The sequence below is a fragment of the Stappia sp. genome, assembly GCF_048268045.1.
Classification (GTDB): Bacteria; Pseudomonadota; Alphaproteobacteria; order Rhizobiales; family Stappiaceae; genus Stappia.
Genome location: NZ_JBLWWG010000002.1, coordinates 1 through 55752, shown reverse-complemented (window position 1 = coordinate 55752; position 55752 = coordinate 1). Strand labels below are relative to the sequence as shown.

The window sequence follows — 55752 nt, the reverse complement described above, 5'->3', positions numbered from 1 at the left end:
GCTTCGTCTTCCTCGTCTCCTTCGCCGCCGTGATCGCCATCATCGTCGGCGTCTGGCGCGGCCTGCCGGAAACGCTGAAGGCGCGCGAGACCGCGCCCTTCTCGCTCGCCGCCCTGCTGCGCGACTTCTCCCGGCTGCTGCGTCATCCGGTGTTTCTGGCCTATATGCTCGTCGTCACCTGCACCTATTGCGGCCTGTTCGCCTTCATTTCCGGCTCGTCCTTCGTGCTGCAGGACATCTACGGCCTGACGCCGACCGTTTACGGCATCGCCTTCGGTGTCTGCGCCGGTGCCTATGTTGTGGGAACGCTGATCGGCCAGCGGGTGGCGCCCCGGTTCGGCGCGGAGACGACGATCACGCTCGGCACCGGGCTGCTGGCGGCCGGCGGCATCGTCATGATGGGAGCGCTCGAACTCGCGCCCTCGGCGCTGTCCGTGATCCTGCCGATGATGATCTACATGATCGGCGTCGGCCTCACCCTGCCGCAGGCGCAGGCCGCCGCGATGATGCCCTTTCCGGAGCGCGCCGGCACGGCCTCCTCGCTCATGGGCATCGCCCAGATGGGAACGGCGGCGGCCGTCGGCATCGGCGTCAGCGCCACGCTCGGCGGCACCGGTTTCGCGCTTGCCGCCATCATCGCAGCCCTCGGGCTGGCCGCGACGCTGGTCTTCCGCGCCAGCCGCGAGGCGCGCCGCGACATGTGAGGCGTCCTAGCCGCCGAAGATCCGGTTGATGAGGTCCAGCGGACCGCCGCCGCCGGTCGTGTCGCGCATCGGCGGCAGCCGTCCCGCCGGGTCGCCCTCGGCGGGGATCTCGCGCATCGGCATGTCCTCGGGCGCGTCCGGCTCGGCCACCTGAACCGGACGGTCGGAGACGCCGGGAAGGCTTGCCACCGGCAGGCCCTGGTGGTCGGCCTCCATCACGTCCTTCCAGATCTTGGCCGGCAGCGACCCGCCGGTCGCCCGCTTGGTCGGCGAATTGTCGTCATTGCCGAGCCACACGGCGGTCGTCAGCGTGCCGGTGTAGCCGATGAACCAGCCGTCGCGGAAATCCTGGCTGGTGCCGGTCTTGCCGCCGGCCGGCCGGCCCTTCAGGTTCGCGGCCTTGCCGGTGCCCGTCGACAGGGTCTCGGCCATCATCATGTTCATGTCGGCAAGCGTCGCGAAGTCGATGACCTTGCCTGCTCCGTCGCCCTTGCGGGCGTAGAGCACGGTGCCGTCGGCGGTGCGGATCTGGCGGATCACATGCGGCACCACCGCATAGCCGCCGTTGGAGAAGGGCACGAAGGCGGCCGTGATCTCCAGCGGCGTGACCTCGGAGGTGCCGAGCGCGATGGACAGGTTGGGCTGGATCGGCGAGGTGATGCCGAGCTTGCGCGCCGTGCGGATGATCGCCTTCGGCCCGACCTCGTTGGCGAGCTTGGCGGCAATCGTGTTGAGCGACAGCGACAGCGCCTGGGTCATCGTCACCGCACCGCGGTACGACTTGGAATAGTTCTTCGGCGACCACTTGCCGAATTTCACCGGCTCGTCGACCAGCACGAGATTGGGCGTCAGCCCCTTTTCCAGCGCGGCGAGATAGACGAAGGGCTTGAACGCGGAGCCCGGCTGGCGGTGGGCGTTGACCGCCCGGTTGAACTGGCTCTTGCCGTAGTCGCGCCCGCCGACCAGCGCCTTGACGGCGCCCGCGGTGTCGAGCGTCACCACCGCGCCCTGCGAGACGCCGCGCTTGCCGCCTTCGGTGTCGAGCGCGCGGCGCAGCGCATCCTCGGCGACGATCTGCATGCCGAGGTCGACGGTGGTGTCGACGATGATGTCCTGATCGATCGCCCCGACATAGCTCGGCAGCAGCTCCATCACCCAGTCGGCGACGTAGTTCTCACTGGCGGACGTGTGATGGGTGACCACCTTGAGCGGCTCGGCAAAGGCTGCAAGTGCCTGCCCCTGCGTGATGAAGCCTTCCTCGACCATGGCCCCGAGCACGAGCTTGGCGCGCTCCGTTGCAAGCTCGGGATTGCTGGTCGGCGCATAGCGCGAGGGCGCCTTCAAGAGCCCGGCGATGGTCGCCGCCTCGGCCAGCGTCAGCATGCGCGCCGGCTTGCCGAAGTAGCGGCGCGAGGCCGCGTCGATGCCATAGGCGCCGGCACCCAGATAGACACGGTTGAGATAGATCTCGAGGATCTCGTCCTTGGTGTATTCGGCCTCCAGCCACAGCGCGAGCACGGCTTCCTGCACCTTCCGGCGCAGGGTGCGGTCGGGCTCGAGAAAGAGGTTCTTGGCGAGCTGCTGGGTCAGCGTCGAGCCGCCCTGGACAAGGCGGCCTCGGGTCAGGTTGGTGATGACGGCGCGGCCGAGGCCGAGCGGATCGAGGCCGAAGTGGCTCTTGAAGCGCCGGTCCTCGATGGCGATCACCGCTTCGGGAAGATAGGGCGGAAGCTGTTCGAGGCGGACCGCCTCGCCGCCGGTGTCGCCGCGGTTGGCCATCAGCGTTCCGTCGGCGGCGACGATGCGCACGTTGGGCGGGCGCTTGGGCACCTTCCATTCGGAGGTCGGCGGCAGATAGGCGGCGTAGTAGACGAGCACGCCGGCAAGACCGATGCCGCCCCACAGGCAAAGGACGAAGCCCCAGTAGACCAGCCGGCGAAGCCCGCGCGCCAGTCCGCCGCGGGCCCGCGTCTTGCGGGCCGTCTTGCGCTTGCCGCCACGCGGCCGACGGTCGTTGCCGCCAGATCCGGAGCCGGATCCCTTGCCATTGCCATTGCCGGATTTCGCCGGTCGCTTGCGCTTGGGCGCGGGCTTGCCGCGCCCCGGATCGCTCGGCCTGTCGTCGGGGGTCAGCCGCATGTCGAGCATGCCGCCGTTGCCTGGTCCCATGCGCGGTTCGCGCCGGCCGTCGCTGGACGATCCTCGAGCCATAGATCCGTTCTTCAGAAGTTGGTGCGGGGGGACCCGTGTCCCCCTTTCGTTCCCCGCCTTGGAGCCTAAATGAGGCGATTTAAGGGGTGGTTAAGCATCCCCCGGCGAAGTCCCCGGCGCTTTACACATCCGTCTCCGGCGCGCTAACCCTTGGTGGAAAAGAGGCTGTCGCCGCGGTGGCGAACAGCGACAGGGGAAGCGCAGATGGCGAAGGGATACTGGATCGGGCGCGTCGACGTGACCGACCTCGAGGCATACAAGGACTATGTTGCGGCCAACGCCGAGCCCTTCCGGGCCTATGGCGCGCGCTTCCTGGTGCGTGGCGGTGAATTCGAGTGCATGGAAGGCGCGGCGCGTGCCCGCAATGTGGTGATCGAGTTTGACAGCTACGATCAGGCGCTGGCCTGCTATCGGAGCGAAGGCTACGCGTACGCCAAGTCCCTGCGCGAAAAGGCCTCGGTCTCCGATCTTGTCGTCATCCAGGGCTACGACGGACCGCAGCCCGGCGACGCCTGAGGCAGGCTCGGCCCGCGCACGAACGAAAACGCCCGGCCGCGCGATCCGCGGGCCGGGCGTTCTTGTTATCGGGAGCGCGCAACGGGCCTACTGGTTGGAGTAGCGTCCCGCGTCGGCACCGTAATGGTTCACGTAGCGGCTGTTGAGCGCTTCGACCGGCATGACGATGAGAACGTCGGTCGTGCCGAACTGATGGTCGACGACCGCGCCGTCGCCGATATAGGCGCCGAGCCGCAGGTAGCCCTTGATCAGCGGCGGCAGCTCGCGCAGGACCTGACGCTCGTTCACCTCGGCGCGCGGCATCCGGTTCATGTCGATATAGCGTTCGCGGATCGCCGGAACGCGCCAGTTCTCCGGCGCCCGGGCGTTGTGATGCAGGAAGGAAAGCTGCGAGGCGATGCGGTCGGGATCGGTTCCCTCGATCGAGGCGCAGCCGACCATGACGTCGATGCGGTGCATCAGAACATAGGCCCAGATGCCGTGCCACAGCAGCTCGACGCTGCGCTTGGTGCGGTAGGGCTTGAGCACGCAGGAGCGGCCGAGCTCAAGGAACTGCAGGCGCGGATGCGCGTCGACGAGCGACTGGATCTCGAATTCGCTGCCCGTGTAGAAGCCGCCGTTGCGCTCCGCCACATCCTGGCGCAGCAGGCGATAGGTGCCGACGATGCGCGGCTTGCGGCGACCGAGCGCGTTGCGCTGCGGGGTCTCGTGGTCGAGCACCAGAAGATGGTCGCAGATCGCGTCATAGGCATCGATGTCGCGCTTCGTCGCCATCGTCTGCGCATCGGCGATGGCCGACATTTCCTCGTAGAAGACGTGGTAGCGCAGTTCCTGCGCCTTGCGCACTTCCTTGGGCGTACGGGCGAGGCGCACCTCCAGCGGCCCGATGCGGCCGAGGCTCGGCGTGTGGCGGCCGGCCGGCAGCGCGCCGGGGAGGGGCAGCCAGGCAGGGCGCAGCGCGGCAGCGCTCGCAGGCACAAACTTGCGGACGAGGTTGCGCGGTGAAAGAAGCCCTCCACGTGCGCGTCCCGTGCTTTCGTCAAGTCTCGACATGATCCCGACGCCCTTCTTCGTTTCCCCGTCGGGTGCCGACGCACCCAGGCTCGTTATATCGCCCCGACGCTGGCCTTGATACACCCGATAACGGCATCGGCCTGCGGTCGTTTGTCCGGGACTTCGACGCTCCCGTCCCGCGCGCGGCGCGGAACCAGAGGCCGGCCGGGTGCTTAGCCGTCACCTAAAACATAAGTTTCCAACACTTCCATGACAATTGGAAGCGATGACAAGGGAGGGGAAATAGTTGTCGGCGGCCGATCGGCTCAGGCAACGGCGGCGAATTTCTGCCGCATCAGGTCGGGGTCTATCGGCTTGGTGAGCACCGTGTCGGCACCCGCTTCCAGGGCCGCGTCCTCGGCCTCCGCCGTCACGTCGGCGGTTACCGCGATGACCGGAACCCGCGTCCAGCCGTGCTCCCGTTCCATCTCGCGGAAGCGGCGAATGGCGGTCACTCCGTCGATGCCGGGCATGTGCAGGTCCATCAGCAACATGTCGAAACTGCCGTCGGCGACAGCTTCGAGCGCCTCCGCGCCGTCGGCTGCGACCACCGCCTCATGCCCGAACTTGCGCACCAGCGCCTCGCTCAGCAGCCGGTTGATATCGTTGTCGTCGGCAACGAGTACCTTGAGCGGGCGGCTCGGTGTCTGGGGTTCGGGTCGCTCCGCATCGGTGATGCGGGTGTCGATGGCGCTTTCCCAACCCACCGCCGCCTCGCCGTGCTCCAGAACCGAGGTCGTGACCTGGCGCAGTGAGGCGGAGCGGATCGGGCGAATGAGGTAGGCGCCGAAGCCGGCGGCTTTGAGCCGGGGCAGGCAGGCGCGGTCGGTTGGCGTCAGGATGGCGATGGCCGGCGCGGTGACGCCGGTGGCGCGCGCCCCGGCGAGCCATGCTCCCGCATCGCGCACCGCCGCCAGATCGAGAAAGATGAGATCCGCCTCGTGCATGGCGGCGTCGAGCCTCTCCTCGTCCTCCTGACGGCAGGGCGAGACCAGCGTTGCTTGCGCCCCGGCGCATGTGACAGCGCGGGCGGCGAGCGGCGCCTCGATGCGGCTCTCGCTGATGATGCAAACCTGTTTGCCGGCAAGAAAGCTGTCGGGCCGCGAGGCTTTCTCGGTGTTCTCGCCTCCACTTTCGGCTGCGACGAGCGGCAGCACGACGCGGAAGCAGGCCCCCGCGTCCTGTGCCGCGGTGGCGGTGATCTCGCCGCCCATCAGCCGTGCCAGCCGGCGCGAGATGGCAAGGCCGAGGCCAGCGCCGTCGAAGCGGCGAGCCGGTCCGTGGTCGACCTGCTCGAACTCCTCGAAAAGCCGCTCGGCGTCGCCTGGATCGAAGCCGATGCCGGTGTCACGCACGGTGATCGCCAGCCGCGCGCCCGCATCCGGCGTCGGACCCGGATCCCGCAGCCGCTCGATGCGGATCTCGACACCGCCGGTTTCGGTGAACTTCAGGCCGTTGCCGGCGAGGTTGTAGAGGATCTGGCGCAGCCGTGTCTCGTCGACGACGATGCGGCGTGGAAGCTGCGGATCGACGTAGCAGCCGATCTCAAGGCCCTTGGCGAGCGCGCGCGGGCTCAGCAGCTCGGCGACGCCTTCCGCGAGGCCGGCGATGTCGGCGGGGCCGGGCATCAGTTCCAGCCGGCCCGCTTCGATGCGCGACATGTCGAGCACCTCGGAGATCAGCAGCAGCAGGATTTCGCCCGAGCTTTTCACCGCATCCGCATAGGTGCGCTGTTCCGGCGTCAGCCGGGTGTCGGCGAGCAGGCCGGCCATGCCGAGAATGCCGTTCAGCGGCGTGCGGATCTCGTGGCTGACGGTGGCGAGAAACCGGCTCTTGGACGCGTTCGCCGTCTCGGCCTGGTTGCGCGCGGCGACCAGCGCGTCCTCGATGCGGCGTCGGTCGGTGACATCGCGCAGGATGGTCTGGATCAGTGGCTCGCCCGTGGTCACGTCGCGTACGGCGACGTCGCGCCGGGCAAACCAGCGTGGCCCCTGCGCCGTGGCGACCCGGATGTCCTCGCGCGCGCCCTCGGGATCGTCTGCCGGCTCACCCTGACGGCGGCCGTGCAGCCCGTCGATGCGTCCGTCGGGAAACAGCGCCCGCGCCGTATCGTTGGCATAGACGGTCTCGCCGCCCTCGCGCCAGCGGGTCACCACGTCGCCGAGCTTGTCGAGCACGTCGCGGTGGCGCTCGTCGCTTTCGCGCAGGCGCCAGGCCTCGTCCTGCAGGGCTTCACGCTCGGCGTACAGCGATGCGATCTCCGCCTCACGCTCCGCCATCTGCCCGCGCACCCGGGCACGCGCCGAGGTTTCCGCGCGCGCGGCGTTGGACAGAGCCAGCGAGACGCCGGCGATTATCAGCACGCAGCCGGCGACCGCAAGGCGGGCCGGCGGTGGAACAAGGGCGACGAGGCCGGCCGCGCCGCCGATGAAGGCGGCAAAGGAGACGGCGAAAAGGGCAAGGCTGCCGAGGATGCTGGCAAACGTGCGAGGCGTGGCAGGCACCGGATCACGACCGGTGCGGTCCGGCGTCTCGACGGCCGGCCGTTCGGCTTCGCTGTAGCCGGCCTGGAAGCGCTCTGGCTCGGCCTTTCCGGCCTCGCGATGCGTCGTGCGGTCATGGCGTTCGGGGGCGGCCACCTGCTCTCCTCGTCCCTCGGCAAGTTCGCGCAAGAGGCGCGCGGACCAGGGCAGTCTCTGCGGGAGAGATTGAGAAACCGTTGCGGCAAAAGGCCTTGGGCGGGAGTTTTGGCCGTGCCGTGGCGCATCGGGTCGTTGACGCCGGCCCGGTTGGCGTCAGCAGCCCCGGGGAGCCGCTGACGCCTGGATCGGAGTGCGAGGAGTTATGCTTCGCGAGCCAGCGGCCGGGTGCCGTCGACCAGATCGCCCAGCACTTCGGCGGCGAGTTGGAAGGACCTGACCCGGGCGCTGTGATCGTGGATCATTCCGGTGACGATCAGTTCGTCGGGTTGGTAGCGCTCGACGATGGCCCCGAGTTCGCGCCGGACGGTCTCTGGCGAGCCTGTCGCCGAAACCGACAGGGCATGGTTCACCTGGGCAAGCACCGGCGGCGGGATCTCGTCCGCCACGTTGTCGACCGGATACGGCAGCTTGCCGGGGCGGCCGGTGCGCAGCCTGGCGAAGGAGAGCACCTGCGAGGACCGCAGATACCGGGCTTCCGCGTCCGTATCGGCGACGAAGACGCCGGCGGCGACCATCGCGTAGGGAGCCGCGAGTTCGGCCGACGGGCGGAAGGTCCGGCGATAGACGTCGAGCGCCTCCTCCAGCATCGTGGGGGCGAAATGGGAGGCGAAGGCGTAGGGCAGGCCAAGGGCGGCGGCAAGCTGGGCGCCATAGAGGCTCGAGCCCAGGATCCACACCGGCACATGGGTGCCCTCTCCTGGAATGGCGCGCACCGGCCCGCCTTCGGACGGGTCATCCAGATAGGCGATCAGGTCGACGACGTCCTGCGGGAAATTGTCCTCGCCGGAAAGATGTCGGCGCAGGGCCCGGGCCGTTGCCATGTCGGTTCCGGGCGCACGGCCGAGGCCGAGGTCGATCCGCCCGGGAAACAGCGTTGCAAGGGTGCCGAACTGTTCGGCGATGACGAGTGGCGAGTGGTTGGGCAGCATGATGCCGCCCGCGCCGACGCGCATGCTGCGTGTCGCCGCCGCCACCTGGCCGATGACGACGGACGTCGCCGCGCTGGCGATGCCCGGCATGTTGTGATGCTCGGCAAGCCAGTAGCGGTGGTAGCCCGCCACTTCCGCCTTGCGCGCCAGGTCTATGGTGTTGGCGAGAGCATCGCCCGCCGTCTTGCCTTCCGGCACGGGGGACAGATCGAGAAGGGAATAATGTTGCATGAGGATCTCCGTTGGGTCCTCATTTAGGAAACAAAGGCCTGGTAGCCAAGGGCGGACCCGACGGGTTCAGGCGGCGCGACGCTCGAGCGCGGCCCCGCGATAGCTCAGTGCCTCGGCAAGATGGATGCGCCGGACGTCGGCCGATGCGTCGAGATCGGCAAGGGTTCGGGCGACCTTGAGCACACGGTGATAGCCGCGTGCCGACAGATGCAGGCTCTCCGCCGCTTCCTGCAACAGCATCAGGCCGCTTGCGTCGGGACGGGCGACCTCCTCGATGAGGCGGGCTCCGGTCTGGGCGTTGGTGCGTGCCGGCGCGCCGAGCGCGGCGTAGCGCTGCGACTGGATGCGCCGCGCGGCGGCGACCCGGAGCGCCACGTCGGCCGAGCTCTCCGCCGCGCCGCCGCCCATCAGGTCGACGGCGGAGACGGCCGGCACCTCGATGCGCAGGTCGATGCGGTCGAGCAGCGGTCCGGAAAGCCTCGCCTGATATTCCGAGGCGCAGCGCTCGCCCCGCCGGCACGTGTGCCCCGGCTCGCCCGCATGGCCGCAGCGGCAGGGGTTCATGGCGGCGATGAGCTGCACCCGCGAGGGGTAGCTGGTGCGGTGGTTGGCGCGCACGATCACCGTCTGGCCCGCTTCCAGCGGCTGGCGCAGACTGTCGAGCACCTGCGGGTTGAACTCGGGCAGCTCGTCGAGGAACAGGATTCCGTTGTGGGCGAGCGACACCTCGCCCGGCCGCGCCTTGACGCCGCCGCCGACAAGAGCCGCCATGGAGGCGGAATGATGCGGCGCGCGGAACGGGCGGCGCTCGCTCAGCCGCCCGTCGGCGAGCTCGCCTGCGATCGAGGCGATCATCGACACCTCGAGCAGCTCGCGCGGCTCCAGCGGCGGCAGGATCGAGGGGAGGCGGCTTGCCAGCATCGACTTGCCGGCACCCGGCGGGCCGATCATCAGCAGGTTGTGGCCGCCGGCGGCGGTGATCTCCAGCGCCCGCTTGGCGCTTTCCTGGCCGCGCACTTCCGACAGGTCTGGCAGGCCGCCGGCCGCAGCGCCGAGCTTCGGGGCCGGGCGGGCGAGCATCTGCGTGCCCTTGAAGTGGTTGGCGAGCTGTATCAGGGAGTGTGGCGCGAGAAGCGCCATGTCGCGGTCGGCCCAGGCGGCCTCGGCGCCGCAGGCGGCCGGGCAGATCAGCCCCTTGCCGAGGCCGTTGGCCCCGATTGCCGCCGGCAGCACGCCGGCGACGGGTGAGATCGTGCCGTCGAGAGCCAGTTCGCCGAGGACGACGTAGCCTTCGAGATCGGCCGCGGGCAGCGCGCCCATCGCCGCCATCAGCGCCAGCGCGATGGGGAGGTCGAAATGGGAGCCTTCCTTGGGCAGGTCGGCGGGGGCGAGATTGACAGTGACGCGCTTTGCCGGCAGCGACAGGCCGGAGGCGAGAAGCGCGGCGCGCACCCGCTCGCGGCTTTCGCCGACCGCCTTGTCCGGCAGGCCGACGATGGTGAAGGCAACCTGACCGGGGCCTATCTGCACCTGCACGTCGACAGGCTTGGCCTCAATGCCCTGGAAGGCGACCGTCGTCACCCGTGACACCATCCCCCACCCTCCGGCCGCCCGTTTCGCGAAATGACTGCGGTTGCAAGGATTGCAACCTAGCGCAAGCATTGCGTGCGAGCAACCGAAGGTGGTGGACGGGTTGTATTGCGCTTCCGCCGCGCTCAGCGCGCGGCGCGCTTGGCCTCGACCGTGTCCCAGACCCTGGCCGCGATGTCCGGCCCGCCGAGCCGTGCGACGGCTCGAATGCCCGTCGGGGCGGTGACGTTGATCTCGGTGAGGAAGCCGTCGATCACGTCGATACCGACGAGGATGAGGCCTTTCTCGCGCAGCGCCGGGCCGAGACGGGCGCAGATCTCGCGCTCGCGTTCGGACAGGTCGGCCTCGCGTGCCGCGCCTCCGCGCACCATGTTGGAGCGCAGGTCGCCCGCCTGGGGCACCCGGTTGACCGCGCCGGCGAATTCGCCGTCGACGAGCAGGATACGCTTGTCGCCCTTGGACACATTGGGCAGGAAGCGCTGGATCACCCAGGGCTCGCGGAAGGTCGCGGCGAAGAAGTCGTAGAGCGAGCCGTAGTTGAGGTCGTCGGCCGTGATGCGGAACACAGCCGCGCCGCCATGGCCAAAGAGCGGCTTCATGACGATGTCGCCATGCTTGGCGCGGAACGCGTCGATGGCTTCGCGGTCGCGGGTGATCAGCGTCTCCGGCATCAGGTCCGGGAATTCGGTGACGAAGAGCTTCTCGGGGGCGTTGCGCACCGAGGCTGGATCGTTCACCACCAGCGTTGCGGGGTGAATCTTCTCCAGCATGTGGGTGGCCGCGACATAGGCCATGTCGAAGGGCGGGTCCTGGCGCATCAGCACCACGTCGACCTCGGACATGTCCGTCAGCACCTTCTCGCCGAGCGTGAAGTGATTGCCAACCTCGTCGCGCACCGCGACCGGCTCGAGGCCTGCGGTGACCGTGTTGCCGGTCATGGCCAGCCGATCCGGGGTGTAGTGGTACAGCGCGTGGCCGCGCGCCTGGGCCTCGAGCATCAGCGCGAAGGCGCTGTCGCCGGCAATGTTGATGGAGGAAATATGGTCCATCTGCACCGCGACCTTGAGCGGGCGGGCGGACATCTTGTCTGAAGCGGACATGGCGTTCTCCGGAACGGAGGCGGAAAGAGAGGCGGTCGCATGGCCGCCGGGTTGGTTGAGGATATGCGGGCGCGGGCGGCAATTGTCCAGATGCGTGGCGCGCGGGGCTGCCCCTCAGCCTGTTCCCTCGAAGGCATTCTCGACATGTTCGGGCAGGCGGAAGGGCACGATCAGGACCGCGTCGAAGCGCAGCGTGGCGTCGGCAAGATCCTCCCGGCCGGCCTGCCAGCTTCGCGCCGCGGCCGCGATGCGGCGCCGGCCCTGCGGCGTGATCGCCAGGAGCGCGGCCTCGCGGCTCGCCCGCGCCTTCACCTCGACGAAGGCGACGGTCTTGCCGCGTCGCGCGACGATGTCGATCTCGCCTGACCCTGCCCGATAGCGCCTTGCGAGTATCCGCCAGCCCTTGAGGCGGAGAAAGAAGGCGGCGAGGGTTTCGCCGTGCAGGCCGAGCCGGTAGGCGGCGGGCCGGCTGCGCCGCCTTTCCCCTCCCCTCGTCCCCGCCTTGCGGTCCTTCGCCATCGGTGCGCCTCAGCCCGCCGGCTGGAACAGGGCCGCGAGCACGATGGCCATGAAGGTGACGAGAAAACCGCCGACGGCAAGCTTCCATGCGTCGCGCCTGTGCTTCAGGCCTGGCCAGCCGAGCGGCTTGATCACCTGGATCGCGGCGATCAGCACGAACATCAGCATCAGGATCTTGCTCATGACGCGTCCCCCTCGCCGGACTTCAGCGTGAGTGCGCGGGCGTAGAGGTCCTTGCGCTCGACGCCGGTGAGCTGGGAGACCTGCTTGGCGGCAGCCGCGGGCTTCATCGTCGCGAGCGCCTCGGCGAGCAGCCGGTCGGCATCGGCCGGGTCGGCCTCGGGCCTCGGTTCGGGCGGCGCGACGACGACGACGATCTCGCCGCGCACCGTCTCGCCGTCGAAGCGTCGGGCAAGCTCCGACAGCGTGCCGCGCTCGAAGGTCTCGAAGGTCTTGGTGAGCTCGCGGGCGACGACGGCTTCCCGGGTCTTGCCGAAGACGCCGGCCATGTCGGCAAGCGATGCCGCGACCCGGCGCGGGCTCTCGAAGAAGACCAGCGTCGCCGGCACCCGCGACAGCTCGGCGAGCCGTGATGTCCTTTGCCCCGACTTCACCGGAAGAAAGCCGGCAAAGCAGACCGTGTCGGAAGGAAGACCCGCGCCGACGAGGGCGGCAAGCGGCGCGCTGGCGCCGGGGATCGGAATTACCTTGTGCCCCTCGGCGAGCACGGCCTTCACCAGCCGGTATCCGGGATCGGAGACGAGCGGCGTACCAGCGTCGGAGACGAGCGCCACCTTGCCCCCGGCGGCGAGAACGCCAAGCAGCTTGGGGCGGGCGCGTTCGGCATTGTGCTCGTGGTAGGCGGTGAGCGGCGTCTTCAGGCCGAAGCGGCGCATCAGCGTCGCCGTCACCCGCGTGTCCTCGCAGGCGACCAGGTCGGCGCCGGCCAGTGTCTCGAGCCCCCGCACGGTGATATCGCCGAGATTGCCGATCGGGGTCGAGACGATATAGAGGCCCGGCTCCTGGCGCGGCGCCTCGAAGCGCTGGGCGCCGATGAAGAAATCGTCCCGCCCCTTCGGTTCGGCCGTCCGCTTTCCGTCTTCGGGAGCGTGTTGCGGATGATCGTCCGCGGGCAGGCTCGTCTGCGGATCGGGAACGTCGGGTCTGGACATCGGCGGCGGTGGTCCTGGTTCGTGGCGGGTCTCGGGCACGGCGGCGGCGCGGCCGCCGCGACGCGCCTGTTGTGACAGGAAACACGCCCAAGGCCAAGCGCGGGACCCCGCCCGCCACTGCAAGGATTTGCAGCGGGCGGGGCGGACTGGTAATCATCCCCGAGGGCCGGAGTTCTTCGGTCGGGGGCAATTCGCAATCAGGAGAACTGGCGCGGTGCTAGGTATCATTGGCAGGGCCCTTTCGGGCGTGACCCGTTCGGGCACGGGTGCGGCGCGCTTCGCGGGCTCCGCGCGCGCGGGTCTGGTGCTCGGCGCCGGCCTGGCGCTGGCAAGCTGCACGGGCTCCACGCTCGGCGAATATCCGGGCTATCCCTCGACGCCGGGCCAGCCGGTGGCAAGCGGCCAGACGATCGGCGCGGGCTCCGTGCGCGTCGCCATGCTGCTGCCGATGACTGGCGGCGGCAGCGCCTCCTCCATCGCCACCGTCTTCCGCAACACCGCGGAACTGGCGCTGTCCGATTTTCAGGGCGCGGACGTGCAGATCCTGGTCAAGGACACCGGCGGCACCGCCGAGGGCGCGCGCGCCGCGGCCCAGGCGGCGATCAACGAGGGCGCTGAAATGCTGCTCGGCCCGGTCTTCGCACCGGCTGTCGGCGGCGCCGCCAGCGTTGCCCGCGCCGCGGGTGTTCCGGTCATCGCCTTTTCCTCCGATGAATCGGTCGCCTCGCGCGGCGTCTACCTGCTGAGCTTCCTGCCGCGTGGCGACGTGTCGCGCGTCATTTCCCACGCCGCGCGCGAGGGTCGGCGCTCCTTCGCCGCCATCCTGCCGGACGACACCTATGGCGCCGTGGTCGAGGCCGCTTTTCGCCAGGAAGTGGGACGCGCCGGCGCGCGCATCGTCGCCATCGAGCGCTACAAGCTGAACGGATCGGACACCACCGACCTTGCCGAGAAGGTCGGCAAGGTGGCCGCCAACGCGTCGCAGATCGACGCGATCTTCGTGCCGGCGGGCAATGTCGCGCCCTTCGTCGCGCAAAGCCTGTCGACCGGCGGCGTCAACCTCGGCACGACCAAGCTGCTCGGTAGCGGCCAGTGGGACAACCAGCAGGTGCTCAATGCCGCGCCGCTGGCCGGCGCATGGTATCCAGGGCCCGATGCGGCCGGCTTCGATGCCTTCGCTCAGCGCTATGCGGCCCGCTACGGCAGCCGCCCGCCGCGCAATTCCTCGCTCGCCTATGACGGCACGATCCTTGCCGCGGGCCTCGTGCGCTCCGCCGGGCAGGCGCGCTTCTCGGAGCGGGTGTTGACCAACCGCGACGGCTTCCTCGGCATCGACGGCGTCTTCCGCTTCGAGCGCGACGGAACCAACCAGCGGGGCCTCGCGATCTACGAAGTGACGGGCAAGGGCTCGCGCATCGTCTCGCCGGCGCCGCGCAGCTTCGGCAACTAGGCCGCCCACCTTCTGTCCGTGTCGCCCGTGCTCGGGCGGCAGCCTGCGTGCCTGAAAGCAATGGAGAACGCACGGTGAGCCTTGCCGATACCCGTATCCTGCTCGTGATCGGTGGCGGCATTGCCGCCTACAAGAGCCTCGATCTGATCCGCCGGCTGCGCGAGCGCGGCGCGAGGGTGCGCTGCATCATGACCGAGGGCGCCTGCCGGTTTGTCACGCCGCTATCGGTGGGCGCGCTGACCGGTGACAAGGTCTTCACCGAGCTCTTCGACCGGGACGCCGAACATGATGTCGGCCACATCCGCCTTGCCCGCGAGGCGGATGCGATCGTGGTCGCGCCGGCGACCGCCGACATGATGGCGAAGATGGCGAGCGGCCTTGCCGGCGATCTCGCCGGTGCCGTGCTGCTTGCCTCCAAGCTGCCGTTGCTGCTGGCGCCCGCCATGAACCCCGCCATGTGGTCCCACCCGGCGACCCGGCGCAACGTGATGCAACTCACCGCCGACGGCGCGCGCCTTGTCGGCCCCAATGCGGGCGAGATGGCGGAAACGGGCGAGGCGGGAACCGGCCGCATGGCCGAGCCGCTGGAAATCACGGCCGCGCTCGAGGCGCTGCTCGCCCCGCCGGTCGAGGGGCTGGCCGGCCGCCATGTGCTGATCACCTCCGGCCCGACCCATGAACCGATCGATCCGGTGCGCTACCTCGCCAATCGCTCCTCCGGCAAGCAGGGGCATGCCATCGCCGGCTGGATGGCGCGTGCGGGGGCGCGCGTCACGCTGGTTTCCGGCCCAGTTGCCCTGCCAGATCCGCCGGGCGTGACGGTGGTGCGGGTCGAGACCGCCCGCCAGATGCTGGCGGCGGTCGATGCGGCGCTTCCCGCCGACGTCGCCGTGATGGCCGCCGCCGTTGCCGATTGGCGGGTGGAGAGCGAGAGCGGCCGCAAGATCAAGAAGGATGGAAGCGGCGCGGTTCCGACGCTGCCGCTTGCCGAGAATCCGGACATTCTCGCCACCATCGGCCACCACGCCACCCTGCGCCCGCGCCTGGTCGTCGGCTTTGCCGCCGAGACGGACACGGTGATCGAGAACGCCATGGCCAAGCTCGACCGCAAGCGTGCCGACATGATCGTCGCCAACGATGTTTCGCCGGAAACCGGGGTCATGGGCGGTGACGCCAACACTGTCCGTCTCGTTTCCCGCGACGGGGTGGTCGACTGGCCGACGTTGCCCAAGGACGAGGTCGCCCGCCGTCTCGTCGAGGAAATCGCAGCAAGGCTTCGGACGCTCTGAGCCTCCAGCCGTCGCCCTCTCCACATCTTTCGCCGCGCCGCGTGCCGGCGCCTTCAACGAGGATTTTCCGCCGATGACCGTGCCTGTCCAAGTGCGTCGCCTGCCCCATGGTGCCGACCTGCCGCTGCCCTCCTACCAGAGCGACGAGGCGGCGGGGATGGACCTGCTCGCCGCCGTCGACGCACCGGTGAAGATCGTGCCCGGCGCGCGCGCGCTGGTGCCGACGGGCATTGCCATCGCCCTGCCGCCGCGCACGGAGGCGCAGGTGCGCCCGCGTTCGGGGCTTGCCAGCCGCAACGGCGTCACCGTGCTCAACACGCCCGGGACGATCGACCCGGACTACCGCGGCGAGATCAAGGTGATCCTGATCAATCTGGGCCATGAGACCTTCGTCGTCGAACGCGGCGACCGCATTGCCCAGATGATCGTCGCTCCGGTTTCGCGGGCCGAACTGACCGAGGTCGAGGCGCTGGACGATACAGCGCGCGGCACCGGCGGGTTCGGCTCCACCGGTCACCGCTGAGGTTTCCGCCACGGCCCGGCGGCGCAACGCCTGCGCCGTCGGGCCGTCGAGTTTCCGGGATTTCAGCAAACCTGTTCTGGTTTTTCCGTGATTTGTGGAACGTGATTGCGTCGCGTTGCGCAAGCGGACTGTTGTCAGGTCTCGTCAGGCCGGCGCGCGCGCCCTACATTGTGCGCACATGAAACGCGCGGAGCGCGCGTGCGAGCGTGCAGCGCCTGCGCGCCGGAAGGGAGCCTGACATGAGCGATCGTACCCCCGGCCGTGGCCGGATCTATGCCTCGATCACCGACACCATCGGCGATACGCCGCTCGTGCGGCTCGACAGGCTGGCGAAGGACGCAGGCGTCGAGGCCGAGATCCTGGCCAAGCTCGAGTTCTTCAATCCGATCTCCAGCGTCAAGGACCGTATCGGCGTGTCGATGATCGACGCGCTGGAAGCCGAGGGCAAGATCGTGCCCGGCAAGACCACGCTCGTCGAGCCGACCTCGGGCAACACCGGCATCGCGCTTGCTTTTGTTGCAGCCGCGCGCGGTTACCGGCTGATTCTGGTGATGCCGGAGACCATGTCGATCGAGCGCCGCAAGATGCTGAAGCTGCTCGGCGCCGAGCTTGAACTGACCGAGGGGCCGAAGGGCATGAAGGGCGCCATCGCGCGCGCCGCGGAGATGGTTGCGGAGATCGAGGGCGCGGTGATGCCGCAGCAGTTCGAGAACCCGGCCAATCCGGCGATCCACCGCCGCACCACCGCGCTCGAGATCTGGAACGACACTGGCGGCAATGTCGACGTCTTCGTGTCCGGCATTGGCACCGGCGGCACCATCACCGGCGTCAGCGAGGTGCTGAAGGAGAAGAACCCGGACCTGCATGTGGTCGCGGTCGAGCCCGAGGACAGCCCTGTCCTGTCCGGCGGCAACCCCGGCCCGCATAAGATCCAGGGCATCGGCGCCGGCTTCGTGCCGGGCGTTCTCAACACCAAGGTCTATGACGAGGTGGTCAAGATCGGGAATGACGAGTCCTTCGAGATGGCCCGCAAGGTGGCGCGGGTCGAGGGCCTGCCGGTCGGCATTTCCTCCGGCGCGGCGCTCGCGGCCGCGCTCAAGGTCGGCGCCCGTCCCGACATGAAGGGCAAGCGCATCGTCGTGATCATCCCGTCCTTCGCCGAGCGTTATCTCTCGACGGCGCTGTTCGACGGACTGGAGTAAGCCGGTCGGACGGCATTGCCGGACATGTGGCGGCGGGGTCGGAAACGGCCCCGCCGCTGTCGTTTCCGCAGGCGGGACTAGCGAACGACGACGGCGGTTCCCGTGGCGCTGACCATCAGCATGGAGCCGCTCTGGCCGACCGTCTCATAATCGAGATCGACCCCGATCACCGCATTGGCGCCAAGATGCGCCGCCCGCTGCTGCAGTTCATGCAGCGCGATCTCGCGGGCCTTGCCCAGTTCTTCCTCATAGGCGGCGGAGCGGCCGCCGACAATGTCGCGGATGCCGGCGAAGAGATCCTTGAAGATGTTGGCGCCGAGGATGGCCTCGCCCGTGACGATGCCCTTGTAGTCGGCGATCTCACGGCCCTGAAGCGTATTGGTTGTGGTGACCAGCATGTCGTCTCCTCTTGCGGTGCGCCGGATTGCATCGTGTATCCGGCCCGGCTGAGATGGCGTTGCCGGTCGGCCCGGTCAAGACGGCGCGCGATGCGTCGTCAGCTCCCCGGGCCCATCAGTCGGTCGATGGGCACGTAATCGTCGGTGAGGACCGGTGGGTCGAGGCGCGCGACCAGACGGTCGATCCTCTCCTCAGGCATCCGTCCGATGATCCGTGGCGAGGTCCCCGCTGCGGTTGGCGGGAGCGCCATGCGGCCGGTTTCGGTCGCCGAGCGGCCGGCGACCAGTACGAAGGTGGTGCGCCCGCCGGCGGTGAAATCCTCTGCCTCCACCCAGACCTCTACGACGGGAAAGACGGCACGCAGCGTGCGCACGGTGGCCGCCAGCGCCTGCAGCCTGTCCATGTGGTCGATGAGGTTCATGGCGTAGAAGCCGTCCGCTCCGAGATGGCCGGCGATCTCGGCATAGAACTCCCGCGTCACCAGATGGGCGGGCACCGCGATGTCGGTGAAGGCGTCGCCGACGATGATCTGGAAGCCGCCCTCCGCGCGCAGCAGGCGGCGGGCGTCGCCGTGGCGCACGGTGAAGCGGGCGGGGTCGACGTCGAAGCCTGCCGCTGCCACGCGGGTCACCTCCGGGTCGATCTCGGCGACGACGAGCCCCTTGCGCGCACCCTCGGTGGTCCAGGCACGCGGCAGCGTCAGTGCTCCACCGCCGACGAAATAGGCTGACGTGGGCGTGTCGCCGAGGCGCCGGCGCGCAACGGCGTCGATGATCGCCGCATAGGGCATCTCGAGACGGCGCGGCTCGCCGATGACGTTGATGCCATGGCCGAGATGGTCGATCACCATCACCTTTGTCGGCGCGTTGAACTGGTCGGAGATGTCGAGGGCGCGGATGCAGTAATAGCGGCTTTCCACGTCACAGGCGCGGGTCGCGGTCGCCGGAGCGACGGCGGCGATGGCAAGGGCGATGAGTGACAGCGCCACCGCGGGGGTCGCCGAGGGGCCGGGGCCTGCGCGCCGCGCCACCGCGAGCGTGAGAATGGCCAGAAGCGCATAGATGACGGCGACCGCGATCAGTGTTCGCGCGGTGCCGAGCCACGAGATGAAGAGATAGCCGGCGGCGAGCGTTCCGGCGATGGCGCCGATGGCGGAGACCGCGTGCAAGGCCCCGAGGGCGCGACCGCTGCGCGCCCTGTCCTCGATGGCGAGGCGGGCGAGGATCGGCGAGGGAATGCCGGCGGCAAACGAGGGCAGGAAGAAGAGCGCCGCGCTCAGCGCGACGATGCCGCCGACCGGATCGTCGATCCGCGAGAGCAGCGGGCCCGAGACCAGAACGAGAAGCGGCAGCGCCGCGGCCGTGGCGATCGCGCCGAAGGCGGCGGAAGCCGAGAGCCACAGCAGGCCGGAGCGCGCCGGCCTGTCGGCGACGAGCCCGCCCGCCCAGTGGCCGGCGGAAAAGCCGGCGAGCACCACCGCGATCACCGCGGTCCAGGTGTAGAGCGACATGCCGACATAAGGGGCAAGCATGCGCCCGGCGACGATCTCGACGACGAGCCCTGCCGCCGCGACGACGAATTGCGCCAGAAGCAGGAAGGCGAACGAAATTCGCGGGCCGGTCGTCGGGGTCACGACGGGAGGGGCGGAGGCGCGCGGCCCGGCCGCCTCGATGTCTGGATTACGCGTCATGGCGGCAAGCCTATCCCGGCCCGAGCGGGCCGGGAAGCAGCTTTGCGCGTGATCAGGCCGGAGCGCCGATCCGGTCCGGATGGGCGGCGGCGAAAGCCTCCAGCTCGGCGCAGGCGGCGTCGATCGCCACGATTGCCGGCATGGCCGTCAGATCGACGCCCCAGCGGCGCGCGTTGTAGACCTGAGGCACCAGGCAAAGGTCGGCCAGGGTCGGCGTGTCGCCGTGGCAGAACCGTCCCGAACCACCGTCCTGGAGCATCGTCTCGAGGGCAGTGAGCCCGCTGCCGATGTGTTCCTTCATCCAGTCGACGCGCACCTCGTCGGCGCCTCCGGCCAGCTCCTTGACGCGGGAGGCAACGGACAGGTTGCAGACCGGATGGATCTCCATGGCAATGACATGGGACAGCGCCCGCACCCGTTGGCGGCCGAGGGCGTCGGCGGGAAGCAGGCTGCTGCCGTCGCGGGTCTCGTGCAGATATTCGATGATCGCCAGCGACTGGGTCATCGTCCGTCCGTCGATGTCGAGGGCGGGCACAAGGCCCTGCGGATTGCGCGCCAGATGCGGGGCGGCGCGATGAGCGCCGGTCAGCAGGTTCACGGGCGCGGCGTCATAGGCGATACCAAGCAGGTTGAGCGCAATCCGCACCCGGTAGCTCGCCGAGGAACGCCAGTAGTCGTGGAGGACGGGAGTGCTCATGTCTTTCCTTCCGCTCGCGGGATCTTGCGCGTCGTGCGACGCGCGCTCCCGGTGGGAACTACACGGGCCGGCGGGCCGGGCCAAGTGTGCTCTTGCTCCTGCCGCTGCGTGAAGGGGGCGACAAAAAATTTGACTATTTGGTCAAAACTCGGCCCAATGCCGAAAGGCGGACGATTTCCCGATCAATGAGGAAGCGCCGTCTGCAATCGCCAGAGCAGGCATCCGCCCGTGTCGCGGATGCCGCAGAAGTCGGCGCGGCGGAGCATCCTTCCCTCGTCCCCGCGCCCCAGAGGAGAACCATGTGCCGCCCGCCCGCGCGCGACGCGCGGTCAGCCGGCCATCGTGGAGGTGCAGCCATGGCTGACGTACTCACGGCCCCTGACGTCCGCTCCGGGCGCCTGACGGCCGACGATTATCTCGACAATTTCGACGACCTGCACCCGCCGCTGGGCGTCCACGAGGCGCGTGTCGAGGCGGATCGCTGCTATTTCTGCTACGATGCGCCCTGCACCATCGCCTGTCCGACCTCGATCGACATCCCCAAGTTCATTCGCCAGATCTCGACCGGAAATCCGGTGGGATCGGCGAAGACGATCTTCGCGGAGAATATCCTGGGTGGCATGTGCGCCCGCGTCTGTCCGACGGAGACACTGTGCGAGGAGGCCTGTGTCCGCAATCTTGCGGAGGACCGGCCGGTGCAGATCGGCCTGCTTCAGCGCCATGCGACCGACATCTATCTCTCCGACCCGGACCGCCACCCGTTCGAGCGCGCCGCCGCGACCGGCAGGCGTGTCGCCGTCGTCGGCGCGGGACCGGCGGGGCTCTCCTGTGCCCATGCGCTGGCGCGCCACGGCCATGAGGTGACGGTGTTCGAGGCACGCGAGAAGCCGGGCGGGCTCAGCGAGTACGGCATCGCCGCCTACAAGACGACCGATGATTTCGCGCAGAGGGAGGTTGCCTTCGTCGCCGCCATCGGCGGCATCGGCATCGACTGTGGCAAGGCGCTCGGCCGCGATCTGACGCTTGCCGGGCTGAGGCAGGATTTCGATGCCGTGTTCCTCGGCATGGGTCTTGCCGGCGTCAATGCGCTCAAGGTCGAGGGCGAGACGCTTTCGGGTGTTCTCGACGCGGTCGACTACATCGCCGGCCTGCGTCAGACGGCGGATCTCGCCAGCCTTCCCATCGGTCGCAAGGTGGTGGTGATCGGCGGCGGCATGACCGCCATCGACATCGCCGTGCAGGCGAAGCGGCTCGGCGCGGAGGAGGTCACCATCGCCTATCGCCGCGACCGCGAGGCCATGAAGGCCAGCCCCTACGAGCAGGAAGTGGCGCTGACCAACGGCGTCATCATCCGCGAATGGCTGCGTCCGGCCCGGCTGATCGGAGCCGGCGGCCATGTCCGCGCCATCGCGCTCGAGCGTACCGCCGTCGATGCCTCAGGCCGGCTCGCCGGCACGGGCGAGACCGTCACGCTGGAAGCGGACCAGGTGTTCAAGGCGATCGGCCAGAGTTTTGTCGCCGATCCGCTCGCCGCCGACGCACCGGCGCTCGAGGACGGGCGCATCATGGTCGACGAAGACCGCCGCACCTCGCTTGCGAACGTGTGGGCGGGTGGCGACTGCATCGCAGGCGGCGACGACCTGACGGTCGCGGCCGTCGAGGACGGCAAGATCGCCGCGCAGGCCATCCATGCGAGCCTCTCCGCCTGAGGGAGCCGCGCGACCGCTTTCGCGGCGGGCCCGTCCCTTGGCACGAGCGCCTGCCGCCATCCCTTTTCACCCCCGAACAAGACGTGGGGAGACAAGACAATGGCTGATCTTCGGAGCAATTTCCTCGGCATCAAGTCGCCGAACCCCTTCTGGCTGGCCTCGGCGCCGCCGACGGACAAGGAATACAACGTCGTGCGGGCCTTCAAGGCCGGCTGGGGCGGCGTCGTCTGGAAGACGCTGGGCGAGGATCCGCCCGTGGTCAACGTCAACGGCCCGCGCTACGGCGCAATCCACGGGCGCGACCGCAACCTCGTCGGGTTCAACAATATCGAGCTCATCACCGACCGTCCGCTCGAGGTGAACCTGCGCGAGATCAAGCGCGTCAAGCGCGACTGGCCCGATCGGGCGATGGTGGTGTCGCTGATGGTGCCGTGCGAGGAGCAGAACTGGATCGACATCCTCAGACGCGTCGAGGAAACCGAGGCCGATGGCGTCGAGCTCAACTTCGGCTGCCCGCACGGCATGTCGGAGCGCGGCATGGGATCGGCCGTCGGGCAGGTGCCCGAATACATCGAGATGGTGGCGCGCTGGTGCAAGCAGCACACCCGGATGCCGGTGATCGTCAAGCTGACGCCCAACATCACCGACATCCGCGGACCGGCGCGGGCCGCGCATGCCGGCGGGGCGGACGCCGTGTCGCTGATCAACACCATCAACTCCATCGTCGCGGTCGACCTCGACCGGATGTCGCCTTCGCCGGTGATCGACGGACGCGGTGCCCACGGGGGCTACTGCGGCCCGGCGGTGAAACCCATCGCGCTCAACATGGTGGCCGAGATCGCCCGCGATCCCGCGACCCGTGGCATGCCGATCTCCGGCATCGGCGGCGTCACCAACTGGCGCGATGCTGCCGAATTCATGGCGCTTGGCGCGGGCACGGTGCAGGTCTGCACCGCCGCCATGACCTATGGCTTCCGCATCGTCGAGGACATGATCGACGGTCTTTCCGACTGGATGGAAGAGAAGGGCTATGGCTGCATCGACGATTTCGTCGGCAAGGCGGTGCCCAATGTCTCGGACTGGCAGCAGCTCAACCTCAACTATGTGGTCAAGGCGCGCATCGACCAGGACGCCTGCATCCAGTGCGGCCGCTGTCACATCGCCTGCGAGGACACATCCCATCAGGCGATCACCGCGACGAAGGACGGCCTGCGGCACTTCGAGGTGATCGATGAGGAATGCGTCGGCTGCAATCTTTGCGTCTCGGTGTGCCCGGTCGAGGATTGCATCACCATGGAGCAGCTGGTCGATGGAACGGATCCGCGCACCGGCAAGGCCATCGACCCGGACTATGCCAACTGGACGACCCACCCGAACAACCCCAACCGGGTGATGGAAGCGGCCGAGTGAGACGGGGGGCCTTCCCCCGGCAAGCCGGTGGCGGCGCTCCTGGCGCCGCCACTCCGGGGACTGTCTCCGGCGCGGACGGCGAGGCCGGCCTTGCCCATCTCGCCATGCTGGGCTTCGCCTTTCTCGTCTCGACCTCGTTTCCGATCGGTCACGCAATCACGGCAAGTCTCGATCCGGCGGTGCTGACGGGTCTTCGCTTCTCTCTCGCTGCCGTCGTCTTCGCCGTTCTTGTTACGTTGCGCGGCGAATGGCGGCCGCTGCAGATCCGGCGCATCCCGGTCTATCTGGTCATCGCCCTGTCGCTCGATATCTTCTTCGTGACCATGTTCGAGGCGTTGCGCACCACCAGCGCGCTCAATGCCGGCGCGGTGTTCACGCTGCTGCCCGCCTTCACCACGCTCGCCGGCTTCGTCATGCTGCGCCAGAAGGTTTCGCGCCGCCAGCTCTTCTGCCTGGCGCTGGGCGCGGTCGGCGCGCTCCTCGTGCTCTTCGGCGAGGATCTCTCGCGGCTGGGACGCCTGGAACTGGGCAAGGGGGAGGCGATCTTCGTGGTCGGCGTCGCCGCCTACGCCTTCTACGCCCCCTTGATGCGGCTGCTGAACCAAGGCGAGCCGCTGACGCTCTTCAATTTCCGCATCATCGTCACCGGCGCGGTGCTGCTCTTTGCCTACGGAGGGCGCTCGCTTGGCGAAACCGAGTGGAGCATGGTGCCTGCCGGGGTCTATCTCGGCATCGTCTACCTCGCGGTGTTCCCGACCGCGGCAAGCTTCTTTCTCGCGACCTACGCCAGCTTGCGGCTGCCGGCCGGGCCGGTGATGGCCTACACCTATCTCCTGCCGAGCTTCGTGTTGCTGGAATCCGCGCTGGTCTTCGGGGCGGACTGGCCCGGGGGCTGGACGCTCGTCGGCGTCCTGGTCACCGGGCTGGCGACGCTCGTTCTCCAGCGCGCCTCCGCGCTGCGCCGCTACTGACGCAACTGACTGGCGAAATAGGCGATGGTCTTGCGGTAGACCTCCGCCCGGTTCCAGTCCTTCAGTACCCCGTAGTTGTGGGTGCCAGGCGACCAGTCGCCGCCCTTCTGCCAGCCGTGCTGGCGCAGGAAGTTCGCCGTCGAGGCGAAGACATCGGCGGGGCTGCGGATCAGGTTCGGCCGTCCGTCGCCGTCGAAGTCGACCGCAAAACGCAGGTAGCTTGAGGCAAGGAACTGGGTCTGGCCTATTTCACCGGCCCAGGCCCCCTTCATCTCCGGGATGCGCATGTAGCCGCGATCGGCGATCTGCAGGGCGCTCATCAGCTCGTTGGTGAAGAACTTCGACCGGCGGCAGTCGTAGGCGAGCGACGACAGCGACGAGAACACCGGAATGTTGCCCATGAAGCCGCCGAAGCCGGATTCCAGCCCCCAGATGGAGACGATCACCTCCTTCTGCACGCCGTATTTGCGCTCCACGCGGTCGAGCGTGTTCCAGTGCTGCTTCAGCCGGCGCTTGCCGATGGCGATGGTCGAGGGCGGGGCGCGTCGGGCCAGGAACTTCTCGAAGGAGAGCTTGAAGGATTTCTGGTTGCGGTCGAGCCGGATGACCTTGCTGTTGTAGGCCATGCCATCGAGCGCGGAGCTGACGGTCCGCTTCGAGATGCCGGCGGCGACCGCCTCGCGCTTGAAGTCCTCGAGCCAGCGGGGAAAGCCGGCGGCATTGTTGCCGCAGCGTGCGGCCATGGCTACGCCGCTGGAAAGACTGAGAAGACTGCAGACCAGGCCGGCGGCAATCAGGACCTTGCGCATGGGCGCTCCCGTTTCGGAGCCGGCGGGAGATCCGTCCGGCTTTGGCGATGAGGCAGAGGATACCGGCCAGCGGTGCAAGATCAAGCGGCGCGACGCGGCGTCACGCGCGCGGGGCGAGACCTTCGAAGATCAGGCCGGTCAGCGTGTCGAGCGCCGAGCGGCGGAAGGCGGCATCATCGATCCCGGTTCCGGTGACGGCGGCGATCTGGGTGGCGAAATCGGCATAATGCTGGGTCGTCGCCCAGATCAGGAAGATGAGATGCGGAGGGTCGACGTCGCGGATCAGCCCCTTTTCGGCCCAGTGGCGCAAAACCTCGGATTTCTCGTCGACCAGCGCCTTCAGTGGCCCCTCCAGCACGTCGCGGATCATCGGCGCGCCCTGCATCACCTCATTGGCGAAGAGGCGCGAGGCCTCCGGATATTCGGCGGAAAAGCGGAGCTTCGCCTCGATGTAGGAGGTCAGCTCGCGGCGCGGATCGCCGTCCGGGTCGAGGGTGCGCAAGGGCGCCAGCCAGCGGTCGAGCAGATCGGCCAGCACCGCCTTGTAGATCGCCGACTTGGAGCCGAAATAATAGAGCAGGTTCGACTTCGACATGCCGGCATCCTCGGCGATCTGGTCGACTCGGGCGCCGCGATAGCCGAAGCGCGAAAACGTGCCGAGGGCGGCGTCGAGGATCTTCGCCCGGTTGCGCTCCTGGATGCGGGTGCGCGGCGCCTCGTCTTGCGCGGTCTGCGCGTCTTCGGGGATGAGGGGGCCGTCCATTCTCAGCTTTCCTTGACTGCCTGACATCGTGCCGGGACCGCCGTCGTTGCGCCGATGCCGGTCAGGATGATGCCGGTTACCGTGCGCTTCGCCGCCTCGAACTGCGCATCGGAGAGCGGTTGGCCGCCGTTCAGCGTGTCGATCTGGTGATTGAAGTCCGCATAATGCTGCGTTGTCGACCAGATCATGTAGAGAAGATAGCGCGGATCGACCGGCGCGAGGCGCCCTTGCGCGATCCAGCGCTCGATCACCGCGACGCGCGAGGCGGTCCAGTCGCGCAGGGTCGTCTCCAGATAGTCCTGAATCACCGGTGCCTTGTGCAGGATCTCGTTGGCCCAGACCTTGGAGCCCATCGGGTGGGCGCGCGAGATGTCCATCTTCTTGGCGATGTAGGAGGTCAGCGCCTCGACCGGGTCGTCGTTTTCGTCGAAGGAGTTCGCCGCCTCGAGCCAGATGTTGAATATGCGCTCCACCACCCGGCGGTAGAGCGTCTCCTTCGTCGGGAAATAATAGTGCAGGTTGGCCTTGGGAATGCCGGCGCGGTCGGCGATCATGCCCGTCGTTGCGCCCCGGAACCCGCTTTCGGCGAAGACCTCCTCCGCCGCCTTCAGGATGGCGCGCTCGTTTTCTTCCCTGATCGCGCTCTTGTGTGTCCGCTGCGTGTCCTGCATCGCGCCTCGCGCCGTCGCCTTGCGCCTGCCCGGCCGGTCCGGAGGACGCGGTGACCGCCAAATTTGCAGGCAGGCTGAAAAATTGATCTTGACCGGATGGTCAGGCCTTTCTACGCTCGATTTGACCATTTGGTCAGGTTTTTCACCCTGGCGCAATGGTCAAGACGCTGCGGACCACCGGCGGCCAGAGTAGACTGGCACAAAAGATCGGGGCCGCATCTTCCAGATCACCGTCTTCGCAAAGCATCTTGCGAGGGCTGGGCCGCGCCTGCAGGCGGAATTGCTTGTCGCGCGCGGCGATGAAGGGGAACGGAGCGGCCTTTCGGCATTGTCCGTACGGTCGTGTCAGGCTTCGCTGCGAAGGTCGACTTCGCGCGGGATTGCTGACGCATGGCTGGCCCGGGGGCAACCTGCCCCGGCGTGGCGCTATCCTGTCGATCCGTCGCCCCGTGACAACGGGACGCCTGCCGCGTGGCAGGCCCGTCCGAGGGAGGGTTCATGTCGCAGCCGGCATCCGCCAGCAGCAAGTCCGACGCCTTCGGGCCGCCGTTCGCGGCACGCACTCCATTCAAGAAGACATCGCGGTTCGCCGCCGGCGCACGCGGCGGGGCCCGCGGGACCGCCGGTGACCGGTGCGGGCCGGCAAGCCTGGACCTGAATTCATGACAACCATCGAAAACGCCATCGGCGGCCGGCGCGTCGTCTCCCGCTCGACCCGTACGCAAGGGGTGTTCAACCCGGCGACCGGTGAGCGCACGGCGACGCTGCCGCTTTCCACCGCCGATGAGGTCGCGGAGGCGATCGCCGCCGCCAGCGCGGCCTTTCCGGCCTGGCGCGACACGCCGCCGCTGAAGCGCGCGCGCTGCATGTTCCGCTTCAAGGAATTGCTCACCGCCCATGCCGACGACATCGCCAGGGCAATCTCGGCGGAGCACGGCAAGACCCATGACGACGCGCTTGGCGAGATCGCGCGCGGCATCGAGGTGGTGGAATTCGCCTGCGGCATTCCGCATCTGCTGAAGGGCGAGTTTGCCCGCAATGTCGGGCCGGCCATCGACAGCTATTCCGACCGCCAGCCGCTTGGTGTCGTCGCCGGCATCACGCCGTTCAACTTCCCGGCGATGGTGCCCTTGTGGATGTATCCGATCTCGGTCGCCTGCGGGAACACGTTCGTCCTGAAGCCGTCGGAGCGCGATCCCTCCGCTGTCATGGCAGTCTATGACCTGTTCCGAGAGGCCGGCTTCCCCGAAGGTGTTCTCAATGTCGTTCACGGCGACAAGGAAGCCGTCGATGTGCTGCTGACCCACCGCGACGTCAAGGCCGTCTCCTTCGTCGGCTCCACGCCGATCGCCGAATATGTCTATACGACCGGCACGGCGAACGGAAAGCGGGTGCAGGCGCTGGGTGGTGCCAAGAACCACATGATCGTGATGCCGGACGCCGACATGGACCAGGCGGCGGACGCGCTGATGGGCGCGGGCTACGGCTCGGCCGGAGAGCGCTGCATGGCGATCTCGGTTGCCGTTCCCATCGGCGAGAAGACCGCTGACGCGCTGGTCGAGAAGCTGGTTCCCCGCGTGCAGGCGCTGAAGATCGGTCCCGCGACCGACAAGGACGCCGAGATGGGTCCCGTCGTCACCGAGGCGCACATGCGCAAGGTGCTGTCCTATATCGACCAGGGCGAGAAGGAGGGCGCCGAGCTTCTCGTCGACGGGCGCGGCTTCTCCCTGCAGGGCTACGAGAACGGCTATTTCGTCGGTGGAACCTTGTTCGACCGCGTGGCGAAGGGCATGACGATCTACAAGGAAGAGATCTTCGGCCCTGTGCTCTCGGTGGTGCGCGCCAAGGACTATGAGGAAGCGCTCGATCTTATCAACGAGCACGAATACGGCAACGGCACCGCGATCTTCACCCGCGACGGCGATGCCGCGCGCGCCTTCGCCGACCGCATCGAGGTGGGCATGGTCGGCATCAACGTGCCGATCCCGGTGCCTGTCGCCTATTTCTCGTTCGGCGGCTGGAAGCGCTCGCTGTTCGGCGATCATTCGATCTACGGCGAGGAGGGCGTGCGCTTCAACACGCGCCTGAAGACCGTGACGACGCGCTGGCCGGCGGGCATAAAGGACGGTGCCGTCTACACTTTCCCGAACATGGAGTGAGGTCATGAGTCGACCGCAGGTGCAGGCCACGACGCTGATCGACGATGCGAAAGTCCGCGTCACCCGCTTTGACTTCGCACCGGGCGCGGAGACCGGATGGCACCGTCATGCCATGGACTATGTCATCACGACACTGAGCGAATGCAACATGCTGCTCGAGGAGCCCGGAGGCGCGAGCCGGTCGGTCACCATGCCCGCCGGCACGGTCTACCGCCGCGACGAGGGTGTCGAGCACAATGTCGTCAACGAGGGCACGGCGACGATGTCCTTTATCGAAACCGAACTGAAATAGGAGCGCGCGTCATGGCAGCAGCACCGGGCAAGAACATCCGCATCGATGCCGAGCGGCTTTGGAACAGCCTCATGGAAATGGCGAAGATCGGACCCGGCGTTGCCGGCGGCAACAACCGCCAGACGCTGACCGACGCCGACAAGGAAGGGCGCGCGCTTTTCCGCAAGTGGTGCGCGGATGCCGATCTTTCCATGGGCGTCGACACCATGGGCAACATGTTCATGACCCGCGAGGGGGCCGACCCCGACGCCAAGCCGGTCTATGTCGGCTCGCATCTCGATACCCAGCCGACGGGCGGCAAATATGACGGCGTGCTCGGCGTTCTCGGCGGGCTGGAGCTGGTGCGCACGCTGAACGACCTCGGCATCAGGACCAGGCGGCCCATCGTCGTCACCAACTGGACCAACGAGGAAGGCACCCGTTTCGCCCCCGCCATGCTGGCCTCCGGCGTTTTCGCCGGCACCCATGAGGAGGCGTGGGCCTACGACCGCAAGGACGCGGAGGGCAAGCGTTTCGGCGACGAACTCAAGCGCATCGGCTGGGTCGGCGACGAGCCCGTCGGCGCGCGCAAGGATGCAATCCACGCGATGTTCGAGTTGCACATCGAGCAAGGGCCGATCCTCGAAGCCGAAGGCCGGGACATCGGCGTCGTTACCCATGGCCAGGGGCTGTGGTGGCTGGAGGTGACGGTCACCGGCAAGGACAGCCACACCGGCTCGACGCCGATGCCGATGCGCAAGAACGCCGGCCTCGGCATGGCGCGCATGACCGAGCTGGTCCACGAGATCGCCATGAAGCACCAGCCGCGCGCCGTGGGTGCGATCGGCCATTGCGATGTCTATCCGAACTCGCGCAACGTCATTCCGGGCAAGGTGGTCTTCACCATCGATTTCCGCTCTCCCGACCAGGCGACGCTTGATGCCATGAAGGCGGAGTTCGAGGAGAAGGCGCCGAAGATCGCCGAGGATCTCGGTCTTGGCGTCGAGATCGAGGCGGTAGGCCATTTCGACCCGGTGACCTTCGACGAGACCTGCGTCAAGGCCGTGCGCGGTGCTGCCGAGAGGCTCGGCTACAGCCACATGGACATCATCTCCGGCGCCGGCCACGACGCCTGCTGGGTCAACAAGGTCGCGCCGACGGCGATGATCATGTGCCCCTGCGTCGACGGCCTGTCGCACAATGAGGCGGAGGAAATCACTAGGGACTGGGCCAAGGCCGGTGCTGACGTGCTGCTGCACGCGGTGCTGGAGGCGGCGGAGATCGTGGAGTGAGCCAACAAGGGCCCGGCGGGCCGGGCGCCGCCTGAGCCCATCCCGTCCCGGAGAGCCGAAGAGGGGATGAGGCGTGACGACGCGCCGAAGACCAGGACGCAAGGACCGGAACATGAGGACCTGAAGGTCCGCAAACAGACCAGAGAGGGGAACGGCAATGGCAACGAAGGTGATCAAGGGCGGAACGGTCGTGACGGCCGATCTCACCTATAAGGCCGACGTGAAGATCGACGGCAGCGTGATCGTCGAGATCGGACCCGACCTTGCCGGCGACGAGGTGCTGGACGCGACCGGCTGCTACGTCATGCCGGGCGGCATCGACCCGCATGTCCATCTGGAAATGCCCTTCATGGGCACCTATTCCTCCGACGACTTCGAGAGCGGCACACGGGCCGGCCTTGCCGGCGGCACGACGATGGTTGTCGACTTCTGCCTGCCGGCGCCGGGCCAGTCCCTGCTCGAGGCGCTGACCATGTGGGACAACAAGTCCACCCGCGCCAATTGCGACTACTCCTTCCACATGGCGGTCACCTGGTGGGGGGAGCAGGTCTTCAACGAGATGGAGACAGTCGTCCGCGAGAGGGGCATCAACACCTTCAAGCACTTCATGGCCTACAAGGGCGCGCTGATGGTGCAGGACGACGAGATGTATGCCTCGTTCCAGCGCTGCGCCGAGCTGGGCGCGATGCCGCTGGTTCACGCCGAGAACGGCGACGTGGTCGCCGATCTCTCCGCCCGTCTTCTCGCGGAAGGAAACAACGGTCCCGAGGCCCATGCCTACTCCCGCCCGCCGCAGGTCGAGGGCGAGGCGACCAACCGGGCGATCATGATCGCCGACATGGCCGGCGTTCCGCTCTATGTCGTGCACACCTCCTGCGAGGAAAGTCATGAGGCGATCCGCCGTGCCCGCCAGCAGGGCAAGCGCGTCTACGGCGAGCCGCTGATCCAGCATCTGACGCTCGACGAGAGCGAGTATTTCGACAAGGACTGGGATCACGCGGCACGTCGGGTGATGTCGCCGCCGTTCCGCAACAAGCAGCATCAGGCAAGCCTCTGGGCCGGATTGCAGTCAGGGTCGTTGTCCTGCGTTGCCACCGATCATTGCGCCTTCTCCACGGAGCAGAAGCGCACCGGTATCGGTGATTTCACCAAGATCCCGAACGGCACCGGCGGGCTGGAGGACCGGCTGCCCATGCTGTGGACCCATGGCGTGGCGACCGGCCGGCTGACCATGAACGAGTTCGTGGCCGTCACCTCGACCAACATCGCCAAGATCCTCAACCTTTACCCCAGGAAGGGCGCGATCCTCGTTGGCGCGGATGCCGACATCGTGGTCTGGGACCCCGCGAAGGAGAAGACCATCTCCGCGGCGAACCAGCAGTCGTCGATCGACTACAATGTCTTCGAGGGACAGAAGGTGAAGGGCCTGCCGCGGTTCACGCTCACCCGTGGCCAGCTCGCCATCGAGGACGGAACCGTGAAGACGCAACAGGGACACGGCCAGTTCGTCGCCCGCGAGCCGTTCCAGGCGGTCAACAAGGCGCTGTCGACCTGGAAGGAACTCACCGCGCCGCGCAAGGTCGAGCGCACGGGCATTCCGCAAAGCGGTGTGTGAGGCGGGATATGCCAGGCTATTCGGAGAAAGCGCCGCAGTATCCTGAGCCGTTGGCGCAAGCGGTCCTCGTGTTCAGCGAAGTTCGCGACTGGCTGCTCTCAGGCACAAAGGTCTTTCCACGCCGCGCGGCGTGCCTGGCGAAGCCGAACAAGACCCGCAAGTCGCATGTGCCGCACGAGGACTGGGTGACGGTGCCCGCCCGCGGTCACAGCCTGCTGTCGGGCGACAGGGTCGGATTTTTCGACCGTGTCGTCGCCCACAAGGAATGCATGACAAGGATTGCGGGCTGGCCGGACGCTGGCTCGGATCTTGCTAGTCGGATCTTGCTAGAGTGAAATCGGCGGCGCGCGAGCAGATGCATCTGCGCGAAACACCAGTGTGTCGTCACCGTGCAGGCTTGAGAGCCTCCCGTTGAGGGGTGCCGTGAGGAGTTCCGTATCGACATGACAACCTCTCAAACGGGGGCCGCACACATGGAACAGGCAATCGCGCCCGTCATCGACATCGACAATCTGTCGCTGACCTTCGAGACCGGGGACGGGCCGGTTCACGCGCTGTCCGACATCGACCTGGAGGTTGCGCCGGGGGACTTCGTCTCCTTCATCGGTCCGTCGGGATGCGGCAAGACCACGCTTTTGCGGGTGATCGCCGATCTGGAGCAGCCGACCGGCGGGACGATCTCGGTCAACGGCATGACCCCGCACGAGGCGCGGCTCGCCCGCGCCTACGGCTATGTCTTCCAGGCCGCCGCCCTCTATCCCTGGCGCACCATCGCCGACAACATCGCCCTGCCGCTGGAGATCATGGGCTTTCCGAAAGCCGAGCGGGAAGAGCGCATCCGGCGCAACATGGAGCTGGTCAATCTTTCCGGCTTCGAGCGCAAGTATCCCTGGCAGCTTTCGGGCGGCATGCAGCAGCGTGCCTCCATTGCCCGCGCGCTTTCCTTCGACCCCGACCTGCTGCTGATGGACGAGCCCTTCGGCGCGCTTGACGAGATCGTGCGCGATCACCTCAACGAGCAATTGCTCAAACTCTGGGCAAAGACGAACAAGACCGTCGTCTTTGTTACCCACTCGATCCCGGAGGCCGTGTTCCTGTCGACCAAGATCGTCGTGCTCTGCCCGCGTCCGGGGCGGGTCTACGATGTGATCGACAGTCCGCTGCCGCGCCAGCGCACGCTCGACATTCGCGAGACGCCGGAATTCCTCGAGGTCGCCCATCGCGTTCGCGAGGGCCTGCGGGCGGGACACAGCTATGAGGACTGAGGTCGAGACGACCCGTCGCGAAACGGGAACGGCGACATGACCGCGGCAACGTTGCATGCGCCGAGCCGTTCGCCCTTTGCGCGGCTGATGTCGGGCACGGCCGGGCCGGTGCTGGTCATCGTCGTGGCGATCATCGCCGTATGGTATCTCTCCGCCGTGCTGCTCAACACGCCGTTCCAGCGCGACACCTACAAGCGCGGCGGACTGGAAGACGTACCGCTGGCCCGGCTTGTCGCCGATACGCTGGCGCAGGAGCGTCCCGTCCTGCCGGCTCCGCACCAGGTGGCGGTCGAGATCTGGAACACGACGGTCGAGAAGAACGTCACCTCCAAGCGCAGCCTCATCTACCACAGTTCGATCACGCTCTCCTCGACCCTGCTCGGCTTCCTGTTCGGCACGACGCTCGGCATCGTGCTCGCGATCGGCGTGGTGCACAGCCGGGTGCTCGACAAGAGCCTGATGCCCTGGGTGATCTCGTCCCAGACAATCCCCATCCTCGCCATCGCACCGATGATCATCGTCGTCCTGAACGCGGTCGGCATCTCGGGCCTGCTGCCCAAGGCATTCATCTCCACCTATCTTTCCTTCTTCCCGGTGACCGTGGGAATGGTGAAGGGCCTGCGCTCGCCCGAGACCATCCAGCTCGATCTGATGAAGACCTATTATGCCTCGGCGGCGCAGACGCTGTGGAAGCTGCGCCTGCCCTCGGCGATGCCCTATCTCTTCACCTCGATGAAGGTCGGCGTCGCCGCCAGCCTTGTCGGGGCCATCGTCGGCGAGTTGCCGACCGGCGCCGTTGCCGGCCTTGGCGCGCGGCTTCTCGCCGGGTCCTACTATGGCCAGACGGTGCAGATATGGTCGGCGCTGATCCTTGCCGCCGCGCTGGCCGCGGGGTTGGTGGCGCTGATCGGACTCGCCGAGCGCATCGTGCTCAAGCGCATGGGGATGGCGTCATGACCCGGATGAGCCCCGTGGCCCGTTTCCTGTCGCTTCTTGGCCTGTTGCTGGCGGTGATCGCGACGATGCTGCCGCTGATTGTCACCGACAATGGCTCGCACGGGTTCCTGGAGGCGCCGTTCGTCGCCCTTGCCGGGGTCACCGCCATTGTCGTGCTTGGCATCTACCGTTTCGGCGAGCTTTTCGGCCGTTCCGCCTGGGTGGTTCTGGTCGCCGCATCCGGTTTCCTCGCCGCGACGCTGGTCAGCCTGATCGGCCAGCATCCGGGCGAGGCCGGTGTGGGGTTCTGGGCCCTCACCATCGCTGCCTGGGCAACAGCCTGGGTCTCGGTTGAGGAAATGGCCGGCCTTTCACCGCGCTCGGCGGCGCTGCGCCGGATCGTGGCGCTGCTGATCCCGCTGTCCTTCGGCGTCTGGCTGCTGGTCCTCTGGCAACTTCTGGTCACCGGCTTCGCGGTACCGAAGGTGCTGCTGCCGCCGCCGTCGGACATCTGGGCGAGGGCGGTCGCCTCGCCGTCGATCCTGTGGGCCGATTTCCGCCAGACTTTTCTCAAGGGCGTCATCGTCGGCTATGTGCTGGGCTGCGGATCCGGCTTCCTCGTGGCGCTTGTCGTCGACCGCGTTCCCTTCCTGCGGCGCGGGCTGCTGCCTGTCGGCAACCTCGTTTCCGCGCTGCCGATCATCGGTGTCGCGCCGATCATGGTCATGTGGTTCGGTTTCGACTGGCCGTCGAAGGCGGCCGTCGTCGTCATCATGACCTTTTTCCCGATGCTGGTGAACACGGTGACCGGGTTGGCCGCGGCCGACCGCATCCAGCACGATCTCATGCACACCTATGCGGCAAACCACGTCCAGTCTCTCGTCAAGATGCGGTTGCCGATGGCCATGCCCTTCGTCTTCAATGCCTTGAAAATCAACTCGACGCTGGCGCTGATCGGCGCGATCGTCGCGGAGTTCTTCGGCACGCCCACTGTCGGCATGGGCTTTCGCATCTCCACCGAGGTGGGGCGGATGAACGTCGATATGGTGTGGGCTTCGATCGCGGTCGCCGCGGTCGCAGGATCGCTGTTCTACGGCTTGGTGGCCCTTCTCGAGAGGGTCGTCACGTTCTGGCATCCGTCAGTCCGGGGATAACGGGCGGCGGGGCCGAAACCAGAGGGAGCTTGATATGAGAAAGACATTGCTTGCGGCCGCGGCATTCGCCTTCGGCCTCTCCCAGGCGCATGCCGCCGACGAGGTGACACTGCAGCTCAAATGGGTCACGCAAGGGCAGTTCGCCGGCTACTATGTGGCCAAGGACAAGGGCTTCTATGACGAGGAGAACCTTGACGTCACCATCAAGCCGGGCGGCCCGGACATCGCTCCGCCGCAGGTGATTGTCGGCGGCGGCGCCGACGTCATCGTCGACTGGATGCCCTCGGCGCTGGCAAGTCGCGAGCGCGGCGTGCCGATCGTCAACATTGCCCAGCCGTTCAAGAAGTCGGGCATGATGCTGACCTGCCTGAAGGAGACGGGCGTCAAGTCGCCGGACGACTTCCCCGGCCGCACGCTCGGCGTCTGGTTCTTCGGAAACGAGTATCCGTTCCTCGCCTGGATGAGCAAGCTTGGCATCCCGACCGAGGGTGGCGAGAAGGGCGTGACGGTGCTCAAGCAGGGCTTCAACGTCGACCCGCTGCTGCAGAAGCAGGCCGACTGCATCTCCACCATGACCTACAACGAGTACTGGCAGGTGATCGACGCCGGCATTCCGGAGAGCGAGCTGATCGTCTTCAAGTATGAAGACCAGGGCGTGGCGACGCTCGAGGACGGCCTGTATGTCCTCGAGGAGAACCTGTCCGACCCGGCCTTCGTCGACAAGATGGCCCGCTTCGTGCGCGCGTCGATGAAGGGCTGGGAGTATGCCCGCGAGAACCCGGACGAGGCGGCCGACATCGTTCTGGAGAACGACGCCACCGGCGCCCAGACCGAGAAGCACCAGAAGCGCATGGTCCGCGAGATCAACAAGCTGACCGAGGGCAGCGACGGCACGCTCGACATGGCCGACTACACCCGCACCGTCGAGACGCTGTTGAGCGGCGGCTCCGACCCGGTGATCACCCGGCAGCCGGAAGGCGCAACGACGACGGTGGTCACTGACAAGATGTGACGTGAGCGCGAGAGCCGGCGGCACACCTGCCGGCTCTCGTATTTTGCATCTCGATAGTTGAGTAATAATTTAATGACAACCTGAGACGCTGGGGAAATATTCATAATTTTCTTTATTTACCCAGCGTTATGAGTTTTGCCCTATCAATTTTTACAAGGCGCGCAAGCAGTCGGTTGCGTGTGCATGTAAAGTTGGTGGTGCCCATGCTGAAGAACGCATCTATCACGGTGAAACTTGTAATCACGAGCAGTATTGTTCTGATCGTGACTCTCTTTTGCGGCATCTCGGTTATCGCCTGGCAGTCAGCCCGGATCGCACGTGATATTGCGGTCGGCGAAGCGCGGGCAGTTGGCGAGCGCGAGGCCCAGTCGATCCGCCGGCAACTCGAGGCCGGTCTGACGATCACGAAGGGCATGGCCGCGAGCATGAGCGCGCTCAAGGCGTCCGGAGACGTGGACCGGAACGCATGGACCGCCATCATTCGCGAGACGATGAAGGGCGAAAAGAACCTTTCGGGAGCCTGGGGTGTTGTCGTCACCGATGACTTGGACGGACGCAACGAGGAATTTGCCAGCGCCGACAACATGCATGACGCCACGGGCCAATGGCGTCCCTATGTGTTTCGCAATCCCGACGGAAGCTTTGGCGAGAGGCCGACGGGAGAGGTCACCGACTCCTCGGGCAAGGTGAGCGACGCCGCAGACAAGGAGTGGTTCTCGCGCACCTACCGGACCGGCAAGGTGTTCGCCACCGAGCCCTACACCTGGCCGGTTGGCGATGCGATGGCGATTGGTGTCTCCATGTCCGCGCCCATCATGAATGATGGCAAGGTCCTGGGCGTGGCCGGTATCGATGTGTTCGCCACCGGATTTTCCGAGCAGCTTGCCACCATCCGCCCACTTGGAACGGGGCAGGTTTCTCTCGTATCCCAGCAGGGAACCTGGGTGGCCCATCCCGATACCGACCTGATCGGCAAGCCCTTCGCGGATGCCTTCGATGCGGCCCGTGAAACCGGACTCGATAGCGGTCAGAAAGCTGTGCGTGAGGGGAGAGCGATCGACTATGCCGGCTGGTCCGAGGCGCTTGGCGAAGGCGTGCAGAGGATGATCATTCCGGTCAAGATCGGTGAGACCGGCCAAACCTGGTCGGTGCTTGTGACCGTTCCCTTGTCGAGCCTCCTGGTCGCCTCCAACACGATCGTGGCCTGGATCGTTGGTGTTGGTCTTGTCTTGCTGGTTACCGTGGCCGCGGCGCTCTACATCGTCGGTCAGCGTGTTATTCGTCGTCCTGTGGAGCTGACCCTTGGTCACATCCAGTCGCTTATCGACGGACACTACTCGGTGGAGATCGACACGGCCCGCCGCGCCGACGAGATCGGGCGTATCGGAAAGGCTTTGGAGGTCTTCCGTGATCAGGCCGCGCGTGCCGAGGAGCTTTCGGCCGAGCAGGAAAAGGAGCAGCACCGTCGCATTGCGAGAGCGGAAACGGTGGCCAGATTGACCGCCGACTTCGATGCCTCCGTGGCTCAGCTTCTTCAGTCGGTCTCCCATTCGGTCGTCAATCTCAACGCGGCTGCGGGGGAATTGACGGGCGCGGCGGAAGACACCAGCCATCAAAGCACGGCCGTGGCCGCGGCATCGGAGGAGGCATCCTCAAACGTGGGCACGGTCGCGGCCGCCGCCGAGGAGCTTTCGGCGTCGGTGTCTGAAATCTCCCGTCAGGTGCGGTCTTCGGCCGATATCGCGGAAAGCGCTGTGACACAGGCCCAGCAGACGAATGCCAGGATCGAGGGCCTTTCGAGTGCGGCAAGCCGGATCGGCCAGGTCGTCAAGCTGATCAACGATATTGCCGAGCAGACCAATCTCCTGGCGTTGAATGCCACAATCGAGGCGGCGCGCGCCGGTGAGGCGGGCAAGGGCTTCGCTGTCGTGGCGGCGGAAGTGAAGGAGCTTGCGACGCAAACCTCCAAGGCAACGGAGGAGATTGTCGCCCAGATCCAGCAGGTCCAGGGTGAAACCGACGGTGCCGTGGAGGCAATTCGCGAAATCTCGCATACCATCGAGGAGATCAACAAGATCTCCGGCGACATCGCCGCCAGCGTCGAGCAGCAGGGGGCTGCGACCAACGAGATCGCCATGAATGTGCAAGAGGCAACGACAGGAACGCAGGATGTGTCACGAAACATCGCCGGCGTTTCCCGAGCCGCCCAGCTTACCGGCAACGTCGCGGTGCGGATTCGCTCCGACGCCGAGGCGCTGCAAAGCGAGGAAGAGCGCCTGCGAAAGAGCGTGGAGAGCTTCCTGAGCGACATTCGCCAGGCAAGTTGAGATCGTAGTCCACGCAATGTGGGGATGAACGAACAAGGGGCACGTTCCTTCGAACGTGCCCCTTTTCGCGTTCGCACATCGAGGTGAAGTGTGCCTCAGGCCACCTTTTCCAGACGTTCGGCTATGAAACGTCCAAGCTGTGCGGCCCCGGCCTCGTCAACGGCAAGACCGAGCTTTGAGCGCCGCCACAGCACGTCCTCCGCCGTACGAGCCCATTCGTGGTCCATCATGTAGGCGACCTCGCACTCGCTCAAGCCTGCGCCGAAGTCGAGGCCGAGATCCTGCGGCGTCTTGACTCCGGCAAGCAGAACCCGCGTCTTCGTGCCGTAGGCGCGGGCCAGGCGACGCAGCAGCGCCCGGTCGAGATCCGGCCAGTCGGCCGCAAGTCCGGTGACGAGGTCCTCGAAGCCGGTCGCGGCGAAATCGCCGCCGGGCAGCGGCGGCGTCGCAGTCCAGCTTTTGCCCTTGGCCCCGATTGCCTTCTCGACAAGGTCCATGACTGACAGTGCCAGCCGCCGGTAGGTGGTGATCTTGCCGCCGAATATGTTGACGAGCGCCGGCTCTGCCCCTGTGCCCCGCTCGAGCTTCAGGACGTAGTCGCGCGTTGCCTCCTGTGCCTTGGAGGCGCCGTCGTCGAAGAGCGGGCGCACGCCGGAGTAGGTCCAGACCACATCGTCGCGGGTGATCGGCTGCTTGAAATACTCGCCCGCCGCCGAGATCAGATAGGCGATCTCCTCCTCGCTGGCGGAGACATCGGCGGGATCTCCCGTGAAGTCGCGGTCGGTCGTGCCGATCAGCGTGTGTTCGCCCTCGTAGGGAATGGCGAAGACGATCCGACCGTCCCCGTTCTGGAAGATATAGGCGCGGTCGTGGTCGAAGAGCTTGCGCACAACGATGTGGCTGCCCTGCACGAGGCGGACGTGATTGGCATCGCTGCGCTGCATGGCGCCATGCAGAACCCGGTCGACCCAGGGGCCGGCGGCGTTGACGAGAAGCCGCGCGGAGACCTCGCGGATGTCGCCGCTGACCGTGTCCTGAAGCCGGACGCGCCAGAGATCGCCGGTCCGCTCGGCTGCGACAACCTTGGTACGGGTATTGATCTCGGCGCCCCGATCGGCCGCATCGCGCGCGTTGAGCGCCACGAGGCGGGCATCGTTCACCCAGCAGTCGGAATATTCGAAGGCGGTGGAGAAGCCGGGCTTCAGAGGCTTGCCGGCCACATCGTCGCGCAGATCCAGCGTCTTCGTCGCCGGCAGGAGCTTCCGCCCGCCGAGATGGTCGTAGAGGAACAGCCCAAGGCGCAGCATCCAGCGTGGGCGAAGCCCCTTTTGGTGCGGCAGGACGAAGCGCAGCGGATGGATGATGTGCGGTGCGATCGACCACAGCAGCTCGCGTTCGCCGAGCGCCTCGCGCACCAGCCGGAACTCGTAGTATTCGAGATACCTCAGGCCGCCATGGATGAGCTTGGTCGACCAAGAGGACGTGCCGCTGGCGAGGTCGTTCATCTCGGCAAGGCAGACCGAATAGCCCCGGCCGACGGCGTCGCGGGCGATGCCGCAGCCGTTGATGCCGCCACCGATGATGAGGATGTCGAACGGCGCGTTTTCTTTCTGCGCGGTCATAGCGCGATGTCTCCCGTCGTCTCGTCAGGATGGCCGGCCTCCTCCCCGCCGGCCTCCGCTATTTCAACCCGGACGCCGCTGTCCCGGCAGATCTCCAGAACGGAGGCCGGCGGTGCCCGGTCTGTGATGAAGGTGTCGATCTCGGCAAGGTGACCGATGCGTACGGGCGCGCTGCGCTCGAATTTCATGGCATCGGCCACGAGAAGCACCTGGCGCGCGTGCGACAGGATCTCGCGGGAGACGCGAACCTCGCGGAAGTCGTAGTCGAAGATCGTGCCGTCTGCATCGATCGCCGAGGCGCCGATCACGGCGTAGTCGACCTTGAACTGGCGGATGAAGTCGACGGTGGCCTCGCCGACGATGCCGCCGTCGGAGGCGCGCACCTGGCCACCCGCGATGATCACCTCGACATCCGGCGCGGTTCGCAGGATGTTGGCGACATTGATGTTGTTGGTGATCGCCATGATGCCGTCGTGCTGGCGCAGGGCGCGGGCCACCTGCTCGGTGGTGGTGCCGATGTTGAGCATGATCGAGGCATTGTCGGGAATGAGCGCCGCGGCCCTCAGCCCGATCTGCCGTTTGCCCTCGGCGGCGAGCTGGCGTCGGGCGTCATAAGCATAATTTGCAATACCTGACGGCAAAACGGCGCCGCCGTGCACGCGCTGCAGCAGGCCGCGCTCGCAAAGTTCGTTCAGATCCTTGCGGATCGTCTGTGGGGTGACGTCGAAGTCGATGGCCAGAGCCTCGACGTCGACGCGACCAGACCTGCGTGCACGGTCAAGGATATCAGCCTGCCGAGGGGACACCGGGTCCATCTGACGGCCTTTCGTTTTTTTTCGATTTTATCTTTTCATGTCTTCGTGCTGCTCGCATGTGCAGCATGAAGGGCGTTTTCACTGGATTTTGCACTTTTCGCGCAACGAATGGCAAGGCGATTTTCGGGTTGACGTTCATTTTTTTTCGTTTGATAGTTTATCCGCAAGTTTTCTTGAAAGCTTACTTCAGGGAGGAGATTTCATGCGCAGAGATATTCGAGCGGCCGTAGCGGCGGTTGCGCTTATAGCAGCTTCCCCTTCGGCATTTGCCGGAACGGAAGAAGCGAAAAAGTGGATCGACAGCGAATTCCAGCCGTCCTCGCTGTCCAAGGAGGGACAGCTCGCCGAGATGGAGTGGTTCATCAAGGCGGCGGAGCCCTTCAAGGGGATGGAGATCAACGTTCTGTCGGAGGGGATTCCGACCCACGAGTATGAATCGAAGACGCTGACCAAGGCGTTCGAGGAGATTACCGGCATCAAGGTGAACCACCAGATCCTGGGCGAGGGCGAGGTCGTCCAGGCGGTGCAGACGCAGATGCAGACAAACCGCAATCTCTACGACGCCTATGTCAATGACTCCGATCTGATCGGCACGCACTCGCGCCTGCAGCAGGCGGTGAACCTGACCGACTGGATGGCCGGTGAGGCCAAGGACGTGACGTCGCCGACGCTCGATCTCGACGACTTCATGGGCATTTCCTTCACCACCGGGCCCGACGGCGATCTCTACCAGATGCCCGACCAGCAGTTCGCCAATCTCTACTGGTTCCGCAAGGACTGGTTCGATCGCGCGGACCTGAAGGCGAAGTTCAAGGAGAAATACGGCTACGAACTTGGCGTGCCGGTGAATTGGTCCGCCTATGAGGACATCGCCGAGTTCTTCACCGAGGACGTCAAGGAAGTCGACGGCGTGCGCGTCTATGGTCATATGGACTATGGCAAGCGCGCGCCCGATCTTGGCTGGCGCATGACCGATGCGTGGCTTTCCATGGCCGGCACCGGCTCGAAGGGCGAGCCGAACGGGCGGCCCATCGACGAATGGGGCATCCGCATGGACGAGGGCTCGTGCAACCCGTCGGGCGCCTCGGTGGCCCGTGGTGGCGCGACCAACGGCCCGGCGGCGGTCTACGCCATTCGCAAGTGGGACGAGTGGCTGCGCAAATACGCGCCTCCCGGGGCGGCCGACTACGACTTCTACCAGTCGCTGCCGGCGCTCAGCCAGGGCAACGTCGCCCAGCAGATCTTCTGGTACACCGCGTTCCTGGCGGACATGGTCAAGCCGAAGTCGGAGGGCAACAACACCGTCGACGACAACGGCATGCCGCTGTGGCGTGCGGCGCCCAGCCCGCACGGCCCCTACTGGGAAGAAGGCCAGAAGGTCGGCTATCAGGACGTGGGCTCCTGGACGATCCTGAAGTCGACGCCGACGGATCGCGCCAAGGCCGCCTGGCTCTACGCCCAGTTCGTGACCTCCAAGACGGTCGACGTGAAGAAGAGCCATGTCGGTCTCACCTTCATCCGCGACAGCACCGTGCGCCACGAGAGCTTCTCCGAGCGCGCGCCAAAACTCGGCGGCGTGGTCGAGTTCTACCGCTCGCCCGACCGGGTGCGCTGGTCGCCGACCGGCATCAACGTGCCGGACTATCCCAAGCTCGCGCAGCTCTGGTGGCAGCAGATCGGCGACGTGAACTCGGGCACCTTCACGCCGCAGGAAGCCATGGACCGTCTCGCCGGCGAGATGGACACGATCATGGGTCGCATGCAGCGCGCCGACGAGGCCAACAACACCTACGGCGGCTGCGGTCCGCGCCTCAACGAGCCGAAGGACCCGTCCGAGTGGCTCGGCAAGGGCGGCGCCAAGGCCAAGCTCGACAACGAGAAGCCGAAGGGTGAGACGGTCAACTACGACGATCTCGTCCAGCGCTGGGCCGAGAACTGATCAGCCCGGGTGATGGCGGTCGGGGGACGTGTGCGTTCCCCGACCGTCCCGGTCGCCGGCTTGCACGGGCGCGGTCCCGAGACCGGCCGGCGATGTTTCCGATCCCCTACGCACGACCAACAGGGCAGCGACCCATGTCCCTTGAATTGAGGCAGGTGGCCTTGCGCGCCGGTGCCGAGACGCTCATCCACCCGACGGATCTCGTCTTCGAGCCCGGCAGCTTCAACATTCTTCTCGGCACGACGCTGGCCGGCAAGACGACCCTGATGAAGCTGATGGCGGGGCTGGAGCGCCCGACGTCCGGCCAGGTGCGCTTCGGCGGGCACGACGTCACCGGCGTCTCCGTGCGCCATCGCAACGTGTCGATGGTCTACCAGCAGTTCATCAACTACCCCAACATGACGATCTACGAGAACATCGCCTCGCCGCTCCGCGTTGCGCGGATGGAGGAGGCGGAAATCCGCAACCGCGTCGGCCGGATGGCGGAACTCCTGAAGCTCGACGCCATGCTTGAGCGCCGGCCGGCGGAGCTTTCGGGCGGACAGCAGCAACGCACCGCGATGGCGCGCGCGCTGGTCAAGGACGCCGACCTCGTCCTGCTCGACGAACCGCTCGCCAATCTCGACTTCAAGCTGCGCGAGGAGTTGCGCGACGAGCTTCCCCGCCTTTTCGCCGACCGCGACTGCATCGTCGTCTACGCGACCACCGAGCCGGTCGAGGCGTTGCTCTTCGGCGGCAACACCGCCTGCCTTTTCGAAGGGCAGGTTACCCAGTTCGGCCCCACGGGCACGGTCTATCGCAACCCCGTTGATCTGACGAGCGCCCAGGTCTTCGCCGATCCGCCGATCAACGTGGTCGCCGCCCGCAAGACGGGCAACCGGTTCACCCTGCCCGCGGGGGAGGCGGTCGAGGCCCCGCCTGGCATGGGCTCTCTCGCCGACGGCGCCTATACGCTCGGCATCCGTCCGCACCATGTCTCGCCTGTTCCGCAAGGCGAGATGCCGGTGCCGGTCGATGGCCGGGTGCTCGTCACGGAGCTCTCGGGGTCGGAAAGCATCATCCATTTCACGTTGCACGGGGAGACCTGGGTTTCCCAGTCTCACGGCATCCATCCGTTCGAGGTGGGCACGGCGCAGCGTCTTTATGCCGACATGTCGCAGGCGATGGTGTTCGCGCCCGACGGTCGACGCATTCCGGCCAAGGGAGGGCAGAATGGCCAGAATCCTGCTCGATGAACTGCGGCACGCCTACCGGCCCGATCCGGTCGACGACGCCGACTGGGCCCTGAAGCGGCTCGACCTGGAATGGGAGGACGGCGGCGCCTATGCGTTGCTTGGCCCCTCCGGCTGCGGCAAGACCACGCTTCTGTCGATCATTTCCGGCCTGCTGAGGCCAACCGGCGGTCGCGTCCTCTTCGACGGCGAGGATGTGACGGATCTGCCGCCCGACCGACGCCACATCGCCCAGGTGTTTCAGTTCCCGGTCGTCTACGACACGATGACCGTCTACGACAATCTCGCCTTCCCGCTGCGCAACCGCGGCGTCAATGAGGCCCGCGTCGACGCCCGGGTGCGCGAGATCGCCGAGATGATCGACCTGACGCACATGCTCAAGCAGCGTGCTGCCGGCCTGACCGCGGACGGCAAGCAGAAGATTTCGCTCGGTCGCGGGCTGGTGCGCGACGATGTCAACGCGATCATGTTCGACGAACCGCTGACAGTCATCGACCCGCACCTGAAGTGGCAATTGCGCTCAAAGCTGAAGGAGCTGCACCAGCGGGTGCGCACCACGATGATCTATGTCACCCACGACCAGACCGAGGCACTGACCTTCGCCGACAAGGTGGTGGTGATGAACCAGGGCGAAGTGGTGCAGATCGGCACGCCCGTGGAGCTGTTCGAACGACCGAGGCACACGTTCGTAGGCCATTTCATCGGGTCGCCCGGCATGAATGTTCTGCCTTGCGCGCTCGACGAGGGCGGTCGCGTCAGCATCGCCGGTACGCCGGTGGCGACAAGCGCTTCCGCCGCGCCCGCACCCGGCGCCGGCCGCATCGAGGTCGGCGTTCGCCCGGAATTCGTCAGCTTCGCGGACGGTGCGGGCGAGGGACGGCTTCCCGCCCGGGTCGTCAAGGTGGCCGACGCGGGGCGCTTCCGCATCGTCGAGGCCGATGCCTCCGGCAACGCGATCAAGCTGCTTGTCGCCGAGGGCGTCGACATTCCCGGGGAGGCCGCCTGGCTCTCCCTCGACCCCGCACACACGGCCGTCTACCGCGACGGCTGGATCGTCGCCTGAGGCGGGAGGATCGGATGAACAAGACACACGACAATCGCGCCTGGCTCTTCGTTGTGCCGGTGGTGGCTCTCGTCGCCTTCAACGCCGTCATCCCGCTGATGACGGTGGTGAACTACTCGGTGCAGGAAACCTTCGGTGACAACGTCTTCTTCTGGGCGGGCGTCACCTGGTTCGAACAGGTGCTGCGTTCGGAGCGTTTCCACGACGCGCTGTTTCGCCAGCTCGTCTTTACCGGAACGATCCTGGTGATCGAGATCCCGCTCGGCATCGCCATCGCGCTGACGATGCCGCGCAAGGGGCCGTGGGTTCCGGTCTGCCTGGTGCTGATGGCGCTGCCGCTGCTGATCCCCTGGAACGTCGTCGGGGCGATGTGGAATATCTTTGCCCTGCCCGACATCGGCCTGCTCGGGCGTGGTCTCAACGCGCTCGGTTTCGACTACAACTTTACCCGCCAGCCGGGAGATGCGTGGTTCACGCTGATCCTGATGGATGTCTGGCACTGGACGTCGCTCGTCGTGCTGCTCGCCTATGCCGGGCTTGTGTCCATTCCCGACGCCTATTACCAGGCGGCGCGCATCGATGGCGCCGGGTCGCTGGCGATCTTCCGCTACATCCAGCTTCCGAAGATGAAGCGGGTGCTGACCATCGCCGTGCTGTTGCGCTTCATGGACAGCTTCATGATCTACACCGAGCTTTCGGTGCTGACCGGCGGCGGGCCGGGCAATTCGACGACATTGCTGTCCATCGATCTGGTCAAGATCGCGCTGGGGCAGTTCGATCTCGGGCCGGCGGCCGCCATGTCGCTGATCTACTTCCTCATCATCTTGTTGCTGAGCTGGGTGTTCTACACCTTGATGATGCGCAACGAGCAGTCGTGACGAAAGGTCCGCCATGACCCGTATCAGCCGTTTCGTTCCCGTTCTCTACATCGCCTTTCTGTTGCTGCCGATCTATTGGCTGGTCAACATGTCGTTCAAGACGACCAATGAGATCCTGGGATCCTTCACGCTGTTCCCGAGGGAGTTCACGACCGAGAACTACGTCAAGATCTTCACCGATCCGACCTGGTACATGGGGTATGTCAACTCGCTGACCTATGTGCTGCTCAACACGGTGATCTCGGTGCTGGTGGCCCTGCCGGCCGCCTATGCCTTCTCGCGCTACCGGTTCCTCGGCGACAAGCACCTGTTCTTCTGGCTGCTGACCAACCGCATGGCGCCGCCGGCGGTCTTTGCCCTGCCCTTCTTCCAGCTTTATTCGGCGGTCGGGCTGTTCGATACGCCGATTGCCGTGGCGCTGGCTCATACGCTGTTCAACATTCCGCTGGCGGTGTGGATCCTGGAAGGCTTCATGTCGGGCGTGCCGAAGGAACTCGACGAGACCGCCTATGTGGACGGCCATTCCTTCTGGTCGTTCTTCCTGAAGATCTTCGTGCCGACGATCGCCGCCGGCATCGGTGTCGCCGCCTTCTTCTGCTTCATGTTTTCGTGGGTGGAGCTGCTGCTGGCGAAGACGCTGACCTCCGTCGACGCCAAGCCCATCGCCGCGGTGATGACCCGCACGGCGAGCACGTCCGGCTACGAGCTGGGCCTGCTCGCGGCGGCGGGCACGCTCACCATCATTCCCGGCGCCTTCGTCATCTACTTCGTACGCAATTACATCGCCAAGGGCTTCGCGCTCGGGCGCGTGTGACACGCGCAAACCAAGGGGAGAGACCGTCATGGGATTGAGCTGGATGGCCTGGACCGGACCGACAGCCGCCTTCTTCGTCTTTATCGCCGGCTGCTTCGCGGTCATGTCCGTGTGGGAATATGTGTCGCCGGGCGGTGGTCCGCGTCATGGCGCCCTGGGTCTCGACACGACACGCGGCGACCGGCTTTTCATCTCGCTGCTGGGCAGCGCCTTCATCTTTCTCGGCTGGCTCGGCCTTGTCGGGCCGGTGCTGTGGATCCCGCTCGCACTCGCGATCGTCTACGCAATCTGCGTCTTCCGCTGGGTCTGAGCGCCGGCTGATCCGGGCGAGGCTTGTTCGCACGGGCGACTCGCGGAAGGATCCGGTAAAGGTTCAACGCGCGGGCGCAAGAGATGACGTCACCCAGAAGATCGTTCGACCATGGCCTCTCAGGTGCGGGGGGCAAGACGGCGCGCCGGAGCGGCCTGGTCGTGTTCGCCGTTGCGCTGGCGCTCGCCGGCGGTTCGGCAGGGGCCTCGGAAGGGTGGCAGTCGGGTGGACAGATCGAGACGCTCTGCACGGCCGAGCCGCAAGGAAATCCTGTCGCCGTCACCTTCTGCCTTGGCTACCTGCAGGGTGCGCTCGACGCTTTCCTGCTCGGCCGCGCCAACTGCATTCCGCCTGGCGTGGACGCCAACGGACTGCGGCAGGCGCTGCTCGATCATCTGAAGAAACACCCGGAGGGCCGGAGGACCAGCGGCCCGCTGCTTGTCTATGACGCCTTCCGCGCCACCTGGCCGGCCTGCTCCAACATGCCGGCCATGGCCCGCTGATCCCGTTTGCTCGCACAAAAGCAAAACGCGCCGGACCCTCTCGGATCCGGCGCGTCTGATTGCTGTCTGAAGCCTGTTTGGGGCTGTCGTCAGGCGACGGCCCGCGCGAGCGCGCACTGCTTCCACAGCGACTCGATCGAGCGCACCAGGTGCTCGATGTCCCCGTCCGAATGCAGCGGCGACGGCGTGATGCGCAGGCGCTCCTGCCCCTTGGGCACGGTCGGATAGTTGATCGGCTGGATGTAGATCCCGTAGCTGTCGAGCAGGATGTCGGAGATCATCTTGCACTTCACCGGATCCTTGACCATCACCGGGACGATGTGGCTCGGGTTATCGAGGTGCGGAATGCCAGCGGCATCGAGCCGCTTGCGGACCGCGGCGACCCGGTTGGCGTGACGCAGGCGCAGCCGTGCGCCCTCAGTCGACTTGAGATACGCGATCGAGGCCTGGGCGCCGGCGGCCAGCGCCGGCGGTAGCGACGTGGTGAAGATGAAGCCGGACGCATAGGAGCGCACAAAGTCGCAAAGCGCGTCCGAGGCGGCGATATAGCCACCCATGACGCCGAAGGACTTGCCGAGCGTGCCCTCGATCACCGTCAGGCGGTCCATCAGGCCCTCGCGCTCGGCGACGCCGCCGCCGCGCGGACCGTAGAGACCGACCGCGTGCACCTCGTCGAGATAGGTCATCGCGCCGTATTTGTCGGCGATGTCGCAGATCTCCTTGATCGGCGCGATGTCGCCGTCCATCGAATAGACGGACTCGAAGGCCACGAGCTTGGGACGACCCGGCTCGATCTCGGCGAGCTGGCGCTCCAGATCGGCGATGTCATTGTGCTTCCAGATCCGCTTTTCGGCACGCGAGTAGCGAATGCCCTCGATCATGGAGGCGTGGTTCAGCGCGTCGGACAGCACGACGCAGCCCGGAAGGTGCGCGGCAAGCGTGCCGAGCGCCGCCCAGTTGGAAACATAGCCGGACGTGAACAGCAGGGCGGAGGACTTGCCGTGGAGATCGGCGAGTTCCTGCTCAAGCAGCACGTGGTAGTGGTTGGTGCCCGAGATGTTGCGCGTTCCACCGGCCCCGGCGCCGCAGCGCTCGAGCGCCTCGTGCATGGCACCGGTCACGACCGGATGCTGGCCCATGCCGAGATAGTCGTTGGAACACCAGACCGCGACGTCCTGTTCTCCGTCCGGCGTGTGGCGCGTGGCGCGGGGGAACTGGCCCGCCTTACGTTCGAGATCTGCGAAAACCCGGTAGCGGCCTTCCTTGTGCAAACCGTCGATCTTGCTTCGAAAGAAGCTCTCGTAATCCATTCCGGCCTCCGGCATGTCAGTTCGTCATGCTGTCGCCGCCAGGCGGGCGCCAGCGATGAAATTTCGCATATCCGCAAATTAGTGTCATTCCAAGTTATAGACCAATGCAAAACAGTAAGTGAATTGGGAATATGCCTGAGGGGTCATTTCGACGCAGCGCGCCGGCGTGAAAGCCTGTTGCGAACCTCGCCCTGCACCGGCTTCTTCCGTGATCTTCCTTGCGTTGGAACTTCCCCTTGTCCATAAGTCCGCGGGAAGGGACCGGCAGGGTCTCTTTCTCCAACCCTTGGTCAAATCGGGAGATGGAACGTTGAGCCAGTTCCAGCCGCGCGTATTCTCGGGCGTTCAGCCCACCGGCAATCTTCATCTCGGCAATTATCTCGGCGCGATCTCGCGCTTCGTGCCGCTGCAGGACGAGATGCCGACGATCTACTGCGTCGTCGACCTGCATGCGATCACGATCAAGCACGATCCGAACGTGCTTGCCCAGACCACCCGGGAGGTGACTGCCGCCTATCTCGCCGCGGGCATCGATCCGCAGAAGGCGATCATCTTCAACCAGAGCCAGGTTCGCGAACACGCGGAGCTTGCCTGGATCTTCAATTGCATTGCGCGCATCGGCTGGCTCAACCGCATGACGCAGTTCAAGGAGAAGGCCGGCAAGAACCGGGAAAACGCTTCGGTCGGGCTCTTCGCCTATCCGACCCTGATGGCGGCCGACATCCTCGCCTACCGGGCAACGCATGTGCCGGTCGGCGACGACCAGAAGCAGCATCTGGAGCTGACCCGCGACATCGCGCAGAAGTTCAACAACGACTTCGCCGATCGCATCAAGGAGATGGGGCTGGGCATTCCCAACCCGACGCCGAGCCCTGAACTGCCGGATGAGCTTTTCTTCCCGATGACGGAGCCGATGATCGCCGGTCCGGCCACGCGCATCATGAGCTTGCGCGACGGCACCAAGAAGATGTCCAAGTCCGATCCCTCGGACCTGTCGCGCATCAACCTGCGCGATTCCGCCGACGACATCGCCAAGAAGATCCGCAAGGCGAAGACCGATCCCGAGCCGCTTTCGGGTGAGATGGAAGGCCTTTCCGAGCGCCCCGAGGCGGCCAATCTCGTCGGCATCTATGCCGCGCTCTCCGGCCGCACGAGGGAAGAGGTGCTCGCCGAGTTCGGCGGTCAGCCGTTCTCCATCTTCAAGCCGGCCCTTGCCGATCTCGCCGTCGAGAAACTCGCGCCGATGACCGGAGAGATGAACCGCCTGCTTGACGATCCAGGCCATATCGATGCCGTTCTGCGCGAGGGTGCCGGCCGGGCATCGGAGATCGCCGGACCGGTGCTGCGCGATGCCCGCCGGATCATGGGCTTCCTCGAGGGCCGCTGATCGGCGGATCGCCATCCACGACAGTGAGCGACCATCAGGGCCGCGCCGGTTTTCCGGCGCGGCCCTTGCCAATTCCGGGGGCGGGGCGCTAGTCTTCGGTGGAACAAAGATGGAACATATCCGCGAACGGAACCAGACGGCATGACCACCAATCGCATCCTGCTCGACGATCCGCTCTGCGACGGACGCCAGTCTGAAGCCGCCGCGCGGGTCTGGCGCGGTGCGGCGCGGATGCTGCGGGCGGCGGGCTTTGCCTGTGTCGGCGAACTGACGCTTGCCTCTGGGCGGCGCGCCGATCTTGCTGCCGTCGGGCCGAAGGGGGATGTCTGGATCGTGGAGGTGAAGTCCTCTCTCGCCGATTTCCGTGCCGACGCCAAATGGCCCGATTACCGCGCCCATTGCGACCGGCTGTTCTTCGCAAGCCATGCGGGCGTCCCGGCGGAGGTGTTTCCGCAGGACGCCGGGTTGATCCTGTCCGACGGTTACTTCGCGGAGATCCTGCGTCCTGCTCCCGAGCACAGGCTGTCGGCGGCGACGCGCAAGGCGGTGCTGCTTCGCTTCGCCCAGGCCGCGGCCAATCGCCTGCACGACGCGCTCGATCCCGACCTTCGTGCGTCCGTCGGCGGAATGGGCTGAGGCGTTCGCGCCTTTCCCGTTGCAATCCCGCCGGTCCTTTGCGACTAAACCGCCAGCAGCATCGCAGCCAGGGAGGCGCATGGACGTGTCGTCGGCAGACGTTGGGTCAGCCCGTGCGGGAGATCGGGTTTGCGTTGCCATTTGCACATGCGACCGGCACGAGCCATTGCGCCAGGCGCTGCATTCCCTCGCGCGCCAGAGCGTCGGCACGGGCCTGCGCGTCATCGTCGTCGACAATGGTCGCGTGTCGGCGCGGCGGGTGGCGGCGGAATTCTCCGATGTCTTCGATCTCGTCTACGACCGGGTGAGCGAACCGGGCCTGACGGCGGTGCGCAACCGCTCCCTGCGTCTTGCCCTGGAAAGCGGCGCGGAGTTCGTGGCATGTCTCGACGATGACGAGCGCGCCGACGACGACTGGCTCGAGGCGCATCTCAAGGCGGCCGACAGGACCGGAGCGGATATCCAGATCGGCCCCATTGCGCCGGTTTACCTTGCGCCTCCGCCCGGCTGGATCGTGAGCGGAGGGTTCTTCGTCGAGGACTGCGAGTCGCCGACGACAGCAAATCTGCTGCTGCGCCTTTCGTGCCTGCCCGAGGACGAAGCCGACTGGTTCCAGCCGGATTACGCCGCGACGGGTGGCGAGGACTATGAGCTCATCACCCGGCTGTGCAGTCAGGGCGCGCGCTATGGGAGTGCCGCCGGCGCGCGCGTCCGCGACGTGGTGCCCGCCGACCGCTTGACCTTGCGCTTCATGTTGCGTCGGGGATTGCGCGACGGGGTCTATTTCGGCACCTGGGCGCGCAAGACGCATGCGAGCTTCGCCCAGGCCGGTCTCGTCTGCGTCGGCAAGCTTTGCGCCAAGCTCGGCTATGCGATCAACCATCTGTTCTGGTCGCCGCTGGCGGGGTGGCGGGCGCGACGCGCCGGCGTCGACCTTGCGTCGGCCGTCGGCGTCGTCATCGGTCTGTGCGGGATCAAGCTGCGCTTCTACGGACACGCCGCCAGGGGGGAATGAGCGCGCCCGTTCAGCGCGGCGCGCGCTTCGCCAGAATGCGCTGCAGCGTGCGGCGGTGCATGTTGAGCCGCCGGGCGGTCTCCGAAACATTGCGGTCGCACAATTCGTAGATCCGCTGGATGTGTTCCCACCGCACGCGGTCGGCCGACATCGGGTTCTCCGGCGGTGCGGCCCGCTCTTCGCTCGAACTGGTCAGCGCCGCCAGCACGTCGTCGGCGTCCGCCGGCTTGGCGAGGTAGTCGACCGCGCCGAGTTTCACTGCCGTCACCGCCGTCGCGATGTTGCCGTAGCCGGTCAGGATCACAACCCGCGCCTCCGGCCGACGGGCACGGATTGCCTCAACCACGTCGAGGCCGCTGCCGTCTTCCAGGCGCATGTCGACAACGGCGAAGTCCGGCGCCTTGATGCGAACCTTCTCGAGCGCCTCGCGGACGCTGTCGGCGGTTGCCGTTTCAAAGCCACGCTTCTCCATGGCGCGCGCGAGGCGCTGCTGGAACGGCCTGTCGTCATCGACGATAAGCAGGCTCTTCTGCATTGCTGTGTCGCATTCCAGGCGTTCGTCCATGCCCGTTTCCACGTCCCTTGATTGTTTCCCCCCTTATATGGGGGTTTTTCCCCGGGGCAAATGTCTTCGCCCGGGTGCGGCAGTCCGTCCTGTCAGGCGGAAGCGTCTTCCGCTCTCCAGGTCACATTGCGCTCGTCGCCGCCGCGAGGCCAGCTGACGCGGACCACAGCACCGCGCGCCGGCGGGGTGCGGTTTCGCAGGCGCAGGTCCGCGCCGGTGCGCTCCAGAAGCGTCTTGGCGATGAAGAAGCCGAGACCGAGCCCGCCGCCGCGTTCGCCCTGGCCGGGTCGGCCTTCGCGCGTCTCCCGGTAGCCGCGTTTCGTGACATAGGGCTCTCCCAGCCGCGTGATCACGTCCGGGGCGAAGCCACGTCCGTCGTCGGAGACCTCGATTGTGACGCTGGCGGGCGTCCAGCGTGCGGCGATCTTCACCTCGCTCGCGGCGAAGTCGATGGCATTTTCGAGAATATTGCCCAGTCCGTAGTGGATCGCCGGATTGCGGATGCCGATTGGCTCGGCTCCGTCGCCGCGGATGTCGACGAGGATCTCTATCCCGAAGGCACGGCAGGGCTCGACGACCTGCTCGATCAGGTGCGAAAGCGGCTCGCCGTGGAAATGCTGGTCCCGGTCGTCGGAAAGCGACGAGAGCTTCGACAGGATCTCGCGGCAACGTTGCGCCTGGGAGAGAATGAGCTCGACGTCCTCGCGCAGCCCCTCCGGCAGCGCGTCGGCTTGTTCGGGGGCAATGTCGGCAAGGTCGCGCGCCAGCTCCTTGGAGGTGAGATAGACGGTCGCCATCGGCGTGCCGAGTTCATGAGCCGCCGCCGCCGCCAGGCCGTCGAGCGCATGCAGGTGCTGTTCGCGGGCCAGCACCAGCTCGCTGGCGGCAAGGGCGTCGGAGAGCTGCCGGGCCTCCTCCGCGACGCGGTAGGCATAGACGCCCATGAAAGCGAGCGAGCAGACCAACGAGATCCAGACGCCGAGCGCATAGATGCTGGGCAGGCTGAAGGTTCGCCCCTCCGGCCAGGGCAGCGGCAGGTGGTCATAGGCGACCAGGGTGGCGATGACCGCCGCGAGGAGACCGAGGTAGAGCGTCTTGCGCGCCGATAGTCCGGTCGCCGACACCATCACGGGGGCGAGCAACAGGAAGGCAAAGGGATTGCCGAGACCGCCGGTGAGATAAAGAAGCCCACCCATCTGCGCCAGATCGTAGGCGAGCTGTAGTGTCGCGGAGCGCTGGGAGAGGCGTTGCGACTGCGGCGAGCGGATCTTCAGCAGGATGTTGACCCAGGCCGAGGCCGCCACGAGGCCTATGCAGGCGGCGAAGGGCAGCGGGTAGTCCAGTCCGAAGCGCACGAGAAGAAGCGTCGCCGTCTGACCGGCGACCGCCATCCAGCGCAGCCGGACGAGAGTGTCGAGTTTCAGCCGCCGGTGCGGTGATCCCAGTTCCACGATTTCCGTATTCGTCATGCCCCTGCCGCATCCGTCTCAGCGTCGGGCATCCCGTTCGCCCGTTCCCGACTATGTGTAGCCATGGTCCCGGCGCGTCAATCAAACCTTGTGCTTTCCGCCGTGCCCATGCTAGCCAGCCGGACAAAGTCGGGCGCGGCGCGTCGCCGTACCGGCGGGATTGGACGAAGGTCAGGACAGGATACTCCAGCATGAGCGATACCAATGACGCGGCCGATGGCCAGGTGAACCAGGCCGGCGGCGCGCCGGGCATGAGCATCATTGCCCAGTACATCAAGGACCTGTCGTTCGAGAACCCGAATGCTCCTGCATCGCTGCAGCCCAAGGAGCAGCCGAAGCTCGACATCAACGTCAACGTCGGCGCCCAGCCGATGGGCGAGAACCAGTTCGAGGTCGTGCTGACCCTGACCGCGAGCGCCAAGACGCCCGAGATGACGGTCTTCGCCATCGAACTCGTCTATGCCGGCATCTTCCGCATCGCCGGCGTGCCGGAAGAGCACCTGCATCCTTTCGTGCTGATCGAGTGCCCGCGCATGCTGTTCCCCTTCGCGCGCAACATTCTGGCCGAGGCCTCGCGCAACGGCGGCTTCCCGCCGCTCATGCTCGACCCGATCGATTTCGCCCAGCTCTATCGCCAGAACATGGAGCAGGGTGGCGGGGACGCGCGCCCGAACTGAGGGCAGGGCAGCCTTTTGCATTGTGAAACGAAAAAGCCGCGGACCCTGTCCGCGCCTTTTTTCATGTGTGCGGCCTTGCGGCGCGAGGTGCTTTCCGGGCGCCTCAGTCGCCGGTGCGCGGGGCCGGTGCGTGGCCGCGATCTGCCATGAACCGGTCGAACTCCTCGTGGTCCTTCTTGCGGCGCAGCTCGCGCAGGAAGTCATCGAACTCCGCGCGCATCGTCTCGATGCGGGCCCGCTCTTCCTCGAGACGGCGCAGCTCGCGGTCGCGATAGGCGTCGAAGGCGGAGTTGCCGGTGTCGCCACGCAGGCCCGAGGACATGCCTCGCCCGACCGGGGAGGTTCGGAACTGGTGGCGTGCGTCGTCGAATGCCCCGCGCAGGCGGTCGCCCCATAGAATATAGGCGAGCATGGCAAGGCCGATCGGCCAGGCGAAGATGAAGCCGAGAACCATCAGGCCGATCGTAAGCGGTGACCATCCGGGGCGGATCGCACAGGAGCGGCGCTGGCCGGCCTCGCTCTGCGAATTCATGGTGGAGGTGTAGCTCATCGTGTTCCTCGCAGGTGTTGGGTACGAGAAACATGTGGTCGCGTGGCGCGGGGGTTTCAAGAAGACCCGCGGCCGGGGGGGCGTGCGCAGGCACGTGTGGCCGAGCACGCGGACGGTCCCTCGCGGATGGAGTGGATGGACACGCCACTCTGGCGGGCAAGGATCGTGGGCATGGCGCTCGCCGGAGCTTGAAGGGAGGACGTGAAAGGAGCGCGCGCGTTTGAGGAGGGGGTCCGGGCAGGGTTTTTGTTGTTTGTCTTGAATTGGGGCTGTGACTTTAGGTTTTGGCTTTGACGCTTGGATGACGTTTTGGGGTTTGTGTTTGAGTGATTTTGGGGGTGGGGCTATCGGGCTTGTTTTGTGGAAGGGATTTTGGTTTTGCGCTGTGCATATCTTAGTGTTTTGATATTGCTTATATTTTTGCAGTTGTCGGCTATTTTGTCCCCAGTTGGTGGATTTGGGTTTGCGGGATTTTTCGTGCGGCGGGGATTTTTTGTATTTGCGTCTTGACGGTGTGTGATTTGGGTGGCTATAAGAGCCCCACAACGACGGCGGCGCCGGGGCGAACTTCCCGGTGCGAATGACTGTCTCCTTCACCTTTTAAGGCTGACGGGAATTTGCCGGCT

At 66.5% G+C, this 55752-nt stretch carries 51 protein-coding genes (1 of these 51 only partly in view); 30 read left to right on the top strand and 21 right to left on the bottom strand.

The window, feature by feature from the left end; genetic code table 11:
* A protein-coding gene (locus ACN0WF_RS02820; RefSeq protein ID WP_417771264.1) for a multidrug effflux MFS transporter crosses the window boundary here: on the top strand, window positions 1-704 show its 3' portion. Its footprint begins 484 nt before the window's first position; only the last 704 of its 1188 coding nucleotides appear in the window; the start codon falls outside the window, past its left edge; it ends in the stop codon at window positions 702-704.
* 6 nt (window positions 705-710) lie between these two features.
* Here the strand turns inward: ACN0WF_RS02820 and ACN0WF_RS02815 are convergent, their stop codons facing one another.
* Window positions 711-2915 carry a transglycosylase domain-containing protein gene (locus tag ACN0WF_RS02815; protein ID WP_417771263.1) on the bottom strand — a complete coding sequence of 735 codons (2205 nt, stop codon included), beginning with the start codon at window positions 2913-2915 and terminating at the stop codon, window positions 711-713.
* A 204-nt stretch (window positions 2916-3119) separates the two neighbouring features.
* On the opposite strand from ACN0WF_RS02815, the gene ACN0WF_RS02810 reads away from it, so the two are divergent.
* A complete protein-coding gene (locus ACN0WF_RS02810; RefSeq protein ID WP_417771262.1) occupies window positions 3120-3431 on the top strand; it encodes a DUF1330 domain-containing protein in 312 nt (103 codons plus the stop codon).
* An 87-nt stretch (window positions 3432-3518) separates the two neighbouring features.
* Here the strand turns inward: ACN0WF_RS02810 and ACN0WF_RS02805 are convergent, their stop codons facing one another.
* The 8 genes from ACN0WF_RS02805 to rsmI all read right to left on the bottom strand — a co-directional run bounded on the left by ACN0WF_RS02805 (window position 3519) and on the right by rsmI (window position 12727).
* Window positions 3519-4484, bottom strand: coding sequence for a GNAT family N-acetyltransferase (locus tag ACN0WF_RS02805; protein WP_417771261.1), 966 nt, complete (start codon window positions 4482-4484; stop codon window positions 3519-3521).
* A 266-nt stretch (window positions 4485-4750) separates the two neighbouring features.
* Window positions 4751-7123 carry an ATP-binding protein gene (locus ACN0WF_RS02800; RefSeq protein WP_417771260.1) on the bottom strand — a complete coding sequence of 791 codons (2373 nt, stop codon included), beginning with the start codon at window positions 7121-7123 and terminating at the stop codon, window positions 4751-4753.
* A gap of 203 nt (window positions 7124-7326) precedes the next feature.
* Window positions 7327-8346: an LLM class flavin-dependent oxidoreductase gene (locus tag ACN0WF_RS02795; RefSeq protein WP_417771259.1), complete on the bottom strand. Its 1020-nt coding sequence runs from the start codon at window positions 8344-8346 to the stop codon at window positions 7327-7329.
* 66 nt (window positions 8347-8412) lie between these two features.
* Entirely contained in the window at window positions 8413-9939 is a 1527-nt protein-coding gene (locus ACN0WF_RS02790; RefSeq protein WP_417771258.1) for a YifB family Mg chelatase-like AAA ATPase, read from the bottom strand.
* A 122-nt stretch (window positions 9940-10061) separates the two neighbouring features.
* The gene (gene gshB / locus ACN0WF_RS02785) at window positions 10062-11018 is read right to left on the bottom strand and encodes a glutathione synthase (protein WP_417771700.1); all 957 of its coding nucleotides are present in this window, start codon (window positions 11016-11018) and stop codon (window positions 10062-10064) included.
* A 132-nt stretch (window positions 11019-11150) separates the two neighbouring features.
* Window positions 11151-11555 carry a YraN family protein gene (locus tag ACN0WF_RS02780; RefSeq protein ID WP_417771257.1) on the bottom strand — a complete coding sequence of 135 codons (405 nt, stop codon included), beginning with the start codon at window positions 11553-11555 and terminating at the stop codon, window positions 11151-11153.
* A 9-nt stretch (window positions 11556-11564) separates the two neighbouring features.
* Window positions 11565-11738, bottom strand: coding sequence for a hypothetical protein (locus ACN0WF_RS02775; RefSeq protein WP_417771256.1), 174 nt, complete (start codon window positions 11736-11738; stop codon window positions 11565-11567).
* Complete coding sequence (rsmI, locus tag ACN0WF_RS02770; protein WP_417771255.1) at window positions 11735-12727, bottom strand: 16S rRNA (cytidine(1402)-2'-O)-methyltransferase; 993 nt, start codon at window positions 12725-12727, stop codon at window positions 11735-11737. Before rsmI ends, ACN0WF_RS02775 begins: the two co-directional genes overlap by 4 nt.
* Before the next feature lie 214 nt (window positions 12728-12941).
* On the opposite strand from rsmI, the gene ACN0WF_RS02765 reads away from it, so the two are divergent.
* The 4 genes from ACN0WF_RS02765 to cysK all read left to right on the top strand — a co-directional run bounded on the left by ACN0WF_RS02765 (window position 12942) and on the right by cysK (window position 17191).
* Window positions 12942-14177, top strand: coding sequence for a penicillin-binding protein activator (locus ACN0WF_RS02765; RefSeq protein ID WP_417771254.1), 1236 nt, complete (start codon window positions 12942-12944; stop codon window positions 14175-14177).
* A gap of 74 nt (window positions 14178-14251) precedes the next feature.
* On the top strand, window positions 14252-15466 hold the full coding sequence (gene coaBC / locus ACN0WF_RS02760) for a bifunctional phosphopantothenoylcysteine decarboxylase/phosphopantothenate--cysteine ligase CoaBC (RefSeq protein ID WP_417771253.1): 1215 nt from the start codon (window positions 14252-14254) through the stop codon (window positions 15464-15466).
* Window positions 15467-15539: 73 nt separating this feature from the next.
* On the top strand, window positions 15540-15989 hold the full coding sequence (gene dut / locus ACN0WF_RS02755) for a dUTP diphosphatase (RefSeq protein ID WP_417771252.1): 450 nt from the start codon (window positions 15540-15542) through the stop codon (window positions 15987-15989).
* A gap of 239 nt (window positions 15990-16228) precedes the next feature.
* Window positions 16229-17191 carry a cysteine synthase A gene (cysK, locus tag ACN0WF_RS02750; RefSeq protein ID WP_417771251.1) on the top strand — a complete coding sequence of 321 codons (963 nt, stop codon included), beginning with the start codon at window positions 16229-16231 and terminating at the stop codon, window positions 17189-17191.
* Between the two features lie 77 nt (window positions 17192-17268).
* Here cysK and ACN0WF_RS02745 read toward each other — a convergent pair whose 3' ends face one another.
* The 3 genes from ACN0WF_RS02745 to maiA form a co-directional block, all read right to left on the bottom strand.
* Window positions 17269-17589 (bottom strand): heavy metal-binding domain-containing protein, encoded by a 321-nt coding sequence (locus tag ACN0WF_RS02745; RefSeq protein WP_417771250.1) that lies wholly within the window; start codon window positions 17587-17589, stop codon window positions 17269-17271.
* 98 nt (window positions 17590-17687) lie between these two features.
* The gene (locus tag ACN0WF_RS02740; RefSeq protein ID WP_417771249.1) at window positions 17688-19280 is read right to left on the bottom strand and encodes a fused MFS/spermidine synthase; all 1593 of its coding nucleotides are present in this window, start codon (window positions 19278-19280) and stop codon (window positions 17688-17690) included.
* Window positions 19281-19332: 52 nt separating this feature from the next.
* A complete protein-coding gene (gene maiA / locus ACN0WF_RS02735; RefSeq protein ID WP_417771248.1) occupies window positions 19333-19977 on the bottom strand; it encodes a maleylacetoacetate isomerase in 645 nt (214 codons plus the stop codon).
* Between the two features lie 356 nt (window positions 19978-20333).
* Between maiA and ACN0WF_RS02730 the strand changes: the two genes are divergently transcribed.
* From ACN0WF_RS02730 to ACN0WF_RS02720, 3 genes are all read left to right on the top strand, one after another.
* Entirely contained in the window at window positions 20334-21686 is a 1353-nt protein-coding gene (locus ACN0WF_RS02730) for an NAD(P)-dependent oxidoreductase (RefSeq protein WP_417771247.1), read from the top strand.
* Between the two features lie 99 nt (window positions 21687-21785).
* Complete coding sequence (gene preA, locus ACN0WF_RS02725) at window positions 21786-23096, top strand: NAD-dependent dihydropyrimidine dehydrogenase subunit PreA (protein ID WP_417771246.1); 1311 nt, start codon at window positions 21786-21788, stop codon at window positions 23094-23096.
* Window positions 23093-24067 (top strand): DMT family transporter, encoded by a 975-nt coding sequence (locus ACN0WF_RS02720; RefSeq protein ID WP_417771245.1) that lies wholly within the window; start codon window positions 23093-23095, stop codon window positions 24065-24067. Before preA ends, ACN0WF_RS02720 begins: the two co-directional genes overlap by 4 nt.
* On the opposite strand, the gene ACN0WF_RS02715 is transcribed toward ACN0WF_RS02720, so the two are convergent.
* The 3 genes from ACN0WF_RS02715 to ACN0WF_RS02705 form a co-directional block, all read right to left on the bottom strand.
* Window positions 24061-24876 (bottom strand): lytic murein transglycosylase, encoded by an 816-nt coding sequence (locus tag ACN0WF_RS02715; RefSeq protein ID WP_417771244.1) that lies wholly within the window; start codon window positions 24874-24876, stop codon window positions 24061-24063. The genes ACN0WF_RS02720 and ACN0WF_RS02715 overlap by 7 nt on opposite strands.
* A 100-nt stretch (window positions 24877-24976) precedes the next feature.
* The gene (gene rutR / locus ACN0WF_RS02710) at window positions 24977-25639 is read right to left on the bottom strand and encodes an HTH-type transcriptional regulator RutR (protein ID WP_417771243.1); all 663 of its coding nucleotides are present in this window, start codon (window positions 25637-25639) and stop codon (window positions 24977-24979) included.
* Between the two features lie 2 nt (window positions 25640-25641).
* Window positions 25642-26310, bottom strand: a complete 669-nt coding sequence (locus ACN0WF_RS02705; protein WP_417771242.1) for a TetR/AcrR family transcriptional regulator — start codon at window positions 26308-26310, stop codon at window positions 25642-25644.
* Between the two features lie 662 nt (window positions 26311-26972).
* Between ACN0WF_RS02705 and ACN0WF_RS02700 the strand changes: the two genes are divergently transcribed.
* From ACN0WF_RS02700 to ACN0WF_RS02655, 10 genes are all read left to right on the top strand, one after another.
* On the top strand, window positions 26973-28469 hold the full coding sequence (locus ACN0WF_RS02700; RefSeq protein ID WP_417771241.1) for a CoA-acylating methylmalonate-semialdehyde dehydrogenase: 1497 nt from the start codon (window positions 26973-26975) through the stop codon (window positions 28467-28469).
* A gap of 4 nt (window positions 28470-28473) precedes the next feature.
* Complete coding sequence (locus tag ACN0WF_RS02695; protein WP_417771240.1) at window positions 28474-28761, top strand: cupin domain-containing protein; 288 nt, start codon at window positions 28474-28476, stop codon at window positions 28759-28761.
* An 11-nt stretch (window positions 28762-28772) separates the two neighbouring features.
* Window positions 28773-30032 (top strand): Zn-dependent hydrolase, encoded by a 1260-nt coding sequence (locus tag ACN0WF_RS02690; protein WP_417771239.1) that lies wholly within the window; start codon window positions 28773-28775, stop codon window positions 30030-30032.
* A gap of 157 nt (window positions 30033-30189) precedes the next feature.
* Window positions 30190-31647, top strand: coding sequence for a dihydropyrimidinase (gene hydA, locus ACN0WF_RS02685; RefSeq protein WP_417771238.1), 1458 nt, complete (start codon window positions 30190-30192; stop codon window positions 31645-31647).
* Window positions 31648-31715: 68 nt separating this feature from the next.
* Window positions 31716-31982, top strand: coding sequence for a hypothetical protein (locus ACN0WF_RS02680; protein WP_417771237.1), 267 nt, complete (start codon window positions 31716-31718; stop codon window positions 31980-31982).
* 138 nt (window positions 31983-32120) lie between these two features.
* Window positions 32121-32912 carry an ABC transporter ATP-binding protein gene (locus ACN0WF_RS02675; protein WP_417771699.1) on the top strand — a complete coding sequence of 264 codons (792 nt, stop codon included), beginning with the start codon at window positions 32121-32123 and terminating at the stop codon, window positions 32910-32912.
* 87 nt (window positions 32913-32999) lie between these two features.
* On the top strand, window positions 33000-33869 hold the full coding sequence (locus tag ACN0WF_RS02670; RefSeq protein WP_417771698.1) for an ABC transporter permease: 870 nt from the start codon (window positions 33000-33002) through the stop codon (window positions 33867-33869).
* Window positions 33866-35002 (top strand): ABC transporter permease, encoded by a 1137-nt coding sequence (locus tag ACN0WF_RS02665; protein WP_417771236.1) that lies wholly within the window; start codon window positions 33866-33868, stop codon window positions 35000-35002. The genes ACN0WF_RS02670 and ACN0WF_RS02665 overlap by 4 nt, the downstream gene beginning before the upstream one ends.
* Before the next feature lie 34 nt (window positions 35003-35036).
* Window positions 35037-36014 (top strand): ABC transporter substrate-binding protein, encoded by a 978-nt coding sequence (locus ACN0WF_RS02660; RefSeq protein ID WP_417771235.1) that lies wholly within the window; start codon window positions 35037-35039, stop codon window positions 36012-36014.
* A gap of 128 nt (window positions 36015-36142) precedes the next feature.
* The gene (locus tag ACN0WF_RS02655) at window positions 36143-38341 is read left to right on the top strand and encodes a methyl-accepting chemotaxis protein (RefSeq protein WP_417771234.1); all 2199 of its coding nucleotides are present in this window, start codon (window positions 36143-36145) and stop codon (window positions 38339-38341) included.
* Between the two features lie 95 nt (window positions 38342-38436).
* On the opposite strand, the gene glpD is transcribed toward ACN0WF_RS02655, so the two are convergent.
* Entirely contained in the window at window positions 38437-39963 is a 1527-nt protein-coding gene (gene glpD, locus ACN0WF_RS02650; protein WP_417771233.1) for a glycerol-3-phosphate dehydrogenase, read from the bottom strand.
* Window positions 39960-40778: a DeoR/GlpR family DNA-binding transcription regulator gene (locus tag ACN0WF_RS02645; RefSeq protein WP_417771232.1), complete on the bottom strand. Its 819-nt coding sequence runs from the start codon at window positions 40776-40778 to the stop codon at window positions 39960-39962. The genes glpD and ACN0WF_RS02645 overlap by 4 nt, the downstream gene beginning before the upstream one ends.
* A 202-nt stretch (window positions 40779-40980) precedes the next feature.
* On the opposite strand from ACN0WF_RS02645, the gene ACN0WF_RS02640 reads away from it, so the two are divergent.
* The 7 genes from ACN0WF_RS02640 to ACN0WF_RS02610 all read left to right on the top strand — a co-directional run bounded on the left by ACN0WF_RS02640 (window position 40981) and on the right by ACN0WF_RS02610 (window position 47517).
* The gene (locus tag ACN0WF_RS02640) at window positions 40981-42717 is read left to right on the top strand and encodes an ABC transporter substrate-binding protein (RefSeq protein ID WP_417771231.1); all 1737 of its coding nucleotides are present in this window, start codon (window positions 40981-40983) and stop codon (window positions 42715-42717) included.
* 134 nt (window positions 42718-42851) lie between these two features.
* The gene (locus ACN0WF_RS02635; RefSeq protein WP_417771230.1) at window positions 42852-43952 is read left to right on the top strand and encodes an ABC transporter ATP-binding protein; all 1101 of its coding nucleotides are present in this window, start codon (window positions 42852-42854) and stop codon (window positions 43950-43952) included.
* Window positions 43930-45012, top strand: a complete 1083-nt coding sequence (locus ACN0WF_RS02630; protein WP_417771229.1) for an ABC transporter ATP-binding protein — start codon at window positions 43930-43932, stop codon at window positions 45010-45012. The genes ACN0WF_RS02635 and ACN0WF_RS02630 overlap by 23 nt, the downstream gene beginning before the upstream one ends.
* A gap of 14 nt (window positions 45013-45026) precedes the next feature.
* Window positions 45027-45890 carry a carbohydrate ABC transporter permease gene (locus ACN0WF_RS02625; RefSeq protein ID WP_417771228.1) on the top strand — a complete coding sequence of 288 codons (864 nt, stop codon included), beginning with the start codon at window positions 45027-45029 and terminating at the stop codon, window positions 45888-45890.
* A 13-nt stretch (window positions 45891-45903) separates the two neighbouring features.
* A complete protein-coding gene (locus ACN0WF_RS02620; RefSeq protein ID WP_417771227.1) occupies window positions 45904-46704 on the top strand; it encodes a carbohydrate ABC transporter permease in 801 nt (266 codons plus the stop codon).
* Between the two features lie 28 nt (window positions 46705-46732).
* Window positions 46733-47014, top strand: coding sequence for a DUF2160 domain-containing protein (locus tag ACN0WF_RS02615; protein WP_417771226.1), 282 nt, complete (start codon window positions 46733-46735; stop codon window positions 47012-47014).
* Between the two features lie 83 nt (window positions 47015-47097).
* A complete protein-coding gene (locus tag ACN0WF_RS02610; protein ID WP_417771225.1) occupies window positions 47098-47517 on the top strand; it encodes a Rap1a/Tai family immunity protein in 420 nt (139 codons plus the stop codon).
* A gap of 89 nt (window positions 47518-47606) precedes the next feature.
* Here the strand turns inward: ACN0WF_RS02610 and hemA are convergent, their stop codons facing one another.
* Complete coding sequence (gene hemA / locus ACN0WF_RS02605; RefSeq protein WP_417771224.1) at window positions 47607-48827, bottom strand: 5-aminolevulinate synthase; 1221 nt, start codon at window positions 48825-48827, stop codon at window positions 47607-47609.
* A 310-nt stretch (window positions 48828-49137) separates the two neighbouring features.
* Here hemA and trpS point away from each other — a divergent pair, with 310 nt between their 5' ends.
* The 3 genes from trpS to ACN0WF_RS02590 all read left to right on the top strand — a co-directional run bounded on the left by trpS (window position 49138) and on the right by ACN0WF_RS02590 (window position 51865).
* The gene (gene trpS, locus ACN0WF_RS02600; protein ID WP_417771223.1) at window positions 49138-50214 is read left to right on the top strand and encodes a tryptophan--tRNA ligase; all 1077 of its coding nucleotides are present in this window, start codon (window positions 49138-49140) and stop codon (window positions 50212-50214) included.
* Window positions 50215-50355: 141 nt separating this feature from the next.
* A complete protein-coding gene (locus tag ACN0WF_RS02595) occupies window positions 50356-50850 on the top strand; it encodes an MmcB family DNA repair protein (protein WP_417771222.1) in 495 nt (164 codons plus the stop codon).
* A 79-nt stretch (window positions 50851-50929) separates the two neighbouring features.
* Window positions 50930-51865 carry a glycosyltransferase family 2 protein gene (locus ACN0WF_RS02590; protein ID WP_417771221.1) on the top strand — a complete coding sequence of 312 codons (936 nt, stop codon included), beginning with the start codon at window positions 50930-50932 and terminating at the stop codon, window positions 51863-51865.
* Window positions 51866-51875: 10 nt separating this feature from the next.
* On the opposite strand, the gene ACN0WF_RS02585 is transcribed toward ACN0WF_RS02590, so the two are convergent.
* Window positions 51876-52430, bottom strand: a complete 555-nt coding sequence (locus tag ACN0WF_RS02585) for an ActR/PrrA/RegA family redox response regulator transcription factor (RefSeq protein ID WP_417771220.1) — start codon at window positions 52428-52430, stop codon at window positions 51876-51878.
* 92 nt (window positions 52431-52522) lie between these two features.
* A complete protein-coding gene (locus tag ACN0WF_RS02580; RefSeq protein WP_417771219.1) occupies window positions 52523-53899 on the bottom strand; it encodes an ActS/PrrB/RegB family redox-sensitive histidine kinase in 1377 nt (458 codons plus the stop codon).
* Between the two features lie 191 nt (window positions 53900-54090).
* On the opposite strand from ACN0WF_RS02580, the gene secB reads away from it, so the two are divergent.
* The gene (gene secB / locus ACN0WF_RS02575) at window positions 54091-54576 is read left to right on the top strand and encodes a protein-export chaperone SecB (protein WP_417771218.1); all 486 of its coding nucleotides are present in this window, start codon (window positions 54091-54093) and stop codon (window positions 54574-54576) included.
* 103 nt (window positions 54577-54679) lie between these two features.
* On the opposite strand, the gene ACN0WF_RS02570 is transcribed toward secB, so the two are convergent.
* Window positions 54680-55126 (bottom strand): DUF2852 domain-containing protein, encoded by a 447-nt coding sequence (locus tag ACN0WF_RS02570; protein ID WP_417771217.1) that lies wholly within the window; start codon window positions 55124-55126, stop codon window positions 54680-54682.
* Between the last annotated feature and the right edge of the window lie 626 nt (window positions 55127-55752).

What these genes read in the sequence shown, in the direction of transcription:
- ACN0WF_RS02815 (WP_417771263.1), bottom strand. Translation starts at nt 2,915, where the DNA reads ATGGCTCGAGGATCGTCCAGCGACGGCCGGCGCGAACCGCGCATGGGA.
- ACN0WF_RS02810 (WP_417771262.1), top strand. Translation starts at nt 3,120, where the DNA reads ATGGCGAAGGGATACTGGATCGGGCGCGTCGACGTGACCGACCTCGAG.
- ACN0WF_RS02805 (WP_417771261.1), bottom strand. Translation starts at nt 4,484, where the DNA reads ATGTCGAGACTTGACGAAAGCACGGGACGCGCACGTGGAGGGCTTCTT.
- ACN0WF_RS02795 (WP_417771259.1), bottom strand. Translation starts at nt 8,346, where the DNA reads ATGCAACATTATTCCCTTCTCGATCTGTCCCCCGTGCCGGAAGGCAAG.
- ACN0WF_RS02790 (WP_417771258.1), bottom strand. Translation starts at nt 9,939, where the DNA reads ATGGTGTCACGGGTGACGACGGTCGCCTTCCAGGGCATTGAGGCCAAG.
- gshB (WP_417771700.1), bottom strand. Translation starts at nt 11,018, where the DNA reads ATGTCCGCCCGCCCGCTCAAGGTCGCGGTGCAGATGGACCATATTTCC.
- ACN0WF_RS02780 (WP_417771257.1), bottom strand. Translation starts at nt 11,555, where the DNA reads ATGGCGAAGGACCGCAAGGCGGGGACGAGGGGAGGGGAAAGGCGGCGC.
- ACN0WF_RS02775 (WP_417771256.1), bottom strand. Translation starts at nt 11,738, where the DNA reads ATGAGCAAGATCCTGATGCTGATGTTCGTGCTGATCGCCGCGATCCAG.
- rsmI (WP_417771255.1), bottom strand. Translation starts at nt 12,727, where the DNA reads ATGTCCAGACCCGACGTTCCCGATCCGCAGACGAGCCTGCCCGCGGAC.
- dut (WP_417771252.1), top strand. Translation starts at nt 15,540, where the DNA reads ATGACCGTGCCTGTCCAAGTGCGTCGCCTGCCCCATGGTGCCGACCTG.
- cysK (WP_417771251.1), top strand. Translation starts at nt 16,229, where the DNA reads ATGAGCGATCGTACCCCCGGCCGTGGCCGGATCTATGCCTCGATCACC.
- ACN0WF_RS02745 (WP_417771250.1), bottom strand. Translation starts at nt 17,589, where the DNA reads ATGCTGGTCACCACAACCAATACGCTTCAGGGCCGTGAGATCGCCGAC.
- ACN0WF_RS02740 (WP_417771249.1), bottom strand. Translation starts at nt 19,280, where the DNA reads ATGACGCGTAATCCAGACATCGAGGCGGCCGGGCCGCGCGCCTCCGCC.
- maiA (WP_417771248.1), bottom strand. Translation starts at nt 19,977, where the DNA reads ATGAGCACTCCCGTCCTCCACGACTACTGGCGTTCCTCGGCGAGCTAC.
- ACN0WF_RS02730 (WP_417771247.1), top strand. Translation starts at nt 20,334, where the DNA reads ATGGCTGACGTACTCACGGCCCCTGACGTCCGCTCCGGGCGCCTGACG.
- preA (WP_417771246.1), top strand. Translation starts at nt 21,786, where the DNA reads ATGGCTGATCTTCGGAGCAATTTCCTCGGCATCAAGTCGCCGAACCCC.
- ACN0WF_RS02715 (WP_417771244.1), bottom strand. Translation starts at nt 24,876, where the DNA reads ATGCGCAAGGTCCTGATTGCCGCCGGCCTGGTCTGCAGTCTTCTCAGT.
- rutR (WP_417771243.1), bottom strand. Translation starts at nt 25,639, where the DNA reads ATGGACGGCCCCCTCATCCCCGAAGACGCGCAGACCGCGCAAGACGAG.
- ACN0WF_RS02705 (WP_417771242.1), bottom strand. Translation starts at nt 26,310, where the DNA reads ATGCAGGACACGCAGCGGACACACAAGAGCGCGATCAGGGAAGAAAAC.
- ACN0WF_RS02700 (WP_417771241.1), top strand. Translation starts at nt 26,973, where the DNA reads ATGACAACCATCGAAAACGCCATCGGCGGCCGGCGCGTCGTCTCCCGC.
- ACN0WF_RS02695 (WP_417771240.1), top strand. Translation starts at nt 28,474, where the DNA reads ATGAGTCGACCGCAGGTGCAGGCCACGACGCTGATCGACGATGCGAAA.
- ACN0WF_RS02690 (WP_417771239.1), top strand. Translation starts at nt 28,773, where the DNA reads ATGGCAGCAGCACCGGGCAAGAACATCCGCATCGATGCCGAGCGGCTT.
- hydA (WP_417771238.1), top strand. Translation starts at nt 30,190, where the DNA reads ATGGCAACGAAGGTGATCAAGGGCGGAACGGTCGTGACGGCCGATCTC.
- ACN0WF_RS02675 (WP_417771699.1), top strand. Translation starts at nt 32,121, where the DNA reads ATGGAACAGGCAATCGCGCCCGTCATCGACATCGACAATCTGTCGCTG.
- ACN0WF_RS02670 (WP_417771698.1), top strand. Translation starts at nt 33,000, where the DNA reads ATGTCGGGCACGGCCGGGCCGGTGCTGGTCATCGTCGTGGCGATCATC.
- ACN0WF_RS02665 (WP_417771236.1), top strand. Translation starts at nt 33,866, where the DNA reads ATGACCCGGATGAGCCCCGTGGCCCGTTTCCTGTCGCTTCTTGGCCTG.
- ACN0WF_RS02660 (WP_417771235.1), top strand. Translation starts at nt 35,037, where the DNA reads ATGAGAAAGACATTGCTTGCGGCCGCGGCATTCGCCTTCGGCCTCTCC.
- ACN0WF_RS02655 (WP_417771234.1), top strand. Translation starts at nt 36,143, where the DNA reads ATGAGTTTTGCCCTATCAATTTTTACAAGGCGCGCAAGCAGTCGGTTG.
- glpD (WP_417771233.1), bottom strand. Translation starts at nt 39,963, where the DNA reads ATGACCGCGCAGAAAGAAAACGCGCCGTTCGACATCCTCATCATCGGT.
- ACN0WF_RS02645 (WP_417771232.1), bottom strand. Translation starts at nt 40,778, where the DNA reads ATGGACCCGGTGTCCCCTCGGCAGGCTGATATCCTTGACCGTGCACGC.
- ACN0WF_RS02640 (WP_417771231.1), top strand. Translation starts at nt 40,981, where the DNA reads ATGCGCAGAGATATTCGAGCGGCCGTAGCGGCGGTTGCGCTTATAGCA.
- ACN0WF_RS02635 (WP_417771230.1), top strand. Translation starts at nt 42,852, where the DNA reads ATGTCCCTTGAATTGAGGCAGGTGGCCTTGCGCGCCGGTGCCGAGACG.
- ACN0WF_RS02630 (WP_417771229.1), top strand. Translation starts at nt 43,930, where the DNA reads ATGGCCAGAATCCTGCTCGATGAACTGCGGCACGCCTACCGGCCCGAT.
- ACN0WF_RS02625 (WP_417771228.1), top strand. Translation starts at nt 45,027, where the DNA reads ATGAACAAGACACACGACAATCGCGCCTGGCTCTTCGTTGTGCCGGTG.
- ACN0WF_RS02620 (WP_417771227.1), top strand. Translation starts at nt 45,904, where the DNA reads ATGACCCGTATCAGCCGTTTCGTTCCCGTTCTCTACATCGCCTTTCTG.
- ACN0WF_RS02615 (WP_417771226.1), top strand. Translation starts at nt 46,733, where the DNA reads ATGGGATTGAGCTGGATGGCCTGGACCGGACCGACAGCCGCCTTCTTC.
- ACN0WF_RS02610 (WP_417771225.1), top strand. Translation starts at nt 47,098, where the DNA reads ATGACGTCACCCAGAAGATCGTTCGACCATGGCCTCTCAGGTGCGGGG.
- hemA (WP_417771224.1), bottom strand. Translation starts at nt 48,827, where the DNA reads ATGGATTACGAGAGCTTCTTTCGAAGCAAGATCGACGGTTTGCACAAG.
- ACN0WF_RS02595 (WP_417771222.1), top strand. Translation starts at nt 50,356, where the DNA reads ATGACCACCAATCGCATCCTGCTCGACGATCCGCTCTGCGACGGACGC.
- ACN0WF_RS02590 (WP_417771221.1), top strand. Translation starts at nt 50,930, where the DNA reads ATGGACGTGTCGTCGGCAGACGTTGGGTCAGCCCGTGCGGGAGATCGG.
- ACN0WF_RS02585 (WP_417771220.1), bottom strand. Translation starts at nt 52,430, where the DNA reads ATGGACGAACGCCTGGAATGCGACACAGCAATGCAGAAGAGCCTGCTT.
- ACN0WF_RS02580 (WP_417771219.1), bottom strand. Translation starts at nt 53,899, where the DNA reads ATGACGAATACGGAAATCGTGGAACTGGGATCACCGCACCGGCGGCTG.
- secB (WP_417771218.1), top strand. Translation starts at nt 54,091, where the DNA reads ATGAGCGATACCAATGACGCGGCCGATGGCCAGGTGAACCAGGCCGGC.
- ACN0WF_RS02570 (WP_417771217.1), bottom strand. Translation starts at nt 55,126, where the DNA reads ATGAGCTACACCTCCACCATGAATTCGCAGAGCGAGGCCGGCCAGCGC.